Source organism: Mesorhizobium sp. M2E.F.Ca.ET.219.01.1.1, assembly GCF_004016445.2.
Classification (GTDB): Bacteria; Pseudomonadota; Alphaproteobacteria; order Rhizobiales; family Rhizobiaceae; genus Mesorhizobium.
Genome location: NZ_SADT02000006.1, coordinates 1 through 56381, shown reverse-complemented (window position 1 = coordinate 56381; position 56381 = coordinate 1). Strand labels below are relative to the sequence as shown.

The window sequence follows — 56381 nt, the reverse complement described above, 5'->3', positions numbered from 1 at the left end:
AGCGCGCGCTCCGGCTCTCGCCGCCGCGATACCGACCAGCCCCGAGCCGGCGCCGAGATCGAGCACGCGTTTGCCGGCCACGATCGACGGACGGTCCAGCACATAACGGGCCAGCACCGCGCCGCCGGCCCAGGCATAGGCCCAGTAGGGCGGTTGTGGCTCAGGCCGGGTCTCGTCGCTGTCATCGTCCGGTTCGAGCAGCCGCCGCAGGCCGCTGCCGGGATGCGCCAGATAAAGCCGGACCTCCGGCAGCGCGGGTACCGGCGCCAGCCGCATGTTCGCCTTGATGAACTCCGCCGGATCGAGCGCTTTCGCCGGCTCCCGCCTTAGGCTGGCCTTGCTATCGCTCAAGCCTGGTCCCGCAGCGCGCGACGCAGGATCTTGCCGACCGGCGTCTTCGGCAGTTCGGTGCGGAACTCGATGTATCTCGGCCGCTTGTAGCCGGTCAGGTTCTCGCGGCAATAAGCCATCAGCGCCTCGACGGTGAGCGCCGGATCCTTCCTGACCACGAACAATTTAGGCACTTCGCCGGAATGCTCGTCCGGCACGCCGACCGCTGCCGCTTCCATCACGCCGGGGTGATGCGCCACCACTTCTTCCAGTTCGTTGGGATAGACGTTGAAGCCGGAGACCAGGATCATGTCCTTCTTGCGGTCGACGATCTTGGTGTAGCCGCGCTCGTCCATGAAGCCCATGTCGCCGGATTTGAAGAAGCCGTCCTTGGTCATCACCTTGGCGGTCTCGTCGGGCCGGTTCCAGTAGCCGGCCATCACCTGCGGGCCGCGGATGCAGATCTCGCCCACCTCGCCGAGCGGCACGTTGTTGCCGTCGTCGTCGCGGATGGCGATCTCGGTCGAGGGCAGCGGCAGCCCGATCGTGCCGGTGAAGTCGCTGGAGCTGAACTTGTTGGCGGTGGCCACCGGCGATGTTTCGGAAAGCCCGTAGCCTTCGCTGACCGGGCAGCCGGTCAGCGCCTTCCAGCGTTCGGCGACGCCCTTCTGCACCGCCATGCCGCCGCCCAGCGTCAGGATCAGCGGCTTGAAGTCCAGCTTGCGAAAATCCTCATTGTTGAGCAGCGCGTTGAACAGCGTGTTGAGGCCGGGGAAGATGTGCATCGGGTATTTCGCCAGTTCCTTGACGAAGCCCGGAATGTCGCGCGGGTTGGGGACCAGCACGTTCTGCGCGCCCTGCTGCATGCCCATCAGCGCGTTCACCGTCAGCGCGAAGATATGATAGAGCGGCAGCGCGCAGATGAAGTTGAGATGCGCCGGCTTGGGCTTCACCGCATAGGCGTCCTCCACCCACAGCGAATTCTGCGCCACGTTCGAAAGCACGTTGCGATGCAGCAGCACAGCGCCCTTCGAGACGCCGGTGGTTCCCCCCGTATATTGCAGGAAGGCGATGTCGTCGCTGGAGACCGTCGGCGGCTTGAAGGCGATGGTCGCGCCGGTCTTGAGCACGGCGTTGAACTTGACATGGCCGGGCAGCGACCATGCCGGCACCATCTTCTTCACCCGCCGCACGACGAGGTTGACGATGGCGCCCTTGAGGCCGCCGAGCATGTCGCCCATCGACGCGACGATGACATGCTTGACCGGCGTCCTGGCGATGACCGCCTGCAGCGTGCCGGCGAAGTTCTCGAGGATGACGATCGCCTGCGCACCGGAATCCTTCAACTGGTGTTCCAGTTCGCGCGGCGTGTAGAGCGGGTTGATATTCACCACCGTGTAGCCGGCGCGAAGCACCGCCATCATCGCCACCGGATACTGCAGCACATTCGGCATCATGAGCGCCACGCGCGCGCCCTTCTCCAGGCCTCTCGCCTGCAGATAGGCGCCGAACGCGGCCGACAGCCGCTCGAGCTCGGCGTAGGTGATCGACTTGCCCATGCACACGAAGGCCGGCCGCCCGGCGAATTGCTTGCAGGCGCCGACCAGGAACTCGCCGATGGACTTGTAGGGCAGGGCGCCGATCTCGGCCGGCATGTTCTTCGGATAGCTTTTCAGCCACGGTTTTTCCGGCAGGCCGGCCGTGAGTTCGGTGATCGCCTTCGGCAAGCCCTTCGAGGCAGGCTTGGCGGCGGCCGGCTTCGCGGCAGCTGCTTTCGTGGCTGCCGGCTTGTCAACTTTCGCGGCTGCGGCCTTGGTCTTTGCGGCTGCGGGTTTGGCGGCGGCAGGCTTTGCTGCTGCTTTGGCGGGCGCTGCCTTGGCGGCCGTCTTCGGCTTCGATGCGGCGGCAGACTTGGCAGCCTTGGGCGTATTGCTTTCCGCGGCGGCCTTATCTCTTTTTTTCGCCGGGGCTGTCGTCTTGGCTGCTTTTGCCACCTGTCTCTCCCTGTCGCGTTCGATCTGGGCGCCCGCTTCCGCAAGAAGCGTCCTCCACGCCGGTCCGGATTTTCCGGGAAATCCCGCCCACCATCTATGTATTGCCTCTATCCGCGACCGTGCAAGCCTTGCCCCAGCGGCAATGCGAGGAAAGATTTGCCGTCGAATCCAGCTCTCCACGGCCTTCCTGGAAGGCAGGCGGACCTCCAGCACCGCCGCCTCACGGGCTCGTTTCCCGAGACAGCCGATCAATAAAAAAATCCCGTTGTTAATAATGTTGTGAGGAGAAAATAATGCTCATTCTTTCTATTCCCGGAGCATAATCCGGATTCTTTTCCTGCTTCCCGTGGGGTACGCATACGAGGTGTTCCAAAGGCGAAGAAACGGTGCTTATATGCGCCCTTCGCGAGCCTGATAGAGGGGCTTGAGAGAACATCAGGGAGTGCTCAATGAAAAAGACAATGACTTTTGCAGCCGCGTTGCTGGCTGCAAGCGTCCTCGGCGGCGTGGCCAGTGCCAAGACGCTCGTTTATTGCTCGGAAGCGTCGCCGGCCAATTTCGATCCGGGTACCACGACCGGCGGCAACGACTTCGACGCGTCCTCGCGCACCGTCTATTCGCGACTGGTCGAATTCAAGCATGGCGGCACCGAAGTCGAGCCGGGTCTTGCCGACAAGTGGGAAATTTCCGACGATGGCCTGGTCTACACTTTCCACCTGCATCCGGGTGTGAAGTTCCAGACCACCGACTATTTCAAGCCGACGCGCGACCTCAACGCCGATGACGTCGTCTTCTCCTTCGATCGCCAGTTCAACAAGGAGAATCCTTGGAACGGCGACAAGTATCTGCCGAACCTCACCTGGGACTACTACACCGGCATGGACATGCCGAAATATGTCGCCAAGTGGGAGAAGGTCGACGACCTCACCGTCAAGCTGACGCTGACCGAGCCGAATGCGCCGATGCTGGCCAATCTCGGCATGGATTTCGCCTCGATCGTGTCGAAGGAATATGCCGACCAGCTGCAGAAGGACGGCAAGATGGCCGACTTCTCGACCAAGCCGATCGGCACCGGTCCGTTCCAGTTCGTCGACTACCAGCTGGATTCGGTCATCCGCTACGCGGCCAACCCGGACTACTTCAAGGGCAAGGAAAAGATCGACGATCTCGTCTTCGCCATCACGCCTGACGCCACCGCCCGCATCCAGAAGGTGCTGGCTGGCGAATGCGACGTTGCGCCCTATCCGAACCCGGCCGACATCGGCACCATCAAGGCCAACAAGGACGTGACCTTGATGGATCAGGCCGGCCTGAACATCGGCTATATGAGCTACAACACCACGATCCCGCCGCTCGACAAGCCGGAGGTGCGCCATGCGCTCAACCAGGCGATCGACCGGGAAGCGCTGATCAAGTCGCTGTTCCAGGATGCCGGCGCCACGCCCGCCGAGAACCTGATCCCGCCGACCATGTGGTCGTGGAACAAGGATGTGAAGACCGACGCCTACAATCCGGATGAGGCCAAGAAGGTACTCGAGGCTGCCGGGCTGAAGGAAATCCAGCTCTGGGCTTCCGACCGCGTCCGCCCGTATAACCCGAACTTCCAGCGCGCCGCGGAGCTGATCCAGGCCGACTGGGCCAAGGTCGGCGTCAAGGCGGAAATCGTCAACTACGAGTGGACCAAGTATCGCGCCGAAGGCAAGAAGAAGGACCGTCCCGGCGCCTTCCAGATCGGCTGGACCGGCGACAATGGCGATCCGGACAATTTCTTCGCCACCCTGTTCGCCTGCTCGGCCATCGGCGTCTCGAACTACTCCAGCTGGTGCGACAAGGACTTCGAGGACCTGATCCAGAAGGCCAAGAAGACCAGCGACCAGGCCGAGCGCACCAAGCTCTACGAGCAGGCGCAGGTGATCTTCGCCAAGCAGGCTCCGGCTTTCCTGCTCGCCCACAGCCAGGTTTACGCGGTTGTTCGTAACAATGTCAGCGGCTTCAAGATGGACCCGCTCGGCATTCATCGCTTCGACGGCGTTGACAAGGCCGAATAATATTGCGAACGGGGCGGCGCAACTTTGGCGCCGCCCCCTTCAATTCGACGATGCTCCGATATCTTCTCAACAAAATCGCCCTCCTGATCCCGACCCTCGTCGGCATCACCATCTGCGCCTTCGCCTTCGTCCGGCTGCTGCCCGGCGATCCGATCCTGGCCATGGCCGGCGAGCATGGCGTCGCCCCCGCCCGCTACGAAGAGCTCAAGCAACAGTTCGGCTTCGATCTGCCGATCTGGGAGCAGTACGCGCGCTATGTCGGTGAGGTCGCCACCGGCGATTTCGGCGTCTCCATTTCGTCCAAGCGCCCGGTGCTCGAGGAGTTCAAGACGCTCTTCCCGGCGACGCTGGAACTATCCTTCTTCGCCATGATCTTCGCCATGGTGCTCGGCATTCCGGCCGGCATCTTCGCCGCCGTCAAGCGTGGCTCGTGGTTCGACCAGTCGCTGATGGGCACCGCCCTCGTCGGCTATTCCATGCCGATCTTCTGGTGGGGCCTGCTGCTGATCATCTTTTTCTCCGGTTATCTTGGCTGGACACCAGTCAACGGCCGCATCGACTTGCAGTACTTCTTCAAGCCGATCACCGGCTTCATGACCATCGACACTTTGATTTACGGCAAGTGGGCTGCATTCCGCTCGGTATTGCGCCATCTGGTGCTGCCGACGATTGTGCTCGGCACCATTCCGCTTGCTGTGATAGCGCGCCAGACGCGCTCGGCCATGCTCGAGGTGCTGAGCGAGGACTATGTACGGACTGCCCGCGCCAAAGGCCTCTCGTCGGCCCGGGTTATCGGTGTGCATGCGCTGCGCAATGCACTCATCCCGGTGGTCACCACTATCGGCCTGCAGGTTAGTACGCTGCTCGCCGGCGCCATCCTTACCGAAACGATCTTCTCGTGGCCCGGCATCGGCAGGTGGATGGTCGAATCCATATCCAAGCGCGACTATGTCGTCGTGCAGTCAGGTCTGCTTTTGATCGCGCTGATCGTCATGGCGGTGAACCTCATCGTCGATGTGCTCTATGCCGTCATCAACCCACGCATCAGGGCGGCGTAAATGAGCCAGACCGAAATCGCCCCAATGGCCGCCGGCAGCCCGGATCGCCTCACCGGCCTCAAGACCTTCTGGCACTATTTCTCGGTGAACCGCGGCGCGGTCATCGGCCTGTTTGTCTTCATCCTTTTGGTGCTGGCCGCGCTGTTCGCGCCGCTGCTCGCGCCCTATGCGCCCGACATCCAGGACAAGACCGCGTTCCTGCGGCCGCCGGCATGGCAGGAGGGCGGCTCGACGCAATATCTGCTCGGCACCGATCCTGTCGGCCGCGACATCCTCTCGCGCCTGCTCTACGGCGCGCGCTTCTCGCTGCTCATCGGCGCGGTCGTCGTCACGCTGGCGCTCACCGGCGGCATTACGCTCGGCCTGCTCGCGGGCTATTTCCGCGGCTGGGTCGACGTCGCGATCATGCGCGTCATGGACCTGATCCTGGCCTTCCCGTCGCTGCTGCTGGCACTGGTTCTGGTCACCATCCTCGGCCCCGGCTTGTTCAACGCCATGCTGGCGATCGCGCTGGTGCTGCAGCCGCATTTCGCCCGCCTGGTGCGCGCCGCCGTCATGGCCGAGAAAAGCCGCGAATATGTCGTTGCGGCGAAGGTCGCCGGCGCTGGCCATCTCAGGCTGATGCTCGGCACCATCCTGCCCAACTGCCTGGCGCCGCTGATCGTCCAGGGCACGCTGTCCTTCTCCAATGCCATCCTCGAAGCGGCCGCGCTCGGCTTCCTCGGCCTCGGCGCCCAGCCGCCGACGCCGGAATGGGGCACGATGCTCGCCTCGGCGCGCGAGTTCATCCTGCGCGCCTGGTGGGTGGTCACCTTCCCGGGTCTCGCCATCCTCATCACCGTGCTTGCCATCAACCTGGTCGGCGACGGCCTGCGCGATGCGCTCGATCCCAAGCTCAGGAGGTCATGATGGCGCTGCTCGACATCCAGAACCTCGTCGTCGAATTCCAGACCGCGTCCGGCCCGTTCCGCGCCGTCGACGGCGTCTCGCTCCATGTCGACGAGCGCGAGGTGCTCGCCATCGTCGGCGAATCCGGCTCCGGCAAATCGGTGTCGATGCTGGCCGTGATGGGGCTCCTGCCATGGACAGCCTCCGTCACCGCCGATCGCATGACCTTCAACGGCCGCGACCTGTTGAAGATCAGCCCGGCCGACCGCCGCAAGATCATCGGCAAGGACATCGCCATGATCTTCCAGGAGCCGATCGCCAGCCTCAATCCCTGCTTCACCGTCGGCTTCCAGATCGAGGAAGTGCTGCGCTTCCACATGGGCATGGACAAGGCCCAGCGCCGGGCGCGCGCCATCGAGCTTTTCAAACAGGTCGGCATCCCCGATCCGGCCGACCGGCTCAACTCCTTCCCGCACCAGATGTCGGGCGGCCAGTGCCAGCGCGTCATGATCGCGATGGCGATCGCCTGCAATCCGAAGCTTCTCATCGCCGACGAGCCGACCACTGCGCTCGACGTCACCATCCAGAAGCAGATCCTCGATCTGCTCGTCTCGCTGCAGGCCAAATACGGCATGGGCCTGATCATGATCACCCATAATATGGGCGTGGTGGCCGAGACCGCCGACCGCGTCATCGTCCAGTACAAGGGCCGCAAGATGGAAGAGGCCGACGTGCTGTCGCTCTTTGAATCGCCGAAGAGCAACTACACGCGCGCGCTGCTTTCGGCGCTGCCGGAAAACGCCGTGGGCGACCGGCTGCCGACCGTGACCGACATGCTGTTCGAGGCCGCACCCTCCGGAGCCGGCGCATGACCAAGGTCGTCGAGGGCAAGGACATCAAGCGCGACTACCATGTCGGCGGCGGCCTGTTCCGCGGCGCGCGTACCGTGCATGCGGTGAAGGGCGTTTCCTTCAGCGTCGAGAAGGGCAAGACGCTGGCGATCGTCGGCGAGTCCGGCTGCGGCAAGTCCACGCTCGCTCGCATCATCACGCTGATCGATCCGGCCACCTCCGGCGAGCTCTTCATCGATGGCAACAAGGTCGATATCGCCAGGGACGGACTCACCAAGGAAATGCGCCGCAAGGTGCAGATCGTCTTTCAGAACCCTTATGGCTCGCTCAACCCGCGCCAGAAGATCGGCGACGTGCTCGGCGAGCCGCTCTTGATCAACACCGACAAGCCGGCCGAGGAACGGCGCGACCTGGCGATGAAGATGCTGAAGAAGGTCGGCCTGGGACCTGAGCATTACAACCGCTATCCGCACATGTTCTCGGGCGGCCAGCGCCAGCGCATCGCCATCGCCCGCGCGCTGATGCTGAACCCGAGCCTGCTGGTGCTGGACGAGCCGGTCTCGGCGCTTGATCTTTCGGTGCAGGCCCAAGTGCTCAACCTGCTCGCCGATCTGCAGGACGAGTTCCAGCTGACCTATGTCTTCATCAGCCACGACCTCTCGGTGGTCCGCTACATCGCGGACGACGTGATGGTGATGTATTTCGGCGAGGCCGTCGAATACGGCCCGCGTGACGAGGTCTTCTCCAACCCCAAGCACGCCTACACCAAGACGCTGTTCGCCGCGACGCCGCGCGCCGACATCGCGAGCATCAAGGCGAGATTGGCGAAGAAGAAGGCGGCCTGACCGGGAACGTCGCGCGCCCACCTCCCCCTTGTGGGGAGGTCGGACCGAAGGTCCGGGTGGGGGTAAGCGCCGGACTTACCGCAACTTCACTACGACAGCTTGGCAACAATAGCCCGCAGCGCCTCGCCGAATTTGTGCACTTCCTCGACCGTGTTGTAATGCACCAGCGAGGCACGGATCGCGCCGCTGTCCATCGACAGGTTGAGCCGCTTCATCAGCCGCGGCGCATACATGTGGCCGTCGCGGATGCCGATCTGCATCGCCGCCATCTCCTCGACGATCCGTTGCGGCGACAGCTTGCCGATGTTGAAGCAGAAGGTCGGCACGCGCTCGTTGATGCGCGCCTGGTCGGCGACGCCGTAGATCGTGGCGCCGCAATCCTTGAGAACCTTCATCATCTCGCGCGCCAGCATCAGCTCGTAGTCGCGGATGGCGTTCATGCCGGCGACGATGTTGTCGCGGCGCGAGCGGTTGTTCTCGGGCAGCAAGTTGCGCCCGATCGATTCCAGGTAGCGCACTGCCGCGTCCATCCCCGACACATTCTCGTAGATGAAGGTGCCCGCCTCGACCTTGTAGGGCGGTTCGTCCGGAATGAAATCCTCACGGAAGGTCGGCAGCCGCTTCAGCGTGTCGAAGCGGCCCCAAAGGAACCCCATATGCGGCGAGAAATTCTTGTAGCCGGAGCAGACGAGGTAGTCGCAATCCCAGGCCTGCACGTCCATCAGCCCGTGCGGTCCGTAATGCACGCAATCGAGGAACACTTCGGCGCCTGCCGCATGCGCGATCCTGGCCACCGAAGCGACATCGACGATCGAGCCGATCGAATGCGCCGTCACCGTGCAGGCGACGAGGCGCGTGCGCTCCGAGACCAGCGGCTTGAGATCGTCGACATGCAGATTTCCATCCTCGCGCATGCGCCACCATTTGAACCTGGCGCCGGCCGGCTCCAGCGCCAGCCAGGTGGCTATGTTGGCATCGTGGTCCATGTCGGTGACGATGATCTCGTCGCGTTCTGAAAGCATCTGGCCGATGCCGAGGCTGACCAGGCGGATGAACGAGGTGGCGTTCATGCCGAAGCAGATTTCGGACGGGCTGTAGGCGTTGATCAGGAGCGCCACGCTCTCGCGCGCTGTCGCGACCGATTGGTCGACGGTGACGCTGCGCCCATAGCGGCCGCCGCGCTGCACATTGTGCGCCACCAGATGGTTGGTCACCGCATCGAGCACGCTTTGCGGGATCTGCGCGCCCGCGGCATTGTCCATGAAGATGAAATCACCGGCCCGCTGCAAGGCGGGAAACATGGCGCGGATCTTTTCGACCGGGAACGCGGCGGCGTTGGTGTTGTCGGTGTGGTGCTTGTTCACGGGGTACGCTCCTGCGAGGGACGGGGGATGGGTATCGATGGCGTTCAGCGCGCTTTCTCGTCCTTGAAGCGGCGCTCGAGCAGGCTGACGACGCGGACCATCGGCCAGAGGAAGATGAGGTAGACGAGCGCGGCGCCGATCAGCGGCGAGGGGCTGGCGTAGAGCGATTGCGCGTTGGTCGCTTCCTTCAGAAGTTCCGGCAGCGCCACCGTCGAGGCAAGCGAGGTATCCTTGAACATCGAGACGCAGTTGCTGGTCATCGGCGGGATGACGACGCGGATCGCCTGCGGCAGCACCACTTTGCGCAAGGTGAGCATGAAAGGCAGGCCGAGCGCCTGCGCCGCCTCGAACTGGCCCTTGGGAATGCTTTCGATGCCGGAGCGGAACACCTCGGCCGAATAGGCCGACATGATGATGGCGAATGCGGTCACGGCCGACGCCCATGACGACAGGCGGATGCCTAGGAAGGGCAGCGCGTAGTAGATCAGGATCAGCACCACCAGCACCGGCAGGGCGCGGAAGATGTCGGTGTAGCCGATGGCGAGCCACCGCAGCGGCTTTGGTGCGTAGAGCCGCACCAGGCTGATCGCCAGCCCCACCGCGATGCCGATGACGATGCTCATGATCCCGAGCAGCAGCGTGTTGAGGAAGCCGCGCAGCAGCGCCGGCAAACTCGACGCAATGACCTCGGGATTGAAGAAAGTGTCGATCAGCGACATGGGAGCGTTCCCGGACCGTGTTGCGTCATGCGACGCCCTGACAGGACCCGGACTATCGAAATCGGATTGGCCGAAAGCGTGGTGGTCCGGGGACGTCACGCGTCAAACAAGACGTGCCGGCCTTTGGAGCCGGCACGTCGCTCGTTTTGCCGGTGGCCGCTCAGGCCTTGGGCAGCGGCATTTCCTTGACCGTGGAGGAATCTGCCGGCGCGTCGCTGCCGAACCACTTCTTGTGGATCGTGGCCAGCGTCCCGTCCTTCTTCATCGCCGTCAGCGCGTCGTTGAGCTTGCCGAGCAGCGGATGATCCTTGCTCATCATCAAGCCGTACTGCTCGCCGGTCTTGATGCGTTCCTTGACGACGAGGTCCTTCATCTTCTGGAACGAGTACTGCATGCCGGGGATGTCGCTGACCGCGGCATCGACGCGGCCGGCGCTGAGATCGAGCAGCAGGTTCTGCTGCGTGTCGTAACCCTTCACATCGCTGAAGCCGTCGGCGGCCTGATGGTCCTTGACCCAGGTCTCGCCGGTCGAGCCGGAGAGAACGCCGACAACCTTGCCCTTGAGGTCGGCTTCCTTCCTGATCGCGCTGTCGGTCTTGGTGGCGATGCCCATGTCGGAGTCATAGTAGGGCTGGCTGAAGGAAAGCGTTTTCAACCGCTCCGGTGTGATGGTGATCGAGGAGATCGCGACATCGATGCGGTTGGAACTGACAGCCGCGAACAGCGCCTGGAAACCGAGATCGGCGATATCGGTGGTCATGCCGATACGCTTGGCCGCTTCGTTGACGATGTCGACCTCGAAACCCTCGAAAGTGCCGCTCTCGTTCTTGTATTCGAAGGGCGGATTGGTCGGGTAGGCGCCGACATTGAGCACATCGGCGGCATAGGCGGTGGCGGGGCCGGCGGCGATGCCGATGGCGGCGGCCAGAACAAACAGGTTGCGACGCGTAAAGCTCATTTGATTTTCCCTCTGGGTCTTCCCTCTGATGTCGATCGGGCGGGGCTCGCCCCGCACGGTTTGTTGCCGTCCCGCCTCCCAGCGGGGCGTCAATTCATGGCGGCGACCATGCGCTCGAGCGCGGTCGCTATCTGGTCGCGGTCCCGGCAGACACACATGCGCAGGAATGGCGTTGCCGCGCTGCCGAAGAGATGACCGGGCGCCAGTCCGACGCGCGCCGTCTCCAGGATTTTTGCACAAGCCTGCCTTGCATCGCTTTCGCCTTCCAGAGCGAAGAACGCATACATGCCGCCGCGCGGTTTGGTCGGCAGAATGACGCCCGGGATCTGCGCCAGCCGGTCATAGGCGAGGTCGAGGCCGGTCCTGATCCTCTGCCTGATGTCTTCGACAAGCGGCTCGCCCTGGCGGATCGCCGCCACGGCGCCGGCTTGGATCGGCGCGGCCGTGCCGCTGTTGATATATTGCGTCATGGCGCCGAGCTGGTCGGCCACGCCCGATGGATGCGTCAGCCAGCCTATGCGCCAACCGGTCATCGCCCAGGCTTTCGAAAAACTGTTGACCGACAGCACCCGGTCGCCGTCCTCGGCGATCTGCAGGATCGAGGGCGCGACATCGCCGTCGAAATAGAGCCGGCCATAGACCTCGTCGGAAATGATCCAGATGCCGGTGCGCCGGCTGAAATCGAGCAGCGCCTGCATCTCCTCGCGCGACGCGGTCCAGCCGGTCGGGTTTGACGGCGTCGACAGGAAGATGGCGCGGGTGCGCGCGTCGCAAGTGGCGAACAGCCGATCGAGATCGAGCCGCCAGTCATCCTTGAAGTCGAGCGAGAACGGCCGCGGCTCGCCGCCGATCAGGTGAATGGCGTTGTGGATGTTGGGCCATTGCGGCGCGACATAGACGACATTGGTGCCGGTATCGACCAGCAGTTCCAGCGCAAGATACAGCGCCTGCATGCCGCCCGGCGTTACCGTGGTGCGTGCGATGGGAATGGAGCGGCCATGGATGCGCGTCTGGTATTCCGACAGCGCTTCATTCAGCGGGCCATGCCCGCGCATGTTGGGCACGTAGAAGGTCAGGCCTTCGTCGAAGGCCGCCTTTGCCGCGTCGCGGATGAAGGCCGGCGTCACCACGTCGCCTTCGCCGTACCAGAGCGCGATGACATCGCCGAGCTCCCGCGCGCGGACCGCGAGGTTGGCAATGTTTTCCGTGTGCAGGTCGCGAATCTGGGCGCGCACGCCATCGAAAGCATAGCGCGCGCTGGACGACGACTGGGGCAGCACAAACGACAAGGACTGAAATCCCTCCCACCCGGACGGCGACGGACTGACCGGAAAGCCCTCCGCCACGGCAGTCAGCAAGGATGCTATCCAAAGTGCCGCGCTTTTCAAGGAAAAAGTTTTAAGCTTAAAAAGTCTCGGCTCGTCTGTTGCCTCGCCGATACGCCTCTATTCGTGTACGTTTTAGGCCAACTCACCGCGCGCCGCGGTGCAGTTGGCCGCGGCGCCGGCGCCAAGAAACATCGTGTCGCTGGCCAGCACAAAGAAACTGGCGCCGACAGCGGCCCAGCGGCTGACGGTCTGCGGGCTGGCGCAGAATATGCCGGCGGTCCTGCCGTGCCGAACCGTCGCGCGGATGATCGTCCCGATGGCTTCGGACAGCCTGTCCGCGCCTGCCGGGCCGATCGCGTCGATCGATACCGAAAGATCGCCGGGGCCGACGAAGATCAGGTCGACACCGTCGACGGCCGCGATTGCCTCGATGTTGGCGAGACCTTCCGCTGTCTCGACCTGGACCGCGACGACGATCCGCTCATTGGCGGCGGCCAGATATTCGGGAATGCGATAGCCATATCCGGCGGCCCGTCCCGGACCGACGCCGCGTTCGCCGAGGGGCGGATAGCGCGAGGCCTTGACGGCCATCGCTGCCTGCTCTGCGGTCGAGACACGCGGCACCAGCACGCCCTGCGCGCCGCTGTCCAGCGCCGCTTGAATGGCTTCCGGCGCATGGCCTGGAACGCGCACCATGGCCGGCACGCGATGCACGTCGGCCGCCCGCACCATCGCCTCGATCGTCTCGCGGGAGATCTGCGCGTGTTCCCAGTCGATGCACAGGAAATCGAGCCCGGATTGCGCCAACACCTCGACAGCGACCGGATGCGGAATGGCGGCGAAGGAGCCGATCACGTTCGTCTTGCCGATGCATTTCTGGCGGAATTCGCTCATGCCGATCCCCTTTCATGTTGCCCAATCCATATCCGCAAACGACGACGAGGCGAAGCTATTTCAGGCTTGAAATATTTTCACGCCGGCCTAGCGTGGGGCGTCCCGTCCAAGAGTTTCCAAGATGATCAAAGCGCATCCCCTGCATGGCCCGAACAGCCTGAAGCTTGGCGTCTTCTCGACCAACGCGGATGGCGGGCTTGCCATCACCGATGTGCCGGAGCGCTGGACGGCAAGCTGGCAGGACAATCTGACGGCGGCCCAGATCGCCGACCGCGCCGGGCTCGAATTCATGCTGCCGATCGCGCGCTGGCGCGGCTTCGGCGGCCGCAACAAGGTGCGCGAATTCTCCTTCGAGACCTTTACCTGGGCGGCAGCCCTTGCCGCGTCGACCGAACAGATCGGCCTCTTCATGACCGTGCACGTGCCGCTGGTTCATCCGCTCTACGCCGCCAAGGCGCTGGCGACGGTCGACCATACCAGCAAGGGCCGCGCGGGGCTCAACATCGTCTGCGGTTGGAACCCGAAGGAATTCGGCATGTTCGGCACGCCGCTGGTCGAGAAGGGTTATGACCAGGCCGCCGAATGGATCGAGATCCTGGAGCGGCTTTACGCGTCGAGCGAGCCGCTCGATTATGAGGGCGCCTACTATCGCCTGAAGGAGGCGGTGAGCCGGCCGGCCAGTCTGCAACTGCCGCGTCCCGTGACCATGAACGCCGCCTTCGGCGGCCCGGGCCGCGATTTCGCCGCCGCCCGATGCGACTACCTGTTCACGACCTTTTCGGAAATGGCCGATGCCGGCAAGCATGTCGCCGATATCGGCGAACGCGCCGCGAAGGCGGGCCGCAACGTCGGCGTCTATACAGTTGCGCATGTCGTCTGCCGCCCGACGATGGAAGAGGCGCAAGCCTATTACACGCGCTATGCCGTCACGATGGCTGACCACGAAGCGGTCGATGCCCACATGGCCGGCAAGAAGGAATTCTCGCAGTCGCATGACCCGCATGCCTATGACCGCTACCGCCAACGCTTCGCCGGCGGCGCCGGCACCTATCCACTGGTTGGAACGCCGGAAACCATTGCCGCCGATATGGCGGCAATCGCTTCGCACGGCTATCAGGGCATTGCGCTGTCCTTCGTCAATTACACGCAGGAGCTGCCTTATTTCTGCGACCACGTTCTGCCGCTGCTGAAGCAGGCCGGGCTGCGTCGGTAGTCAGTCAGGAATAACCGCCGTCGCCTGGATCTCGACCTTGGCGCGGTCCTCGACCAGCGCCACCACCTGCATGGCCGCCATCGCCGGAAAGTGCCGGCCGATAACGGCGCGATAGGCCTCGCCGATGCCTTTGAGGTTGCCGACATATTCGGCCTTGTCGGTGAAATACCAGGTCATCGAGGTGATGTGCTTCGGCTCGCCGCCGGCTTCGGCCAGCACGGCGACGACATTGGCGAGCGTCTGGCGCACCTGGCCGACGAAGTCGTCGGTCTCGAATCTGCTCTCGGCGTTCCAGCCGACCTGACCGCCGATAAAGACAAGCCGGCCACGCGCGGCCACGCCATTGGCATAGCCGATCGGCTTGGCCCAGCCCTCCGGCTGCAGAATGGTGTGCATGTCTCCCCCTACTTCAGATGCGGTTGGCAAAGGTTTCACGTCGCGCCCATGACCTGCCTGGCGATCACCACCTTCTGCACGTCGGAGGCGCCCTCATAGATGCGCAGCGCCCTTATTTCACGATAGAGGCTCTCGACGATATGGCCCTTGCGCACGCCGTCGCCGCCATGCAGTTGCACCGCCTTGTCGATCACTTCCTGCGCCTTGTCGGTGGCGAACAGCTTCGCCATGGCCGCTTCGCGCGTCACCCGCGCGGCGCCCATGTCCTTGGTCCAGGCGGCGCGGTAGATGAGGAGCGCGGCGGCGTCGACATCGAGCGCCATGTCGGCGATGTGGCCTTGCACCATCTGCAGCTCCGCCATCGGCGCGCCGAACAATTTGCGCTCCGCAGCTCTGCTGACGCTCTCGTCCAGCGCGCGCCGCGCGAAACCGAGCGCCGCCGCGCCAACAGTCGAGCGGAACACGTCGAGCACCGACATGGCGATGCGGAAACCGTCGCCGGGCTTGCCGATCAGCGCCGAAGCGGGGATGCGGACATTGTCGAAGGACAGCCGCGCCAGCGGGTGAGGGGCAATGACCTCGAGCCGCTCGGCGATGCCGAAGCCGTTCGTGTCGGCCGGCACCAAGAAGGCGGAAATCCCCTTGGCCCCCGGCGCCTCGCCGGTGCGGGCGAACACGACATAGAGGTCGGCGATACCGCCATTGGAAATCCAGGTCTTTTCGCCCGACAGCAGATAGTCGTCGCCGTCGCGGACAGCCGTCATCTCCATATTGGCGACGTCCGACCCCGAGCGCGGCTCCGACAGCGCAAAGGCGGAAATCGCCTCGCCCGCCCGCGTCTTAGCAAGCCAGCGCTGCTGCTCCGGCGTGCCGAATAGCGAGATCGCGCCGGTGCCAAGCCCCTGCATGGCGAAGGCGAAATCGGCGAGGCCGTCGTGGCGGGCCAGCGTCTCGCGCGTGATGCACAGCGTGCGTACGTCGAGGGGCGCGGGGCTGGCCGGGTCGAGCGCCGTCGGCTTCAGCCAGCCATCGCGGCCGAGCTTCGCCACGAGTTCGCGGCAGGCGGCGTCGACATCGTGGTGATCGACGGGGAGGTTTTTCGCGCACCAGGCGTCGAGGCGTTCGGCGAGTTCGCGGTGGCGGTCCTCGAAGAAGGGCCAGTTGAGGAAGGAGCGGTCAGGCATGGAGAAAGTCTCCTGCGTCGCGTTCCTTCACACCCCCCTCTGTCCTGCCGGACATCTCCCCCGCAAGGGGGGAGATTGGCCGTTGCATCGGCGGCGCACTTCCCGCCACGTTGATGATTGGCGAAAGCGGTCGCGACATCTGATCTCCCCCCTTGCGCGGGAGATGGCCGGCAGGCCAGAGGGGGGTGCCTGGGCGAAAACCGATCATATTTAGTTCCCCTCGAACACCGGCTTTTCCTTGGCGACGAACGCCTTGTACGCCCGTTCGAAATCGCCGGTCTGCATGCAAATCGCCTGCGCTTGCGCTTCCGCTTCGATCGCCTGGTCGAGGCCCATCGACCATTCCTGGTTGAGCTGCGTCTTGGTGATGCCATGCGCGAAGGTCGGGCCTGAAACGATCCGCGCCGCCATGTCGAGCGCGTCGGCTTCGAGCGCCGCCGCATCGACCAGCCGGTTGTAGAAACCCCAGCGCTCGCCCTCGGCCGCGCTCATGGTTTGGCCGGTATAGAGCAGCTCGGCGGCGCGGCCCTGGCCGATGATGCGCGGCAGGATCGCGCAGGCGCCCATGTCGCAGCCGGCGAGGCCGACGCGGGTGAACAGGAACGCGGTTTTCGCTTCCGGTGTCGCGATACGGATGTCCGAGGCCATGGCGATGATCGCGCCGGCGCCGACCGCCACGCCATCGACGGCGGAAATAATCGGCTTGCCGCAGTTCAGCATCGCCTTGACGAAATCGCCGGTCATGCGCGTGAAGGCGAGCAGCTGCTTCATGTCCATCTTGACCAGTGGTCCGATGATGTCGTGGACATCGCCGCCAGAGCAGAAATTGCCGCCATTGGGCAGGAACGCGACGGCGTCGACATCGTCGGCATAGACGAGGTCGCGGAACGTGTCGCGCAGCTCGGCATAGCTGTCGAAGGTCAGCGGGTTCTTGCGCTCCGGCCGGTCGAGCCGGACTTTCGCGACCCGGCCTTCGACCTCCCAGAGAAAATGCTTCGGCTTGAGGCTGGCCATGGCGCTCATTCGCGTCCCTCCCAATTGCTGCGGAACGATTTCAGCATGCCGGCGAGCCGCCGCGCTTCGTCGTCGCTGACACCGCCGAGCAGCTCGCCGACCCAGCCCTCATGCACGGCCGCGATCGTCGCGAAAGACTTGGCGCCTTCCTCGGTCAGCCGCACCATCGAGGTGCGGCGGTCGCCGTTGCGGCGCGCGCGCGTCACCAGCCCTTCCGAAACCAGCCGGTCGACGATGCCGGTGACGTTGCCGTTCGACACCAGAAGAAAGCGCGACAGGTCGCTCATCAGCATCCCTTCCGGCACGCGATAGAGCGCCGCCATCACGTCGAAGCGCGGCAGCGTCGTGTCGAATTCCTTCTTCAGCCGCTCGCGCAGCTCCGCCTCGATGGTGCGCGAGGCGCGCAGCAGCCTGATCCAGAGCCTCAGCCTCTCCTTGCCCGGCCCGGTGGATGTCGGTCCCGCTACCATGTCTCGCCTCCGGAGATGGAGATTGCCTGTCCGGTGATCGATCGCGCCGCATCGCTGCACAGCCACAGCACCGCGTCTGCGACCTCGTCCGGCTGGATGAAACGTCCTTGCGGGTTCACGGCCGACAGGCTCTGCCTTGCTTCTTCTACTGAACGCCCAGTCTTTTCGACGATGCGTCGGACGGAGTCCTCTAGCATGTCGGTTTCGACGAAGCCTGGGCAGACGGCGTTGACCGTCACGCCCGACTTTGCCGTCTCGGCAGCCAGAGCCCGCATCAGTCCGACCACACCATGCTTGGCGGCGACATAGGGCGCGACATAGGCATAGCCCTTCAAACCAGCGGTCGAGGCGACGAAGACAATGCGGCCTGCATTCCGCGCGAGCATGCCCGCCAGCGCCGGCTTCACCGTCAGGAAGGCGCCGGTGAGGTTGACGTCGAGCGTGCGTTGCCAGTCGGCCAAAGACGTCTTGTGCGCCGGCGCGCTGCCGGCCATGCCGGCATTGGCGACGACGATGTCGAGCGGTCCGCGCGCCGCCTCGGCTTGTTGATAAAGGGCAGCCATCGACGCCTCATCGGTGACGTCGGCGGCAATGCCGAGGATGCGGTCGCTTGCGCGGGCCACCTTGGCAAGCTCCGCCTCGCGCCGCCCGCAGATGGTGACATTCACGCCGGCTTCCGCCAGCGCCAGCGCGATGGCCTTGCCGACGCCGGAGCCGCCACCGGTGACCAGCGCATGCTTGCCGGCAACTGCCTTTTCGGCGCTCATACTTTCAGCCCCGCGGCTGCTTCGCGCTCTGCCAGCCGGTAGATCTGGTCGCGTCCCGGCAGATAGGGATCCGGCCATTTGACGCCGCGGTCGCCGAGTGTCACCGCCGCATGCAACGTCCAGTAGGGGTCGGCAAGATGCGGCCTCGCCAGCGCCACGAGGTCGGCGCGGCCGGCCATCAGGATCGAGTTGGCATGGTCAGGCTCATAGATGTTGCCGACCGCCATCGTCGCCATGCCGACCTCGTTGCGGATGCGGTCGGAGAACGGCGTCTGGAACATGCGGCCATAGACCGGCTTGGCGGCGATCGAGGTCTGTCCGGCCGAGACGTCGCAGAGGTCGACGCCGGCCTCGCGCAGCAGTCTGGCGATCTCGACCGCATCGGCCGGCGTGACACCTTCGATGCCGACCCAGTCATTGGCCGAGATGCGCATCGAGATCGGCTTTTCGGCCGGCCACACCGCGCGGACCGCGTGGAAAATCTCCAGCGGATAGCGCATGCGGTTTTCCAGCGAGCCGCCATACTCGTCGGTGCGCCGATTGGTCAGCGGCGTGATGAAGGCCGACAGCAGATAGCCATGCGCGGCATGGATCTCCAGCATGTCGAAGCCGCAGCGCTCGGCCATCTGAGCCGAAGCGACGAACTGGTCGCGGACCATGTCCATGTCGGCGCGGTCCATCGCCTTCGGCACCTGGTTCTGCGCCGACCATGCCACGGCCGACGGCGCCATCACCGGCCAGTTGCCGTCCGGCAACGGCACATCCGTTCCCTCCCAGCCGACGCGGGTCGAACCCTTGGCGCCGGAATGGCCGATCTGCGCGCAGATTTTTGCTTCCGTCTCGGCATGGACGAAATCGACCAGCCGCTTCCAGGCGACTTCGTGTTCGGGTTTGTAGAAGCCAGGGCATCCGGGCGTGATGCGCCCTTCCGGGCTGACGCAGGTCATCTCGATATAGAGCAGCCCCGCGCCGCCCTTGGCGCGCTCGGCATAGTGGGAAAAATGCCAGTCTGTCGGGCAGCCGTCGACCGCCTTGTACTGCGCCATCGGCGAGACGACGATGCGGTTGGCTAAAGTCATGTCGCGCAGCTTGAACGGCGCGAACATCGGCGCGCGGCGCAACATGTTGCCGCCAGCGCCGGCCTTGCGCTGGAACCACTCCTCGGCGCCGGCCAGCCATTCGGCATCGCGCAGACGCAGGTTCTCATGGCTGATGCGCTGCGAGCGGGTGAGGAGCGAATAGTTGAACTGAACTGGATCAAGTCCGAGATATCGTTCGACTTCTTCGAACCATTCGAGCGAGTTGCGCGCCGCCGATTGCAGCTTCAGCACCTCGGTGCGCCGCGCATCCTCATATTTGCGGAAGGCCGCCTCGAGATCGGATTCGGACTCGACATAGTCGGCCAGCGCCACCGCACTTTCCAGCGCCAGCTTGGTGCCGGAGCCGATCGAGAAATGCGCCGATGCCGCCGCATCGCCCATCAGCGCCAGGTTTTTGTAGGACCAGCGCTCGCACAGCACGCGCGGGAAGTTGATCCAGGCCGAACCGCGAATGTGATTGGCGTTGGTCATCAGCGCATGGCCGCCAAGGTGCTTGGCGAAGATGCGTTCGCAGACCGCGATCGATTCCTGCTGCGTCATCTGGCCGAAGCCGAAGGCGTTCCAGGTCTGCTCGCTGCATTCGACAATGAAGGTCGCGGTCTCGCTGTCGAACTGGTAGGCATGCGCCCACACCCAGCCATGCTCCGTCTTCTCGAAGATGAAGGTGAAGGCGTCGTCGAATTTCTGCGTCGTGCCGAGCCACACGAACTTGCATTTGCGGGTGTCGATGTCCGGCTTGAACACATCGGCAAAGGTGGCGCGGGATTTCGAGTTGAGCCCATCCGAAGCAACCACCAGGTCATGCGTTTCCATGAAGGGTCGCGGATCGGAAATCTCGGTCTCGAACTGCAGCTTGATGCCGAGCTCGCGGGCGCGGCGCTGCAAGAGGATCAGCAGCCGCTTGCGGCCGATGCCGCAGAAGCCATGGCCGGAAGACACGGTGCGCACGCCGTCATGAATGACCGCGATGTCGTCCCAATAGGCAAAATGCTTCTTGATCCAGACCGCGCTGACCGGATCGTTTTTCGTCAGATTATCCAGCGTCTCCGCCGACAGCACCACGCCCCAGCCGAACGTATCGTCCGGGCGGTTGCGCTCATAGACCGTCACCTCATGCGCGGCGTCGCGCAGCTTCAGCGAGATGGCAAAGTAGAGGCCGGCTGGTCCGCCGCCGAGAACCGCAACCTTCATGTCTTGCGATCTCCTCTTCGCTCAGGAGTCGCCGGCAAAGCCGGCGATCTCCAACGGTCAGTATCGCGCCCAAGGGAAATTATTTCAAGCTTAAAGTTTTATAATTGAACGATGGTTTGGCGCGGACGGTTGAGGTCATTTGGTCGGATCCTTCGGGCTCCACAACACGGTCTCCGCACCCTTCTCATAAGCCATGCCTTGCGGGTAGCTGATCGCCTCGAGCTGCAAGCCCCAGGGCGCCTGGAAATAGAGGATAGTCTGGCCGGCCGCGGGTCCTTCCTTCACCGGCAGCGGTCCCAGCCTAGTCTTCACGCCCTTGGCGTCCAGATAAGCCTTCGCCGCGGCGACGTCGTCGACATAGAAGGCAATATGGAAGCCGCCGATATCGCTGTTCTTCGGCGTTAGATCCTTCTGGTCGGGCGCGGTGTATTTGAACAGCTCGATGTTGGAACCGTTGCCGCAGCGGACTAGCGTGATCTCCTGGATCACCGCCTTCGGATCGACGCCGAGCAGGTCCTGCATGAAGGTGCCTTTGTCGTCGGCGAACGGGCCGAACGACATCGCCTTCTTGCAGCCGACGACGTTGGTGAAGAAATCGATGGCCTGCTTCATGTCGGGCACGGTGATGCCGGTATGGTCGTGCCCGCGCATGCCGGGGATCGAATCCGCCGATGCCGCTCCCATTGCGCCGAACAAGGAGGTCGCGAGGACCGCCGCCTGGATTGCGTATTTCATGTCACCCTCCGTTGGCGGGCTGACTTGTCCTTTGCGCACATCCGAGGCCCGCTGGTCGGCGTGCGGCTATCGAAGCTCAACTCATGCCGGCGGCTTGGGCCGCAGCCAGTCCGCATCGATCTCCGGCAGCGGAATGGCGGCGAGAAGGTCGCGCGTATAGGTCTCCTGCGGATTGTCGAACAGCGCATCCGTTGCGCTGGCTTCGACGATCCTGCCTTCGCGCATGACGATGACCTGCTGGCAGAGCCGCCGGATCACCGACAGATCGTGGCTGATGAAGGCGACCGTCAGCCCCATCTCGGCCGCCAGCTTTTCCAGCAGCGTCAGGATCTGCGCCTGCGTCGAGACGTCGAGGCCGGAGACGATCTCGTCGGCCAGCACGAATTTCGGCGCCAGCGCCAGCGCGCGGGCAATACCGACGCGCTGCCTCTGGCCGCCCGACAGCTCGTGCCGGTAGCGGCTGGCGAAGCTCTGCGGCAGGCCGACGCGCTGCAAGGCTTCCGCGACACGCTCCTTCAGCCTGTCGCCGAGTCCGTTCTGCCTGAGCGGCGCGGCGATGATGCTGAAGATCGTGTGTCGGGGATTGAGCGACGACATCGGATCCTGGAAGATCATCTGCAGATCGCGGCGCAACGGTCGCAGTTCGGCTTCCGAAAGGTGGCTGATGTCGCGCCCCTCGAAGCTGATCGAGCCGGCGCTCGGCTCGAGCAGCCGCACCAGGGCGCGGCCGAGCGTCGACTTGCCGGAGCCGGATTCGCCGACAATGCCGGTGACCGAGCCCTTGGGCAGGTCGAAGTCGAGCCCTTTCAGGATTTCGGCCAGCGGCGCGCGGCCGATCAGCGGCTTGCGCGTCATGTCGGGCAGCGCCACTTTCAACCCGCGCACAGAAAACAGCGGCTCAGCCATGGCTGGGCCTCCATTCCTTGTCGGCGGCTGCGATCTCGGCCGTGAGCCCGGCAAGCACGCTCTCATCCACCGGCTTCAGCGACGCATAGGGATCGGTGTAGCGTGGCGTCGCCGCAATCAGCGCCCGTGTGTAACCGTGCTGCGGAGCGGCGAAGAGCTGCGCGGTCTCGGCCTCCTCGACCACCTTGCCGGCATAGAGCACCGACACTTTCTGGCTGACCTTTGCGACGACGCCGAGGTCGTGGGTGACGAACAGGATCGCCGTGCCGTGGTCGCGCTGCAACTGCGCGATCAGCCGCAGGATCTGTTTCTGCACGGTGACGTCGAGCGCCGTCGTCGGCTCGTCGGCGACGATCAGCCTGGGCTCCGCCGCGAAGGCCGCCGCGATCAGCACGCGTTGGCGCATGCCGCCTGACAATTCATGCGGATAGCTTTTCAGCACGCGCTCGGGATCGCGGATCTGCACCTCGTCGAGCAATTGCCGGATGCGTTTGTCCGCCCGCTCGCCGCTCCAGCCAAGGATGCGCACCAGCCGGTCGGTCATCTGGGACGCGATGCGGCGCGACGGGTTGAGCGCGGTCAGCGGATCCTGCGGGATCAGCGCCGTGCGCGCGCCGATCAGGGTCCGTCGCGCCTTGGCATCGAGGCGGCCGAGATCTTCGCCTTCGATCAGCATCTCACCCTCGACGACGCGCACGCTTTTCGGCAGCACGCCGAGCACCGCCTTGCCGATCATCGTCTTGCCGGCACCGCTCTCGCCGACCAGCGCGCGCACCTCGCCCGGCTGCACGCTGAGCGACACCGAACGCAACACGCGCTGGCCGTTGGGCAGCACGGCGCTCAGGCCGCGTATGTCGAGGCACGCGCTCATCGCAGCACCGGATCGAAGCGCGCCTTGAGCGCCTCGCCGAACTGGCTGAAGGAGAGCACCGTGAGGATCAGGGTGATCAGCGGGAACACCAGCACCCACCAGGCCTGGTGGATCGACAGCCGGCCCTCGGCGATGATGCTGCCCCAGGTCGGATCGTCGGTCGAGATCGACAGATTGACGAAGGACAGGATCGCTTCGACGATGACGGCGATGCCCATTTCGAGCGACAGCAGCGCCAACACCGAAGGCAGCACATTGGGCAGCACTTCGCGCAGCATGATGCCGATGCGGCCATAGCCGGCGATGCGCGCGCTCTCGACGTAATCCATGCGCGCCTGGCTCATCGCCCCGGCGCGGATCACACGGCAGAAGCGCGTCCAGTCGATGATCGCAATCGCAAGGATGACGGAGCTGAGGCCCGTGCCCAGCACGGCGACCAGCAGGATCGCGAACAGCACTGGCGGGAACGCCATCCAGACATCGACGACGCGCGAGATGATGCGGTCGGCCCAGCCGCCGAAATAGCCGGCGATCAGCCCCAGCGCCGAGCCGATGAGACAGGCGGACGTCGCCGCTGCGAAAGCGACGATGAAGGCGATGCGGCCGCCGAAGATCAGGCGTGACAGCAGGTCCCGGCCGAGGCTGTCGGTGCCGAGCCAATAGCCGGGCTCGGCGCCGTCCAGCCAGAAAGGTGGCAACCGCTCCAGCATCAGATCCTGTGCCAGCGGGTCCTGCGGCGCGACCAGCGGCGCGAAGATCGCCGCGAGCAGCGCCAAGAGCAGCCAACCGCCGGCCAGCCACAGCCGAGGGCTGAGGCCGCGTCGGGCGATACGTGCCTCATCCATGGCGCAGCCTCGGATTGAGCAGCGCATACATCATGTCGACGGCAAGGTTGATCAGCACGAAGAGCAGCGCGAACACCAGCACGATGCCCTGGATCAGCGGCAGGTCGCGGTTGATGACGGCGTCGATCGCCATGTTGCCGAGGCCTTCATAAGAAAACAGCCGCTCGACGATGACGGTGCCGCCAATGAGGAAGGTGAACTGCACGCCGACCAGCGTCAGCGTCGGCAATGCGGCGTTCTTCAGCGCCTCGCGCAGGATGACCTGCGTCTCGGAAAAGCCCTTCACGCGGGCGAGCACCACATAGTCGAGGTCAAGCACTTCCTTCAGCGACTGTTTGAGCAGCTGCGCGATGATCGCGGCCAGCGGCAGCGCCAGCGCAATCGCAGGCATCAGCATATGCTTGAGCAGGTCCCAGGTAAGATCGAAGCGCAGCCTGAGGATGCTTTCGACCAGGTAGAACTGCGTGACGAAGGGTAAATCGAGTTCGGGCGACACGCGGCCGGAAATGTCGAAGACAGGCACCAGCACGCCGAACAAAAGGATCAGCACCAGGCCCCACAGGAAGTCGGGGATGGAGAGCGTCGCGCCGCTGGCGATATCGATGCCGGCCTCGATCGCCGTGCCGCGCGACCGGGCGCCGAGGATCGCGGCGGTGGCGCCGATGGCGATCGCCATCAGCAGCGCCACAGTCGCCAGCTCCAGCGTCGCCGGCAGCCGGTTGAACACCAGGCCGAGCACGTCCTGGCGCAGTGAGATCGAGGTGCCGAAATCGCCATGCAGCACGCCGCCGAGCCAGATGAAGAACTGCTGCACGATTGACTTGTCGAGCCCGTAGAGAGCGCGCAGCCGGGCAATGTCGTCATCGCTGGCGCCGGGCGGCAGCATCATGGCGATCGGGTCGCCTGGGGCGACGCGGATGACGACGAAGACGACGATGGTGACGCCGAACAGCGTCACCAGCATCGTCAACAGACGAACGAGGAATCTCTGCAGCAGCATGCGTGCGTAATCACTCTGAACGGACTCCCCCTCATCCGTCCGCTTCGCGGCCACCTTCTCCCCGGTGGAGAGAAGAGGCTGGCTCAGCCGTCGGCGACCTCTTCTCCCCTCGGGGAGAAGGTGGCCCGAAGGGCCGGATGAGGGGCCCTGCCGGACGAAGACCGACAGGAGGCAAGACCGACGATCAGGCCGGGGTCATCAGCGCCGGCAGCAGCGCGCCGGACACGTGCTGCACGACATTGACCTTCTTCGAATGCACGATCGGCTGCGCATACTGCATCAGCGGCAGCACATAGGCCTGCTCGGCGATGTATTTGTCGACCGCCTTCCAGCCGGCGATGCGCTTGGCCTCGTCCTTCTCGCCCCAGAGCGGGTTGATCATGTCGACAAGGTCCTTGCTGTCCCACACCGAATGCGGGCTCGGGCCGTACATGGCGAAACCGGTCGAGGTGGTCGGGTCGCCGATGGAGTTGCCCCAATTGTAGAAGGCGGCCGGCGCCAGCTTGTCGGCGGCGCGCAGCTCGTAATGCTTGGCGATCTCATAGACCTCGATATTGGCCTCGATGCCGACCTTGCGCCACATGCCGACGATCGCCTGGATCATCTCATAGTCCTTGGGCTTGAAGCCCTTGGTGGTCTGGATGGTGAACTTGACCGGCTTCTTGGTCGAATAGCCGGAAGCGGCAAGCAATTCCTTGGCTTTCTCCGGGTTGTGCTCGACCTTGATCGACGGGTCGAAGGCCGTGTATTCCGGCGTCTCCAACGTCGCGATCGGCTGGCCGTAGCCGCGCAGCAGCCGCTTGACCAAGAGCTCCTTGTCCACCGCCATCACGGCCGCCTGCCGGACGTTCTTGTCCAGCATCGCCTCGATGTCGTTGAAGAAGATCATGCCGATGTCGGAGACGTTCTTGATCGAGCCGGCGAGCCCGCTCTTCTTGATGAGGCGGTCATATTCCTCATAGGGGATTTCAAGCGTCACCTGCGAAGAACCGGACTCGATCTCGGCGACACGGCTCGCCGCGTCGGTGACGAATTTGATCGTCACATTCTCGAAGGCCGGCTTGGTGCCCCAATAATGCGGATTGGCCTTGAGCCGCAGGAAGGCGTTGCGCTCGAATTTGTCGACCATATAGGGGCCGGTGCCGATCGGCGCCTTCTCGAAACCTTCGGCGCCGACCTTCTCGTAATAGGCCTTCGGCAGGATGTAGCCGGTCAGGAACGACATCCACTTGAAATAGACCGGGTCGAACTGCACGACGTCGCCGGTGATCTTGTTGCCATCAATCTTGAAGTTGTTGACGTTCTTCCAGACGAACTGGATCGGGTTGCCGGTCTTCTCGTCGCCGGCGCGGGTCAGCGACCACACCACGTCTTCCGGCGTGAAGGGCGAGCCGTCATGCCATTTGACGCCCTCGCGCACCGTCATCGTCACCTTGGTGCGGTCGTCGTTCCAGCCCCATTCGGTGAGCAGGCCGGGCGTGAAGGAAAGGTCCGGCTTCTGGCCGATGATCTGGTCGAACACCGACTGGTAAAGGCCCTGGATGGTCGGGTTCACCGCCGAGGGGCCGGTGGTCGGATCCCAGGAAGGCAGGTTGACATTGTAGGCAATGGTGAGCTCGCCAGCCGCCTTTGCCGCGCTCGGCAGGCCGAGAGTCGCGGCACTCAGCGCCGCGGCGCCATATCCAAGCAAGTCACGTCTGTTGATGGTCATGGTCGTTCCCCTTGTTGGTTGTCATTGTACGCGCGGCGTTTTCATTCGGTGGTGGGCAACCGCGCCTTGTCCATCCCGGAATTCTTCGGCTCAACTTCCTCCCAGCTGTTGGGCGAGCATGAAGCCGGAGCCCGCGCCCGTGCCGGCGCCCGGCCAAGTCGCGGCGCCGGTGAGGTAGAGGTTCGAGACCGGCGTGTTCCAGCGTGCGAAGGACCGCGCCGGGCGGAAGAGGAAATTCTGCGACAGATGGTGGCTGCCGCAGATCTGGTCGCCGCCGACGAGGTTCGGGTTTTCGCGCTCGAGATCGAGCGGCGAGAAGATCGCGCGGCCAAGGATCTTGCTGCGCAGCCCGGGCGCGTAGCTCTCGATGATATCGAGCATGCGCTCGGCATAAGCGTCCTTGACCGCGTCCCAGTGAGCGGGCGCGATCTTGCCTGCGGCATCGCCGAGGATCTCGGCCGGCAGCATGCGCACCTGAACCCACAGCACATGCTTGCCTTGCGGCGCCCGCGACGGGTCGACCGCCGTCGGTTGACCGACGACGAGCACGGGCTGGTCGGGCAGCAGCCCGGCGACCGCCTGCTGGTAGGTGCGCGACATGGCGTCGAGTGAGGGTGCCAGATGCACATAGGCGAACCGGCGAAGCTCGGCGCCGGCGCTCCACTCCGGCAGGTCGTCCATCGCCAGATGGATCATCATCGTGCCCGGCGCGTGACGGAATCTTTTCATCGCCGCATCGAAGCCGGCGTCGCCCGAGCCGTTGGGGAGCAGCTTGCCCGTCAGCGCTTTCGGCGCGACGCCGGCGATCACGGCCTTGGTCGCGGTATGGGTTTCGCCGGATGCCAGCCGCACGCCAGTGGCCTTGCCGCCGGAAACCGTGATCTCGGCGACATCCGCGCCGGTCGTGATCTGGCCGCCGGCCGTCTTCACCATGCCGGTCAGCGCGCGGATGATCGTATCGGCGCCGCCTTTGCCCAGCACCATGCCGAAACTCTGGTTGGCCATCGATTCCAGATAGGGGAATACAGCGCCGCCGGCGATGTCGGGCGCGAAGTCGAGATGCATGCCCCAGGCGGCGAGCGTGGTGCGGACATGCGGCGTCTCGAAATTTTCCTCAAGCCACGCACGCGGTGATGACAGCAGCAATCGAGCCGTATCAAGCGCGCCGGCGAGACCCTTCTTGCGCCAGAGATTCCAGCCCGTGCTCGCCAGCGCCTTCGCGCTCATCGGCGATCCGAGCAGCCGGAACAGATGCTCGGCTTCGCCCGGAAAGGCCGACACCAGCCGGCGCCATGTGGCCGCGTCCGCCGCGGAGAAGGCGGCCAGCCGAGACGCGGTCTTTTCGAGGTCGTTGCTGACGCCGAACCATTTCCCATCCGGGAAGGCGCTGGCGAAACAATCGGCCACTGGCGCGAACTCCAGCCCGCGGCCTTTCAATTCATTTGCATATTTCCGGTGAAAGGCGGAGCCGGCAAAGAGGCTCAAATTCATCGCGCCGAAATCGTGGCGGAAGCCGGGAAGCGTGTATTCGGCAGTCCGCACCGCACCGCCGATCGCATGGCTGCGCTCGAAAACCGCTATTTTCCAGCCTTTGAGCGCCAAATGCGCGGCGCATGCCAGACTGTTGTGGCCCGCCCCGACAAAGATGGCGTCGAACTCGCTCACGCCCCGCCCCAAAATGCTTTATGCTTAAAGATAATTGCAGATGCATATGTTTTCGTCTAGTAGGTATATTAAGGGCCGCAACGAGCCTTGATCATCAGAGACAAGAGGGAACAAAGACCATGGACACGCAGAAACTCCTCGGCGAGGTCGCCGGCCAGCTGCTTTCGGGCGCCATCAAGGTGGTCGACCTGACAGCGCCGCTCGGACCGAACACGCCGCTGATCAAGCTGCCGCCGGAACTCGCCGTCGACACGCCGAAGGTCGAGATCCACGAGATTTCCAAATACGACAAGAACGGTCCGTGGTGGGCCTGGAACTGGCTGAAGCTCGGCGAGCATTCGGGCACGCATTTCGATGCGCCGCAGCACTGGATCACCGGCAAGGACTATCCGGACGGCGCCACAGACACCATTCCGGCGCAGAATTTCGTCGGCCCGGTCAATGTCATCGACTGCTCGAAGGAAGCCGCCGCCGATCACGATTTCCTGCTCACCGTCGATCACATCAAGGCCTGGGAAGCAAAGCACGGCGCCATCAACCCCGGCGAGTGGGTGGTGATGCGCACCGACTGGTACAAGCGCAACGGCTCCGAAGCCGAGTTCCTCAACGCCAACGAGACCGGCCCGCACACGCCCGGCCCGACGGCCGAGGCCATCCAGTTCCTGATCAGCAAGGACATCAAGGGCTGGGGCTCGGAGACGATCGGCACCGATGCCGGCAAGGCCGGCGGCATGGAGCCGCCATTCCCGGCGCACACGCTGATGCACAAGGCCAACCGCTATGGGCTGGCGAGCCTCTGCAACCTCGACCAGCTGCCGCCGAAGGGCGCGATCCTGATCGCCGCCCCGCTCAAGATCGAGCGCGGCACCGGCAGCCCGATCCGCGCGCTGGCGCTGGTGCCGGGCAAGTAAGGCGAGGCGGCGGTCTTCTGGAGAAGATCATGCTCGAGGGCAATGGAGTGATGGAGCCGAGGCGGTCGTCTTGGAGCGTCAGCGCTCTACGGCGCCCCCCTCTGTCCTGCCGGACATCTCCCCCACAAGGGGGGAGATTGGCAGCTTTGGCGCCCCGCTCGATCCTGCAACATGGACAATTGGCGAAAGCCGCGATGACAGCTGATCTCCCCCCATGTGGGGGAGATGTCCGGCAGGACAGAGGGGGGCGCGAAGGAACTCGGCTTTGCGCGATTGACGTAGATTTCTTGACCGGGAGTCCCCAATGACCGCCCCCGATCACATCATCGTCGGCAGCGGCATCAACGCCCTGGTCTGCGCGGCGATGCTTGGCGCCAAGGGCGCCAAGGTGCTCGTGCTCGAGCGCAACGACCGCATCGGCGGCTGCATGCGCACCGAGGAGATCACGGCGCCCGGTTTCGTCCATGACGTGATGGCGACGACCTTCGTGCTATTCATCACGTCGCCGGCCTTTGCCGCGCTCGGCAACGACCTCGCGCGGCACGGGCTGGAGTTCTGCCACACGGCTATGCCGACGGGCGTGCTTCGGCCCGACGGCAGCCATGCCGTGCTCACCAACGACCGCGCCGCCAACATCGCGGCGCTGAACCGGATCGCGCCCAGTGACGGCGACCGTCACGGCACCGATGTCGGCGACATCGAGCGCAATGCCGGCCTGCTGTTCGGCCTGCTCGGCGGCGCGCTCTGGTCCTACCCGACGACGAAGCTGCTGACCGGCGAGGCCTGGCGGCGAGGCCCGCGCAACCTCGCCGCCTTCATGGGCGAGGCGCTGGTGCCCGCGCGCGGCTGGCTGGAAACGGCCTACACATCCGACATCGTCCGCGCGCTCTGGGCGCCCTGGGTGCTGCATGCCGGACTTGGACCTGAAGACGCGTTCTCCGGCCAGATCGCCAAGGTCATCGCGTTCGCGCTGGAGGCGGCAGGCGCGCCGATCGTCAAGGGCGGCGCCAGGAACCTGCTGGCCGCCTTCGAGGCGCTGATCAAGGAACGCGGCGGCGAAATCCGCGTCAACGCCGACGTTGCCTCGGTCGTCCAGAGCGGCGGCCGCGCCTCCGGTGTGCGGCTCGCGTCCGACGAAACGCTGAGCGCTACGAAGAGCGTCATCTGCTCGGTCACGCCGACGCAGCTCTATGGCCGTCTGCTCGGAGGGGATGCACCAAAGCGCGACGTCGAAGCGACGCGCGTTTATCGCTACGGCAAGGGCAATTTCCAGATCCATTACGCGCTGAACAAGCCGCCGGCCTGGCGCGGCGAGGGCCTCGACAAGGTCGCGCTGCTGCATCTGACGCCGGGTTTGGACGGTGTCTCGAAAGCCTGCAACGAGGCGGTGCGCGGCCTACTGCCGGAAGTGCCGACCATCTGCGTCGGCCAGCCGCACGCGCTCGATCCCTCGCGCTGTCCCGAAGGCAAGGCGATCTTGTGGTTGCAGCTTCCGGAAGCGCCACGCCACATCAAGGGCGATGCCGCCGGCAAGCTGAATGCCCCGGCTGATGGGCGCTGGACCGAGGCTCTGCGCGAAGCTTATGCCGACCGCGCCGAGGCGATCCTCGCCAGCCACATCGATGGTTTCCGCGACACGGTGATTGCCCGTCGCGCCTATTCGCCGGCCGATCTCGAGGCGATGAACATCAACCTGGTCGGCGGCGATCCCTATGGCGGCTCGTCGACCATCGACCAGTCCTTCCTGTGGCGGCCTTTCAAGGCGAGCCGCAACCACGAGACCGGCATTAAGGGCCTCTACCACATCGGCGCCTCGACCCATCCGGGCGCCGGTCTCGGCGGCGGCTCCGGCTTCCTTTTGGCCGGGAGGCTGTGATGGAACAGAAGCTTCCGGAAAAGCGCCAGCGCATCTCGACCCTCGGCCAGATCGGCCTGCAGCAATTCGCGCCCTATCTGATGAACCGCATCATGGGCCGCTACAACGCCACTTTGCGCGAGGATTTCCGTAAGCAGGGCCTTACCATTCCGCAGGTGCGGACGCTCGCCGTGCTCTCGGTCACCGACGGCGTTACCGTCAACGATCTCTCGGTCTATACGGTGATCGAGCAGTCGACCTTGAGCCGCACGCTCGACACGCTGGAAGGCCAGGGCCTGGTGCGGCGCGAGCAGGGCGTCACCGACAGCCGTATCCGCCATGTGTTCCTGACCGATGACGGGCGGGCGCTGTTCACCCGCGCCTGGCCGGCCATGCACGACGCGTTCGAGGCCATGTTCGAGGATGTCGACGATGCCGAATATGCCGCGCTGATCGCGATCCTGCAGAAGATGCTGAAGAACATCCGCAAGCACGACATCTGAATTGACGTACGCGCCGCTGATTGCGGCAACGGAAGGAGGCGGAGATGGCCGAACGGTCTTTTGCCAAGGAAGTCGAAAAGCTGAGGCTCGGCGCCGGCGAGGAATTCGCCGGCGAAGGCATCCTCGCCATCACCAAGGCGCTGCTGCAATGCGGCGTCGGCTATGTCGGCGGCTATCAGGGCGCGCCGATCAGCCATTTGATGGACGTGCTCGCCGACGCGCAGGATATCCTGGGCGAGCTCGGCGTGCATTTCGAGGCGAGCGCCTCGGAGGCGACCGCCACCGCAATGCTCGCCGCCTCCGTGCATTATCCGATCCGCGGTGCCGCCACCTTCAAGTCGACGGTCGGCACCAATGTCGCTTCCGATGCGCTGGCGAATCTCGCGTCCGGCGGCGTCACCGGCGGCGCGCTGATCATCGTCGGCGAGGATTATGGCGAGGGCTCCTCGATCATGCAGGAGCGCAGCCATGCCTTCGCCATGAAGAGCCAGGTGTGGTTGCTCGATCCGCGTCCGAACCTGCCCTCGATCGTCAAGGCGGTCGAGGACGGCTTCGAACTGTCCGAGGCGTCGAACACACCCGTGATGTTGCAGGTGCGCATCCGCTGCTGCCACGTGCATGGCCACTTCACCGCCAAGGACAACAAGCGCCCGCCAATGTCGGTCGCCGATGCGCTGTCGGCGCCGCGCCGCGACACCGGCCGCATCGTGCTGCCGCCCGCCTCCTTCCTGCATGAGAAGGAGAAGGTCGCCAAGCGCTGGCCGGCGGCGGTGGATTTCATCAAGAGCCGCAAGATCAACGAGTTGTTCGGGCCGGACCATGGCTCGGTCGGCATCGTCATGCAGGGCGGCATGTACAATTCCGTCATCCGCGCGCTGCAGCGGCTCGGCCTCGCCGACACCTATGGCGACACCGACGTGCCGCTCTATGTGCTGAACGCCGTCTATCCGTTGGTCGACGACGAGTTCCTGTCCTTCTGCGAAGGCAAGCAGGCGGTGCTGGTCGTCGAGGAGGGACAGCCCAACTATATCGAGCACGCTTTCGCGGCCATGCTGCACAAGGCTGGGCGCGGCACCAAGCTGGTCGGCAAGGAGCATTTGCCGATGGCCGGCGAATATACCGGGCAGGTGATGCTCGACGGCATCGGCTCCTTCCTGCGCGCCAACGCCCCGCATTTGCTGCCGGGCGAGGTGCGCGCCCCGAACAAAACGGGCGAAGGCGTCGACACCGCCGATCTCATCAATGTCGTCCCGGGCCGGCCGCCGGGCTTCTGCGTCGGCTGCCCGGAGCGGCCGATCTTCGCCGCGACCAAGCTGGTCGAGCAGGAACTCGGCAAGCACCACATCGCTTCCGACATCGGTTGCCATCTGTTCTCGATCATGCCGCCCTTCGAGCTCGGCGCCACCACCATGGGCTACGGGCTGGGGCCGGCCTCGGCCTCCGCCTTCAACTCGCCGGAAGCAAAACGCCGGTCGATCTCTTTCGTCGGCGACGGCGGTTTCTGGCACAACGGCCTGACCTCCTCGATCGGCAACGCGGTCTTCAACCGGAATGACGGTGTCATCGTCATCGTCGACAATTTCTATTCGGCCGCCACCGGCGGGCAGGACATCCTGTCCTCGCGCGCCAACAACCGCACCAAGTCGACCAAACACCCGATCGACGAAGCGGTGAAGGGCATGGGTGTCAAATGGCTGCGCCACATCGACCGCACCTATGATGTCGGCAAGATGCGCGCCGCTTTGCGCGACGCGCTGACCACCGAGGAGAAGGGCCCGAAGGTCATCGTCGCCTCGTCGGAATGCATGCTCAACCGCCAGCGCCGCGAGAAGCCGCTGGTCGACAAGGCAATCAAGGGCGGCGAGCGCGTGGTGAAGCCGAAATTCGGGGTCGACGAGGACATCTGTACCGGCGACCATGCCTGCATGCGCCTCTCCGGCTGTCCATCGCTGTCGGTGAAGTCGCTCGACGATCCGCTGCGCGACGATCCGGTCGCCTCGATCGACCAGAACTGCGTCGGTTGCGGCAATTGCGGCGAGGTGGCGGACGCGGCGGTGCTATGCCCATCCTTCTACCGCGCCGATGTCGTCCACAATCCCGGCCGCTGGGACCGTTTCCTGGAGAGCGCGCGCCGCGCCGTGATCGGGCTGTTGCAGCGCCGCCGCGAGAGCCGCCGTTTGATGTTCGCCGATGCTTGATCAGACTTTTCCCCTGCGCCCCAAGGCGGGCGCTTCAGATGACGAGCGGGTGATAAAGCTCGCCGTCCTCGCCGTCGGCGGCCAGGGCGGCGGCGTGCTGGCCGACTGGATCACCGACGTCGCCGAGCGCAACGGCTACATTGCGCAGTCGACCTCGGTGGCCGGCGTCGCCCAGCGCACCGGCGCGACGATCTATTACATCGAGATGGCCCGCGACACCGGCCGGCTGCCGGTCTTCGCGCTGTCGCCCTCGCAGGGCGACGTCGACATCCTGATCGCGGCCGAGCTGATGGAAGCCGGCCGCGCCATCATCCGCGGCTTCGTCACGCCCGAGCGCACGACGCTGATCGCTTCCTCGCACCGCATCGCCGCCGTCTCGGAAAAGATCGAACCGGGCGATGGCCGCGCCTCGTCGGAGAAGGTGCACGCGACGGCTGAGGCCGCGGCCAAACGCTTCATCGCCTTCGACATGGAAAAGATCGCCGCCGACAACGGCACCATGATCTCGGCCAGCCTGCTCGGGGCGCTGGCCGGTTCCGATGCGCTGCCCTTCACCCGCGAAAGCTATGAGCAGGCGATCGGCGCCGGTGGCCGTGGCGTGAAAGCCAGCCTTGCCGCCTTCGGCGCCGCCTGTGATCGCGCGCGCGGCGTCGCGGTCGTGCCGGCCGGCGAGAAGGCGCCGGAACCTGCCATTGCTGAACCCAAGTCGACGACGAAGGTCAGCGGCCCCGAAACGCTGCTTAAGGGTTGGCAAGGGCTTGCCGTCCGCGTCGCGGCGCTGCCGGAGCCGCTGCGCGATATGGCCGAACGCGGCCTGAAAAAGGTCGTCGACTACCAGGACATCGCCTATGGCGGCGAATATCTCGACAGGCTGGACAAGGCTGTCGCGCTGGACGATGCGGAGCGCGCCTATGCGCTGTCGATCGCCGCGGCGAAGCATCTCGCCAACGCCATGTGCTACGACGACATGATCCGCGTCGCCGATCTCAAGACGCGCTCGACCCGCGACAAGCGCGTGCGCAGGGAGGTCGGCGTCAAGGAAGGGTCGGTGCTGCAGGTCACCGAATATTTCCATCCGCGCATCGAGGAGTTCTGCGGCACGCTGCCGGCGGGGCTCGGCAGCTACATCGAGAGCCGGCCGAAGCTTGCCGCCTTCCTCGACCGCCGCATCAATCGCGGCCGCCACATCCGCACCGACAGCTTTACCGGCTTCGCCATGCTCTGGTTCATCGGCGGCCTGCGCCGCTGGCGCCGCCGCCTGCTGCGCCACAAGGTCGAAGTCGAGCATCTCGAGCGCTGGTACGAATTGGCGCTCGGCCATGCGCGGCAGGACTACGCTTTGGCCACCGAGATCCTGAACTGCCGCCGCCTGATCAAGGGCTACAGCGACACCCATGCCCGCGCCCAGTCGAAATTCGACCGCGTGCTCTCGGCGCTGCCGATGCTCAAAGGCCGCGAAGACGCCGCCGACTGGATCCGCCGCCTGCGCGAAGCGGCGCTGAAGGACGAAAAGGGCGACATGCTGGACGGCGCGCTGAAAACGGTGGCGACGCTGGGCGAATAGTCCGGTTAGACGCTCGGGTTGCCGTCGCGGACCTGGCTATTCTGTCGCTTCCCGCCCCGAAATCTGCTCGACAAGAATCCGGAAAAAGATATGCGGCATGCTGTCCGAGGCGGCAGGCGTGACGGGTTTGAGCGCGCCGGGCTCCCACCAGTCGGTGTGCTTGCTCAACACCGACCACGCATGGTCGCACTGAACCTTATGGCCGATCCGGTCCGGCAGTTCCTCATAGCGGCCGTCGACGACCACGCTTTTCCACCCGCGCCCCTGTGTGTGTTCCGCCACTTGTACGCACACCAGGGGATTGGCCCGCATCCAGTCGACCTTCTTGCCAAGCAGCGAAAAGGCGTAGAGGTGGCTGTCGGCATAGGCGTAATTGAAGGGCACGACATAGGGTTGTCCATCCTTCACGCATGCCAGGTGTCCGGTGCGGTTTACCGCCAGCAATTTCGTGCATTCCAAAGTGGAGAGCGTGCGGATCATCATCGCTATGAACTCCCGTCTTCAACCGGCCTCTGCCGGTCTCCGCCGATCGGCCACTATCAACCTAGAGCGGGGCACGTCCTGGCTCCTTGATATGGATCAATCTGATGCCGGCGACGGCCGCGACATGCTGTTTCAACGGCGCAACCGCAAGGCGCCGCGCGCCGAACCGCCGCGAGAGCGGAACCGTCGAACGGGGCTAACGAAGATGTGATCCGCACCGCTCCGACGGAATTCAGCCTTTCCTCCGTTTCACGGCGGTAGGGACGAATTACGGAGACAACGCATGTTCACAAGATACTTTCTGCCTATCGCTCTGGCCGCCGGCACATTGATGCTGGCCGCCGCCGACTCCCAGGCCATGCCGCTTCTCAAGCCGAGTGCTGCACCGCCGCCGGTCGAGAGCGTCGGCTGGCGCTGCGGTCCCGGCTGGCACATGAACCACTGGGGCAGATGCGTACCGAGCGGTCGCCGGTTCATCCGGCCAGTGCATGTGCGCCATTGGCACCCAGGCTTCTGGTATCACGGCCGCTGGCATCACGGCTTTTGGAGCTGATGATCCGTCGAGGGATCGACGCCCGCGCTGGCAACAGCGCGGGCTTTTGATGAGAGGTGCCGCGCACAGGTTTCGAAACCTCGGCGCCAGCGTTGGTGATTGGCCGAGGCCCCTCAGCTTCGTCATCCACGGGCGGAGCAAGGAGCGAAGCGACGCAGCGCAGACCCGAGGATCCATGCCGTGACGTTGAGGCGCCGCAGCGGTTCAGAATTCTGCTCCGCTGCGTCCTTCGGTGAAGGTAACGGAATGGATCCTCGGGTCTTCGCGTCCGCTTCGCTCCCGCTCCGCCCGTGGATGACGAACTGACGGGCGACGAAGCTCATCGCTGACCTGCAAACTCAAGGCTCACGCCACCAAATCCCGCATCGGCTTCACGGCCGCCGACTCCGGAAACACCTTGTCGCCGAGCATCGCCGCCGAAAGCCCGTACTGGTCCGCCAACAGCCCCTTCAGCACAGCGCGCACGTCGCTGGTCGGCGCAAGGTCGCGCTGCTCGTAGAGCTGAGCCGGCTTCAGTCCCGGCCAGTCGGCGATGACGCGGCCGCCCTTGATCGCGCCGCCGGCCAGAAGCACCACCGTGCCGGTGCCATGATCGGTGCCGACGGTGCCGTTGATGCGGGCCGTGCGGCCGAACTCGGTGATGGCAACGATCGCCGTATCCTGCCAGCGTTCGCCGAGCCCTTTCTCGAATTCCTCGAAGGCACCGTCGAGCCCGCCGAGCAGGTTGGCGAGCCGTCCCGTCGCGCCGCCTTCGTTGACATGCGTGTCCCAGCCGTCGAAGGCGAGAGCCGCGATACGCGGCCCGTCATCGGCCGCCATCAGCCTTGCAGCACCTTGCGCCGACTGGCGCATGCCGGCGGCATTGCCGAGGCCGCCTTTAGGCTTCATCGTCTCGCCGTCGAGCTGGTCGCCCGTCGCCATGCGGTCGGCGTCGAGACCTTTCTGCAGGGCAGCCGCCAGCACCGGGTCGCGATGATTGTAGAGGTCGAGCACGCGCTCGGCCAAGGCGTCACCAGGGGTCGGCAGCGCCTGCGGCGCCCAGCCGAGCACAGGGGCGGCGCCGCGGATCACCAGCGGCGTCGAAGGTCCGACCGCCAGCCCGCCGAGCTTCGCCACGCGCTCGCCCGCCGGCAGGCCGGCCAGCGCCCGGTTGAGCCAGCCGGTGGTCGCGTTGCCGGGACCTGGCAGGCCGCTTTCCAGCACGTCCTGGCCGTCGAAATGCGAGCGGTCGCGATAGCCGGTCGCCGCCGCGTGCACCACCGCTGCCTGGCCCGCTCTGAACAGGCGCGCAAACACCGGCATCGCCGGGTTGACGGCGAAGAAACCGTCGAGCGGCAATGCCGGGTTGGCGCCCGAGAGCGAAAGCGCGATGTCGCCATGCAGCCCGGCATAGTCCGGGTCGCCGACTGGCCCGACCGTCGACAGCCCGTCGAGTGCGCCGCGCATCACGATGACGATCAGGCGCGGGTCGCGCTTGTCGGCCGCGCGCGCGAAGCGCGGCAGGAAAGCCCAGGCGAACAGCGCGCCGCCGGACATCAGTACCGCGCGACGGGACGGATTAGGTATTTCGCAAAGAAGGCTCATGGCCGCATCTCCACTAACTCTTTGTTTTACGCAATTCCGGACGGAAAACCGCTGCACACTTTTCGTGGAATTGCTCCAGGTCACCGCCGTTGAAATTCCGGCGCCATCAACAGCAGCGCCAAACCCTGCTGCTTGGACTCGGCGCGCGAAATTGCCTGCCTCGTCTCGGCCGAGACGGATGTGCCGATCAGCGATGCCAGCATCTCGTCGGGATCGCCGATGTCATTCGCCTGCTTCGCGGCTTGCCAGGCGATGTCCAGCCGCGTCTTGAGGCCCTCGGCGGAGGCCCATGCATCCGTCTGGTCGGAAAAGCCGTTCGGCCCCGGCGGCTGCCACAGCGGTTGGCCGAGCACGTTCAGCCAGCGAAGCGACCGTTGCGGTTCGTTGCCGGCGGTTGGGCCGACCGCCCGCCGCAGCGCGACGACATAATCCATGGGCGAGCGCAGCTTCGTGAGCGGCGTCGCCCAGGCCTCGGGCATGTCAATCAGCGTCAATGCCATCGAGCGCAGGTCGCCGTCCGTTTTCGTGAAGACCGCGGCTAGGCGGGCTACAGCCGCCGGCGGCGGATCGTCGGCGATGAAATGGCGGGCAAGCTTGGTGGCGATGTGCCGCGCGGTGGCCGGATGGCGGGCAATGTCGTTGAGCGCCGTTTCCGCCTGGCCCATACCGCCGCCCGGATAGGTCTTGCCGAGCAGCATCGCCTCGCCCGGCTGGTGCGCATTGGCGTTGAAGACGAACGTGCCGGGTTCTCCCAGACGTCCTTCGCGGCCGGCCATCGTCCAGCCGGTCAGCATGCCGGCGAAACTGGTGACGTCGGCCTGGGCATAGCCGCTGCCGACGCCCAGCGTATGCAGTTCCAGGATCTCGCGGGCGAGGTTCTCGTTGAGGCCGCGTCCGCGCCGCTTGCCGGCGCGGGAATCGGGACCGATCGACTGCTGGTTGTCGAGATAGAACAGCATGGCCGGATGATGTTCGACCGCAAGCAGCATGTCGGCGAAGCGGCCAAGCACGAAGGGGCGGATCGCCTCGCGCTCGAAGGCGCCAGCGCTCGCTCGCACGACCGGCGCCTTGGCGACCGAAACGCAGAAATGGTTCGACCAGAAGCCGACCAGGCGCTCGACGAAACCGGGCGTCGCGGCGAGCGCCTTGTCGAAACGGGCCTGCGCCTCGTGCCGATAGATATCGGCCTCGACACGCGGCACCGCGGGCTTGGCCTTTGCCACGGCCGTGCCGGCCGGATCGTCGGCCGCCATCGGCTGCATGGCGGCCGCCGCCTTCTCATCCCGCGCCGCCTTGCGCTCCATGGCTGCCGCCATGCTGGCCTGGATCGCCGCGGTGCTGTCCAGCAGCCCGGCATTCTTCGGGTCGTCGGGGGAAATCAGCGCGATGTCCTGCCGCCCGAGCTCGGCCTTGAGATAGCCGCGCGGATCGGCGGCGATCTTGCCGAAATCGTCGCCCGGTCTTGCGCCGAGGCCGAACCGGTGGAGCGCCACCAGGGCCGGATCCGGCGGCGTCGCATTTGATGCGGGTAAGGCCAATCCAGCCTCCATCTCGCCGGCCGGGCTCGCCGCATCGGCCGGCCTGTCCTCGTTGTCGGATGGCTTCACGACGCCGGCCACAGCACCGGCGTCGCGAGGTGGCTCCTACCAGCGGCGCCAGTGGTGCCAGCGGTGGTACGGATGCCAGGCCGGGCCGATATAGACGCGCGGTCCGCCCCAGTAATAATAGCCGGGATAGATCACGCGGCGGTTGGGGACGCAGCGGCCCCAGTAATTGGGATGCCAGCCCGGACCGCAGCCCCAGGCGACATGCTCGATCATTGCGGGTGCGGCGGGCGCAACCGGCGCGATCGGCATGGCCGAAGCCGCGCTTGCCGCGACCGTGCCGCCGATGGCCAGCGCGGCGGCGAGCGAATATTTCGTCAGACTGTTCATGGGGATACTCCCGAAGTTCCGAGGTTGAAGAGAACCTGCCGATATCGACTGACGGCAGGCCTGTCCCTCTTTCCCTTGAACGGAGCGCGCCCGCTTTTTCCGTCGCCGCCTATGGCGATTTTTTTGCAGGCGGCGGCTGCTTGCCGGCGCGCCGCAACAGGGCGTCGGCCAGCAACTGGCGGTCTTCCGGCGATCCCGACGCGGCGAATTCGACGATGCGCTGCTCCAGCCGCGCCCGCACGGTGATATCGGCATTGCGCGCCCGCTCGAGCGCCGCCGCAAGGGCGGCGCTGTCGAGCGTCGGCTGCTGCAGAAGGTTCGCCGCCTCGCGCCTCGCGGCCTGGCCGTCGAGGATCACGTCGCGTGAATCCCGGCGCACCTCGCGCAGTGCCTGGCGGAAAATCTTGCGGTCGGCGGCCGGCAGCCTGCCGCCGGCCGATTCCAGCGAATAGCCCAGGTTGGACTTGCCGATCAGCCAGCCGGTCCCGCCGGCGAGCGCGCCGATCAGAAAGACGTTGAGCACCAGGGATGCCGCGACGAGACGGGGGCTCATAGATCCTCCTCGGTCTGCTCCGGACCCGCATCGCCGAACGATGTCGCGTTGGCGTCCATGACGTAGTGGTCGGATTGGATGTCCGGATTGACCACGGTCATCAGCGCCAGCCCGGCCACGGCGCCGGCGAGCCCGACGCCGGCGAGCCCGAAGCCCAGCCACCAGAACCGCCGGCGGCGCACTTGCCGGACCTCGGTCGAGGCGCGGGCGACGATTGCGCGATGCAGTGCGGGGCTGGGTGCTTCGACCCGATGCCGATCGAGCATGGCGTCGAGCCTGCCGGCGCGCCGCAGGATGGCGCGGCCTTGCTCGGTCTCGGCAAACAGAATGGCGGCGGCCTGTTCGGCCGGCGGCCAGCGGTGCAAGGCGCTGCCATAGGCATCCGCCAGCGCGGCAAAGCGCCCGGCATCCATCGGCCCGTCTGTGGTTTTCTCAGCCATCTTTTTCCCCCTTCCACCATTTTGACGTGGCCCCCCACGCCGCAGTCCTCAGAATTCGCAGTCCGTTCCAGGTCTCAATCATCGCCATCTCCTGCGAGCATTGTCTGCAACGCGCGGCGACCTCGCGCGAGCAGGCTTTCCAGCGCATCGACGCTGACCTGCATGGCGCCCGCGGCCTGGATGTTGGACAGCTCCTGATAATAGACCAGCACGATCGCCTCCCGCTGGCGCGGTGCGATGCGCTGCAGCGCCTGGTTGACCCTGCGCTCCTCGTCGCCCGCCACGGCATCGGGAAGCGGCGCGTCATCGGCCACCTCCGGCAGCTCGTCCGTCGTCCATTCGCGCCGGCGCCGCAGCCGATCGTAGCAGAGGTTGAGCGCGACGCGATGGATCCAGGTGTCGAAGCGCGCGTGCCCCCGGCGCCAGCCGGAGGCGTGGCGCCAGATGCGCACGAAAGTCTCCTGGGCGACATCCTCGGCCTCTGCCGCGTCGCCCAGCATCCGCGCGGCCAGAGCCAGGATGCGCGGCAGCTTGCGCGCCACCATCGCCTGCACGGCGGCGGGGTCGCCGGCGCCGATGCGGCGTACCAGTTCTTCGTCCGGATCGGCGCCCATCAACTGGAGCGCTCGCATGTGTCATTGCGCGGCATAACCTCTTGGTCATTGCTCCTCATTGGAAGCGGATTTGTGGCCCGGCCTCTCGTCGGCGCTGAGCACGCCGTCGCCATTTTTGTCCAGCTTGGCGAAGCGCTTGGCCAGGAAAGCGTCGAGCTCGCCCTTGTCGACGAAGCCGTCCCTGTTGGTGTCCATGCGAGAGAAGGATTCGGCCGGATCGCCCTTGGCCTTGCGCGCGGTCTGGAAAGCGGTCCATTCGGCGAGGCTGACCTTGCCGTCATTGTCGGTGTCGGCCCGCATGAACGCCTTTTCCCGGCGCGCCTCGAACTTTTCCAGCGTCAGGCCGGACTTGGTCTGGTCGGGTTTGGCAGCGGCAGCCGCAGTGTCCGGCGTCGTCTGGGCGGGCGCGGGGACAGGCGTCGTCGTCTGGGCGACCGCGGCAGCGGTCTGCAGGCCAAGGGCAACGACAAACAGGGTGGGGCGGATCATGCTCTCGTCTCCGGTTGGCGCGGCCATTGGCGGCCACGCTTCAGCCGTTGAACGCGGCGAGGAGCAAAATCCGTCGCTCCTTTTTCGATCGGACCACAAACCTACCGGATCCGACGCAGCCGGATCGAAGGATTCCTAAAGCATGTCTCCCGAAAGTGGGTAACCAGTTTCGGAGACATGCGCAAAATCAAAAACCTAAAAAGCGCATAGAGCGAATCTGAAAGATCGCGACGCGCTTTAGGGGCAGAAGGCGACGACTATCTCGGCTGGTCGACCACCACCAGCTGGTCCGGCTTGAAGCCTGCATGCTGCGGCGTCCAGATGTCGCCCTCGCGGTTGAACCAGTGGCACAGATACATGCCGGAAGCCGCCCCGTCGCTGACGGTCATTTCCGGGCCTCCGGATTTCAGCCTGACGACGTCTCCGGTCTTGAAACTATTGGGCATTTCGACCTCCCATGCTGACAGGCCGAGTTTCCCACCAACGGCGATTCCCGACAATGGCCGAGATGCGCCGATGACGTGGCACAGGGTTGGGAAGGTATCGAGAAACTGATCCGCTTGCGTGGCGCGCCGGGCAGCGCTCCATGCGTGGCCCGATCGTGTCGAGGCTTCGCAGGCGAACCGAGCTGCCTGATCGCTCCTTCAATCGGTGTCACGCTGTGGAGCCGGCAGCTGCGTCGATTGGCTGTCTTGCCTGGCCGGGCGGACGGTCATGGACCTTTCATCGGGCCACAATGCTTGTGCCTTCATAACCGCTGCCAGGAGATTGTCTGCTTCAACGCTTCCGATCTCGGTTAGAAACGGGCTGTTGCCGCCTGCTTCGAAATCGACGTGATAGACAGTCCAACTCCTCATTGCATTTCCGACAATTTGCGTCTCGGCGCGGGCACGCGGATAAAAGCCCGGCTCGCTTTTGTCGTTAGGATTTTGAGGTCCGCGAGCCGGGCATGCGCCAACCGATGGGCGGGGGGCTTAGGGGTATCAGCCGGCGCGATGGCGAGACTGTCTGATTTGCCCGCTGGTCCACAATCGACCGAGGTCCATCCTGCTGGGCGCATTGGTCCGAAAGGACCAAAGATATAGCCCCTTATTCCGTTGGGGCAGATTGCCTGTGCCGGTGATCTGTCAGGGCGGGGCTTAGCAAAATCTGCGAGCGCCATCAGATACCTGTCCCAGACCGCGGACATTGGGCGCGGGCGAAAGCGGACCTTCAGACCTGCGCAGGGCAAGGTCCAGTAGTACCAGCGACTAAGATCGAAGTTCGAAAGATCGGGTCGTCGCTACACCACTCGGTCATGAGCGAGAGCAGCGACGCACCCCTGTCGACCACGAAGGCGGCATCGAACAGCCGCGGTGCACATTCATCGCGATAATGTTCCCAGGGCTCTGACGCGCCTTCACACGCTCGCGCACGAATTAGAACCGGCAGGCACAACTTTCGTCGGCACGGACGGCAACATGTGGTTTATCCGCGGAGGGTCGAAAATTCACTTTTTCCCAGGCGCAAACCGCTCCATCGCAGGGACATGGCCTGACCTTGGCGATCGAACCGGCGCATTCGGAGAGGCTTGTGCGGAAGAGCGAAAAACACTAAGCCAGCCCGCGTGGGGCCTGTAGCTCAATGGTTAGAGCCGGCGGCTCATAACCGCTTGGTTGGGGGTTCGAGTCCCTCCGGGCCCACCATTATCGTTATTTATCAATGCTTTATAGGGCGGTTCGCCACGAGGTTCGCCAACAGGTTCGCCAAGCATTGGCTTGCGTGTCACGAGGCGCACGACTCGATCCATCCCCTGCACCGCCAGCCGTACTTGCGATGCCTCGCGCGAATAGAGCTCGGCATGATCGATGTCGTCGTGACCGAGCACATCCATGAGCTGTCTGGTCGAGGCCTCGGCCTCCGCCAGATAAACACCGAGCGACTTCCGCAAGCCATGCAGTGTCAAGCCCTTCGGAAGACCCGGTACAGGGGCGAGCGCGAAATAAAGGCGCGCTCGGCCACAACGGCTAGGGAGCTCGAGTCAGCGACGAGTGTCGTGGATATCTGCCCTCGCTTCCGCAATGTGCGTCGTATGCCCGATGCCTCCTTCCAGCGACAGGACTTCGGGCGCTTGGGAGGCACTGATGCCTTCAGCGACCCATTGCCAGGCTGTACTCCGGGGCGGGAGCCGCCTATCCGAAGCGGTTGCCCGGCACACCACGCACGGCCGGCTGCAGCGCGAACAGTCCGCCTTCGGAGGGATTGGTGGCAAGATGCTCCGCGCTCATGGTGAAGCGCGCCGAGGTGACGAACAATGTGTCGAGCCCGGCGCCGCCGAAGGCACAGCTCGTCGGCCAGCCGCAGGGCAGCTCCGCGACCCGGTCCGGCCTGCCGTCCGGCGCGATGCGCAACACGCAGCTCCCGCCCACCACACGGCAGTTCCAAACATGGCCTTCTGCGTCCAGGCATGAGCCGTCGGGCAGGCCGCGCGGGAAATCGGCGAGGAAGACAAGCCGCTCGCCAAGCCGCGCGGCTTCCTTGTCCCAGGCATAGCTGTAGAGCGCATTCTTCGTCGTGTCGGCGGTGACTAAGCGGCCGCCCGGCAGCCACACCATGGTGTTGGTGATGCCGAACCGGTCCTCGCCGAGCGCCGTCACCGTGCCGTCCGCATCGACGCGATAGAGCCGGCCCTCGTCGCCGGTGATGGCCCGCGGCGCGTCGTCCGGCCCGATATTGTTGGCCATCGTGCCGACCCAGAACGAGCCATCGGGCGCCACGACGCCTTCGTTGAGCCGTGTGTCCGGCCTGTCCGGCTCGATCGTCGCGATCGTCCGGAACGGCCCGCCGAAATCCCAAAGCGCGATCTCCTTGCGTAGGCCGACGACGGCGCCGCCATCCTGTCTCAGCCCGATCGAGGTGACGAGATCCGGCGTCGGCCAGCTTTCGTGGGCGCCGCTCAGCGGATCGAGCCGGTGTATCCGGCGGCCGATAATGTCGACCCATACCAACCTGGCTCGGACTTCGTCCCAGACCAGGCTCTCGCCGACCACGTCGCGCGCGTCGAAAACCAGGGCGGCTCCGATATTGGGCATCGAACTCCTCCGTCTCGTTTGAAATTGGCTTGACATATATCTTTCGGCTGAATTACGAGCAATATGACAACAACCTGTCATACAGATTTTAAGGAAGCAATATGCAGGGATCGATGGAGCCGACAGAACCAACGAGCGAGCCGAGCCCCGGCCTGGTGAGCGCGGCGATCCAGGCGATCACCCAGCACATCCGCGCCGAGGGCCTGGCGCCCGGCGATCCGCTGCCCAGCGAAGCCGCCATGACGCGCCAGCTCAACGTCTCCCGCACCGTGGTGCGCGAGGCCTTCCGCTCGTTGTCGGCGATGCGCCTCATCGACATGAGCGCGGGCCGCCGCGCCACCGTCGCCAAGCTCGACACCGGCGCCATGTCGATGGTCATCGAACATGGCATCACCACCCAGCAGATCAGCGTCCAGCAGGTCTATGACGTCAGGCGCACCATCGAGATGCGCACCGTGGCGCTGGCAGCGCTTCGCCGTACCGACGCGGAAGCCGCCGCCATCGCCAGCTCCGCCCGGTTGATGCGCGAGAATTTCACGAACCCCGAGGCAGTCATGGAGCACGACATCGCCTTCCACGAAGCGATCGCGGCGGCCTCGCACAACCCGGTCTTTTCGCTGATCGTCACCGCCTTCAGCGGCGTGACGCGCCGCACCTGGGTGATCGGCTGGCGGACCCGCTCGTCCGACGAGGCCCAGCTCAAGATGATCAAGGGCCACGAGGACATCGCAGACGCCATCCTCAAGGGCGATCCGCGGCTGGCGGCCGAACACATGGCCGAGCATTTCGACAAGAGCGTCAAGGCGCTCATCGACGCGGGGATCGCCTGACATGAAGATCCGCGCCATCGAAACCATCCGCATCGCGGAGCGCCCCAACCTGCTCTGGGTCGAGGTCCATACCGACGAGGGCATCACCGGGCTGGGCGAGACCTTCTATCTGTCGCGGACGGTCGAGGAATATCTGCACGAATATGTCGCGCCCCGGGTGATCGGCCGCGATCCCCTCGAGATAGACCTGCTCGCCGCCGACCTCGTCGGCTATCTCGGTTTCCGCTCCAGCGGTGCGGAGGTGCGCGGCAATTCCGCCTTCGACATCGCGCTGTGGGACATTTTCGGCAAGGCCACGGGCCAGCCGGTCGCGCAACTGCTCGGCGGCTTCAGCCGCCGTTCGATCCGCACCTACAACACCTGCGCCGGCACCGAATACATCAAGGACGCCAAGGGCCAGACGACGGCCAATTACGGCATCGGCGCCGGGCGCGACTATGACGACCTGAACGCCTTCCTCACCCGCGCCGGCGAACTGGCCGAAGAGCTGCTTGCCGACGGCATCACCGCCATGAAGATCTGGCCGTTCGACCACGCGGCCGAGAAGACGCGCGGCAACGACATCTCTTCGGCCGACCTGAAGGCCGCGCTCGAACCTTTTGGAAAGATTCGCAAAGCCGTCGGCGACAAGATGGACATCATGGTCGAGTTCCACTCCATGTGGCAGCTCCTGCCGGCCATGAAGATCGCGCAGGCGCTGAAACCATTCGCCACCTACTGGCATGAGGATCCGATCCGCATGGACAGCCTCGGCGACCTGAAGCGTTACGCGGCGGCCAGTCCGGCGCCGATCTCGGCCTCCGAGACGCTGGGCAGCCGCTGGGCTTTTCGCGACCTGTTGGAAACCGGCGCGGCCGGCATCGTCATGCTCGACATCTCCTGGTGCGGCGGCCTGTCGGAGGCGCGCAAGATCGCGTCGATGGCCGAGGCCTGGCGGCTGCCGGTAGCGCCGCATGACTGCACGGGCCCGGTCGTGCTCGCAGCCTCGACACACCTGTCGCTCAACGCCCCCAACGCTCTCGTCCAGGAAAGCGTGCGCGCCTTCTACCGCACCTGGTATCGCGACCTGGTGACCGCGCTGCCGGAGGTGAGGGACGGCATGATCACCGTGCCGCCGGGGCCGGGGCTCGGGCTGGCGCTCAATCCGGAGCTCGGCCGCGCCTACACCGTCCACCGGCGCGTCTCCGACAAGGCGGACATCTAGAAAATATCCACAGGGAGGAACAGACATGAGAAAACTGACTGCAATGCTTTTGCTTGGCGCGGCCCTGATCGGTGGACAGTCCGCTGCCAGGGCAGACGGCCTCAACATCGTCTTCACCCACCATTCGTCGGCCTCGAACACCTTCTGGCAGGCGGTTAAGAAAGGCTTTGACGATGCCTGCGCCAAGGTCGAGGCGAATTGCAACATGGTCTTCACCCAGACCGAGGGCTCGGTCGAGCAGCAGGTCGCCAACATGCGCGCCGCTCTTGCCGCCAAGCCCGACGCGCTGTTGACCTCCATCGTCGACGACCACGCCTTCGACGACGTCATCAAGGAAGCGCGCGCCGCCGGCGTGCTGGTGATCGCCGTCAATGTCGACGACACTGAAGGCGCCAAGGGCAATGCCCGGCAGGCCTTCGTCGGCCAAGGCTTCAAGCCCGCCGGCTATTCGCTCGCCAAGGCGATTTCCGAGAGCTTCCCGAAGGACGGGCCGATCAAGGTGCTGGTCGGCATTTCCGCGCCCGGCCAGAACTGGTCGGAAAGCCGCGGCGCCGGCGTCATGCAGTTCCTCGAGGAATACAAGGCCGCCCATAAGGACCGCGACGTGTCGTGGGAGCGCATCGACAGCGGCACCGATCTCGCCATCACCTCCGACCGCGTCGGCGCCTATCTCAACGCTCATCCCGACACCACGGCCTATTTCGACACCGGCTTCTGGTGCGCCGGCGTGGCGCGCGTCCTGGCCGATCGCGGCGTGGCGCCCGGCAAGGTGCTGCTCGGCGGCTTCGACCTCGTTCCGGAAGTGCTGCAGCAGATGCAGAAGGGCTACGTCCAGGCGCTTGTCGACCAGCAGCCCTACATGCAGGGCTTCATGCCGGTGATGGAGGCCTATCTCAACAAGAAGATCGGCCTCGCACCATCCGACATCGACACCGGCCAGGGCATCGTGCGGCCGAAGGAGGCCGACAGCATCATGGCGCTGTCCGCGCAAGGCATGCGCTGAGGTTAAGGTCCAAATACCGACCTGCATCGGCGGCGCCCGCCGTCGCCGATGCGTCCGAATCCCGAATCCGGAGCCCTTCCTTGAAGCGCCTGTTCAAGACCTATCTCGAGAAGCCGGAACTGGCGGGACTGATCCTGCTGGTGTTGCTCATCATCCTGTTCCAGGTGCGCTCGCACGGCGTGTTCCTCAACGCCGACAATCTGCGCGGCATACTCGGCATCCTGCCGGAGGCCGGCCTCGTCGCCATCGGCGTCACCATCCTGATGATCAGCGGCGAGTTCGACCTCTCGGTCGGCTCGGTCTTCGCGCTGATGCCGATGACGATGGCGGTGCTGATGGTGCATGGCTGGCCGTTCCCGCTGGCGCTGCTCGCCGGGCTGCTGGTCTCGGCCGCCATCGGCTTCGTCAACGGATACGTCACTATCCGCTTCGCGATCCCGAGCTTCATCACCACACTGGGCATGCTGTTCATGGCGCGCTCGCTCACCGTCGTCGTCTCCGGCGGCTTCCCGCCGCTGCTCCCCGTGGACCTGCCGAACTGGCTGTTCACCGCCTTCGTCGGACCAGGCAACATGTTCCGCATGTCCTTCCTGTGGTTCGTGGCGGTCGCGGTGCTGACCTCGCTGATGCTGTCGCGCACCAATTTTGGCAACTGGATCAAGGCCACCGGCGGCTTCATGCCGGCAGCGGCGGCGATGGGCATCCCGACCGCCAGGGTCAAGATCGTCTGCTTCATGCTCTGCTCGGTGCTGTCAGGCTTCGCCGGCATGTTGCAGGTGCTGCGACTAGGCTCGCCGCTGCCCTCGATCGGCGAGGGGCTGGAGCTGCAGGCGGTTGCCGCCGCCGTCATCGGCGGCGCTTCGCTCGCCGGCGGCATCGGCACCGTCATGGGCGGCATCATCGGCACGACGCTGATCCGCGTCATCGACAACGGCCTGGTGCTGAGCCACGTCGACGCCAACTGGTTCAAGTTCGCCATCGGCTTCCTCACCATCTTCGCCGTCGTCGCCAATGCCTGGATGCGCAAGCGCGCCAAGGCCATCAAGATGGAGGGCTGAAGCGGTGAGCGACGCGATCATCTCGGTGCGCGACCTGCACAAATGGTATTCCGGCGTGCATGCGCTGAAGGGCGTCTCGCTCGACTTCCGGCGCGGCGAGGCGCTCGGCCTTGTCGGCGACAACGGCGCCGGCAAGTCGACCCTGATCAACATCCTGTCCGGCGTCCACCGCGCCGACCAGGGCGAGATCAAGGTCGAGGGCAGGCCGGTCAGCATCGCCACGCCGCGCGATGCGATGGATCTCGGCATCGAGACCATTTACCAGTACAATTCCATGGTTCCCACCATGTCGATCGCCAGGAACCTGTTCATCGGCCGCGAGCCGACGCGCTTCTCGGTCCTCGGCGTCGGCATCCTCGACCAGAAGAAGATGGCCGAGGAGAGCATCCGCGCCATCGCCAATGTCGACCTGCACCTGCGCTCGCCCGACGCGCTCGTCGGCGAGCTCAGCGGCGGCCAGCGTCAGGGCGTCGCGATCGCGCGCGCCATGCATTTCAAGTCGAAGGTCATGATCCTCGACGAGCCGACCAACCATCTCTCGGTCAAGGAGACGAACAAGGTGATCGGCTTCGTGCGCGGCCTGAAGGAGCAGGGTGTCACCGGCGTCTTCATCAGCCATAACATGCACCATGTCTTCGAGTGCTGCGACCGCATCGTGGCCATGGCGCGCGGCGAGGTGGTGCTGGACAAGCGCATCGAGGACACCTCGATCGACGAAGTCCATGGTGTCCTGTGAGGTGGCGATGAAGGTGCTTGCTGGTCGTAGGGTTTTGCTGACGGGCGGGCTGGGCTCGCTCGGCCGGGCGCAGGCGGTGGCGCTGGCGCGGGCCGGCGCGCGCGTCCTGCTGCTCGATCGTCCCGATGCCGTGAACGCGGCGGAGATCGTCGCCGGGCTGGCCGGCGAGGCTAGCGGCGACATCGCCTTTGTCGGCTGCGATCTCAACCGGCTGGCCGAGGCGGAAGCGGCGGTTGCCGCGCTGGCGGCGAAGGAAGACGGCATCGATATCCTGATCAACAACGCGGCGCTGATCATCAACCGGCCCTTCGAGGACTTCTCGCTCGCCGAGTATGAGGACCAGATCCGCGTCAACTCCTCGGCGGCGTTCGCGCTGGCGCGGGCCTGCGCTCCAGGCATGAAGGCGAAGGGCTACGGCAAGATCGTCAACTTCTGCTCGATCACCCTCAACGGCCGCTGGGACGGCTATGTGCCCTATGTCGCTTCCAAGGGCGCGATGCTCGGCCTGACAAAGTCGCTGGCGCGCGAGCTCGGGCCGCATGGCATCCGCGTCAATGCCGTCTCGCCGGGCGCCGTGGTTTCGGAAGCCGAGGAGCGCGTCTTCGGCGACCGGCTGAAAGAATACAGTGACTGGATTCTCGCGAACCAAAGCCTGAAGAAGCGCATCGAGCCCGAGAATGTCGCCGATCTCGTGCTGTTCCTCGTCTCGCCGGCTTCCGACATGATCAGCGGCCAGAACATCGCCATAGACGGCGGCTGGTGAGGCAATGCCGGGCATGGTCGAACTGAACGACGGGCAGTCGCGGCTCGTCCTTGCGCCGGAGCAGGGCGCGGCCGTGGCGCGCTATGACGCGTTGGCGGTCGGCGGCGCGCCGGTTCCGCTGCTGAAGCCGGGGGATGGCACCGGCACATCCGGTTGCCAGCTTCTGGTGCCGTGGTCGAACCGCATCTCCGGCGGGGGCTTCGAATTCGACGGCCGTTTTCATGCCGTCCTGCCGAACGTGCCCGGCGAGGCTTTTCCGATTCATGGCGACGGGTTTCAGAAGCCGTGGCGGCTTGCCAGACGTACCGACACTGAGGCCGAGCTGGTGCTCGATGACGGCGCGATCGGGCCATACCGCTACGCGGCGTCCGTCACCTATGCGTTGCGCGCCGGCGCGCTGCACGCGCGCCTCACGGTCGAGAACCGCTCCGGCATGCGTCTGCCCTACGGCCTCGGTTTCCATCCCTGGTTTCCGCGCGGCGACAGGACGAGGTTGCAGGCCACGGCCGAGCGCGTCTGGCTCGAGGACGCGCGCCATCTGCCAACAGGCCTAGCGCCGCTCGCCGAGCATCCCTGGTGGGATTTTTCTCAGGCTTCGCTTTTGCCGGCCGGCTGGGTGAACAACGCCTTCGTCGGGTGGAATCGGCGCGCCACCATCGTGCAGCCGGCCCAAGGGATTGCGGTTGAACTGACAGCTTCGCCGGAGCTGGACGTGTTCATCCTCTATTCGCCGTCGCATGACGCCGGCTTCTTCTGTTTCGAGCCGGTCTCGCACCCCGTTGATGCGCATCATAGCGCTGGGCTCACCCCGCTCGACGATGGCGGGACGCTGACCGCCGCCTTGCGCCTGGACTGGATAGCGAGGGGGGCCAGAGCGACCAACACCTGATCCGCAGGCTCTCGTCTAGCGGACTGAGAGCGCCAGTGCTGAGCTTCTCGAACAACGGCAGCACTGGGCTCACCTTCGTCCCCGGGGGCGAACTGGTTCGTCACTAAAGAAGCTGCTAATATTCGTTAGGCCCACCAATCGGTCAGCAAGGCTTGGCGGGTTGATGGCGCCAGCTGACGTCGAGGGGACGGCATGCGGATCGCAATGATGGGAGCGGGCGGCATTGGCGGATATGTTGGCGCCAGGCTAGCCCAGGCAGGAGGCGACGTGAGCTTCATTGCTCGCGGAGCGCACCTTGCGGCAATGCTCCAGACTGGTCTCAGGATCCAGAGCGACCTCGGCAGCTTTGTTCTTGCGCCTGTATCCGCGAGCGAAGCGGCGGTTGATATCGCGCCTGTCGATCTGGTGATTTTCGCTGTCAAGCTCTACGACAGCGAGGGGGCGGCTGCATCCCTCGCACCCCTCGTGGGGGTCAACACGCGCGTCGTTACGCTGCAAAACGGCATCGACAGCGTCGAAATCCTTAGTCGTCACCTGCCGCGCGACCACGTGATCGGCGGCGCCACCTATCTTTCCGGCTTCATCAGCAAGCCGGGCGAGGTCGTTCATTCCGGCGGGCTGCCGCAAATCCTGGTCGGCGGCCAACATGATCCCGTCATCGAGCAATTGCGGGAGTTGTGTGATCGCGCCATCGGGCTCGAGCTCAAACCAGTCGCAGACATCGACGAAGTGCTTTGGGAGAAGTTTGTAACGCTTTGTGCCTTCTCGGGAGGGACATCGCTGATGCGCTCCGGCATCGGTCCGATCCTGGCCGATCCGGAATCGCGTATCTTCATTGAACAGTTGCGCGATGAGGGGATGGCGGTAGCCGCAGCGGCCGGCCACCCAATGGCCGACGGGTTCCCGGGCCGCGTCGAGACAAGGTGGTCTGCGTTTCCCCCGCATGTGAAATCCTCGATGGCCAACGACCTCGAAAGAGGAAAACCCATCGAGGTCGCTTGGCTTTCCGGGCGCATGCATCAACTGGGACTGCAGTTGGGTGTCGTCACGCCAGGCCACACACGGCGGTGTTTCGCGCGCTGCATCTGCATGCACCGGGGACGCAGCGCCAGGATTCCAATCTCTGATCACGGTCATAGCCGAATCTATTGGGAGGACGTCATGGCAGGTTCCTCGAACGACACAATGCTGGTCAGGGCAGGCGATGACACTGTCGGCTCCCAGGACATGTTCAACAAGGAACTGCAAACCTATCGCAAGATCGTGGGCGCGAATCTCATGTTCCATCGCGAGGTCTACGGCGTCCTTCGCGATCTGCTTGTCGAGCATGCGCCGGCGTCATTCCGGTTTCTCGACATTGCCTGCGGAGATGCCAGCGCCTCCGCCGCAATGCTGAGGACGATGGCGATCGGAAATTATGTCGGCATCGACTTGTCTGAGGCATCTCTGCGACTGGCGGCACGAGAGCTCGACGGTATGCCATGCCCGGTCGAGTTGCAGTGCAATGATTTCGCCCAGGCCATGGCGAAGTGGTCTGAGCCTGTCGATGTAATCTGGATCGGCATGTCGCTGCACCACCTGCCTGCCACGGGCAAGGCACAGCTGATGCAGGACGCCCGCCGCTCTCTAGGCGGGAAGGGCCTGTTTATCATTTGGGAACCGGCGCTGTTTGAAGGAGAGGACCGCTTATCCTGGCTGGCACGATTTTCATTGCTGCGCGACGAATGGTCGGCAGTTTCAGATGAGGAATTCGCTTCGATGGAAAGGCACATGCATCTTGCTGATTTCCCGGAGACGGTCGGCACCTGGCTCGGCATGGGCACGGACGCCGGCTTCTCCCAGGCGGAGGAGATTTTCATGATGCCTAACAAAATGGGTAGGGTGTTTCGGTTCTCAAATTGAGTCTGAGCCGAGCATAGCCGCCGTCACTTCGGCACGACCACACAGCGCTGGGAGACTATTTTGGACGGGATGTGCCGAGCTACGATCAAAACCTCGAATTCGTCTTGTAAACAGACCGTCGGGTTACGGCCCCTTTTCGGACCTTTTTCCCTTGGTAGGTGCTGCGTTTGCAGAGTGGTCGCCCCATTTCTGGGTGCAGCGGTCGCCAAATTTGCACGCTGACCGACAGGCTCCAAGGGCAAACCCAGAGGGCATGCAGTTACCGCAACGCCTCAACCGTAAAGGAAACAAGTTCCTGAGCTGAAATCTCGCAAGGGTTCGAAGGCGTTGAACCGACAATCCTGGGATCCCACAAGACAACGAGAGAGGCGCAAAAGCAGGAGGAGGCCGCCCGCACATCTGCCGGTTGGAACTCGTTGGTGCCAATGCCGGCACGAATAAGCTCTCCCACGAGGCCGTGAAGCCGATTTCGAAATTGTCTGAAGGACGACCAGTTGCTGTTCGCGGTGAGGACAATCAGGCCGAACATTTGGGGGTCGCCATGAATGGCCTGCAGGAGCAAACGATGCTGGCCAAGCATCGTTTGTTTCAACTGGTCTGCTGCGCCCATCAAGTCGCCTGCAGGGGAGGGCGCGAAGCAGAGGTCACTTTCGTAGAAATCCGCCGCGATTGCGTCCCATATGTCCGCCTTCGAGGGGAATGTTCGGTACAGGCTTGCGGGAGATTTTCCGAGCAGTCGAGCGATGTCGGCGACTGTCGTTTTCGACGGCCCATACTGGCGACACGCTGCCGTGCCAGCTTGAATGATCTGCAATCTCTCATCAGCTGAAGGATCATTCCTCGCGATGCTGGGAACGGCCATCGTTTTCACTCTCAACGGCAAGCTCGGATCACTAATTCGCCAGTAGCCACGCTCGACAGTCAGTAGGAAATCCGCCCATCCACTATCTGACCCCCATCCGAGGAAAGCTCCCGCTTCAAGATCTCGCGAGCCTTAGGGCTGATGACCGCGGCTGGAGCAGCAACGGCCACCCGCGCCGCAGAACCGGCAAAATCGGCGGCCGTCACTCCGACCTGGTCGGCCAGGGTAGTCTCTCCGCCGGCCAGGCTCTGCCCTGCAAGCCGTTGCCCGAGGACGTGCACGATGCCGGGAGTATCGGCAAATGCGCTGTGACCGAGTGGATCGCGGGAGGTGATGTCGCTGGTGTCGATAACCGAAACGCCAAGCTCTTCGAGTACGGAAACATAGGGCCTGAGATCGGTTCCACCGACGCGGCTAACTCCTCCCGCAAGCAGTCGGGAGACTTGCAAAGCCTTGTCATTGGTTGACGTGAAGATCGTAAAATGCGGTCGAGTTGCGCCCATCTCGATGAACTGGCGCCGGAACACGTCGATATCGATATCCGGCGACGCGAAAACCACGTTCCTGACTTTCGCCGGAATGGTCTGGTCGCGCATGGCGATATCGCGCAGTGCCTCCGCCGTCAGCCATGCGCCCATTGAGTGGGCCAGGATCGTCACGTCTGCTACGTCGGGACTCCTTGTTGCCTGGAGGATCAGGTCTTCCAAGGCGCGACGCGAGTAAATGGTGCTTTCCTTGTCATAGAGATAGTCGAACGGATCCCCACGCGACGGCCACGTGAAGAGAATCGGCGCCGCGTCGGTCCCGGTATCGTGAACAATTTGAGCGAAGCGGAAGACGGCATCGGCGTATGTGTTGTTGAAGCCGTGCACGAAGATGAGTACCTGCCGCTTGCCATTACGATTCTTGCGAACCCACTCAAGAACTGCGCGTTGCGAGGCGATCTTACCCACGCTGAGTACTGCAAACTCCTTTTCGGGATCGGGTTTCACGAGCAGAGGCCACTGGATCTTCCCGACCGTGCGGTTCCGATCCGGAGGGATCGAGACGACTATCTCGTTGAGCGAAATCGCCGTTCCGCGATCGCCACTATAGAGCCGGCCGCTATTGTCAGATGGCTTGCGCGTCGTCGCGACCAGCATGTCGACGTGGCCAGCATCACTGGCGGCAAAGGGGAGAGGTTGAAAGACGTTTTCGGGTCGAGTGGCGCAGCTGATCAGCAGGCACAGCATCGCGGGAACGACCAGGCCTCGCCACCACCGCACACGAAACCTGTTCCTCGGCCCGGCGTGACGTTCTCTTCTCATCGGACAACTGCCAGACTTCGCAGAAATTGGTCGGCTGCGAGCACGATGAACGAAACCACGGTCATCATCAGAGCGCGCCGGAAGCGCGTCTGCTTGATTATTCTGACCCGAGAAACCTTGAGCAACTCGGCGGCAAGAATCGAGGTCCAATCGGAGGTTAGCGCCTCGCGGATGAAGTCCCCGAGACTGCCGAATGTGCTGGGGTCGACATAATAGACGCGATGCTCGGAGCTATAGAACTTCTTGGCGACAAGATCCTTTTCCGCGCGGGTCCGGCTCGGGTGAATCACCTGCCCGAACTGTAGGATCGGCATAATCAGTACGCCCCAGACGGCTGCGAAGAAAAGTGGCCCGAGCGGCGCGTGGGTCGGCAGGAGATCGCCGAAATGAAGCACCAGATTCAGCGCCAGGATGTAGCCAACGCCGACGATTTGCGCCTTGGTGTCGTAGGCACGTACCGTCGTCTGCGCTTCCTGCAGAGCGGCGAGCAGCATCTTGTCGGTATAGTCGCGCGTGGTGCCTCGTGCGGCCATCGTGGAATCCATGTGAAGAATGTGGTGACGGTCGAGCGTTGCTCTCAGCTTCGTTTTTTAAAGCCATTCCGCTAGCTGTGAGCTTTCGGGAGGTTGTCCATTCGGACCGGACCGAGGAGACTGGAGTTACCACGCTTCAGCATCCATCGGAGGATCCGAATGAACATCCATAAGAATGCCCGTCTCACACCGCTGCG

53 protein-coding genes, 1 tRNA gene and 1 pseudogene (1 of these 55 running past the window's edge) are annotated in these 56381 nt (G+C 64.6%); 21 read left to right on the top strand and 34 right to left on the bottom strand.

Features of this window, described 5'->3' with window-relative positions; all coding sequences use genetic code 11:
* Together EN862_RS26220 and EN862_RS26215 are read right to left on the bottom strand one after the other, a co-directional pair.
* A protein-coding gene (locus tag EN862_RS26220; RefSeq protein WP_127866823.1) for a 50S ribosomal protein L11 methyltransferase crosses the window boundary here: on the bottom strand, positions 1–276 show its 5' portion. 360 nt of this gene lie to the left of the window's left edge; the window shows 276 of its 636 coding nt (coding positions 1–276); it begins with the start codon at positions 274–276; its stop codon lies off the left edge, out of view.
* 71 nt (positions 277–347) lie between these two features.
* The gene (locus EN862_RS26215) at positions 348–2324 is read right to left on the bottom strand and encodes a long-chain fatty acid--CoA ligase (RefSeq protein WP_127866400.1); all 1977 of its coding nucleotides are present in this window, start codon (positions 2322–2324) and stop codon (positions 348–350) included.
* Between the two features lie 449 nt (positions 2325–2773).
* Between EN862_RS26215 and EN862_RS26210 the strand changes: the two genes are divergently transcribed.
* The 5 genes from EN862_RS26210 to EN862_RS26190 are packed head-to-tail and all read left to right on the top strand — an operon-like array spanning position 2774 to position 8014.
* On the top strand, positions 2774–4372 hold the full coding sequence (locus tag EN862_RS26210; RefSeq protein WP_127866399.1) for an ABC transporter substrate-binding protein: 1599 nt from the start codon (positions 2774–2776) through the stop codon (positions 4370–4372).
* 50 nt (positions 4373–4422) lie between these two features.
* Positions 4423–5430 carry an ABC transporter permease subunit gene (locus EN862_RS26205; protein WP_127866398.1) on the top strand — a complete coding sequence of 336 codons (1008 nt, stop codon included), beginning with the start codon at positions 4423–4425 and terminating at the stop codon, positions 5428–5430.
* A complete protein-coding gene (locus tag EN862_RS26200; protein WP_127866397.1) occupies positions 5431–6339 on the top strand; it encodes an ABC transporter permease subunit in 909 nt (302 codons plus the stop codon).
* Positions 6339–7190 carry an ABC transporter ATP-binding protein gene (locus tag EN862_RS26195; protein ID WP_127866822.1) on the top strand — a complete coding sequence of 284 codons (852 nt, stop codon included), beginning with the start codon at positions 6339–6341 and terminating at the stop codon, positions 7188–7190. The genes EN862_RS26200 and EN862_RS26195 overlap by 1 nt, the downstream gene beginning before the upstream one ends.
* Entirely contained in the window at positions 7187–8014 is an 828-nt protein-coding gene (locus EN862_RS26190; RefSeq protein WP_127866396.1) for a dipeptide ABC transporter ATP-binding protein, read from the top strand. Before EN862_RS26195 ends, EN862_RS26190 begins: the two co-directional genes overlap by 4 nt.
* A gap of 89 nt (positions 8015–8103) precedes the next feature.
* Here the strand turns inward: EN862_RS26190 and EN862_RS26185 are convergent, their stop codons facing one another.
* The 5 genes from EN862_RS26185 to EN862_RS26165 all read right to left on the bottom strand — a co-directional run bounded on the left by EN862_RS26185 (position 8104) and on the right by EN862_RS26165 (position 13277).
* The gene (locus EN862_RS26185; protein WP_127866395.1) at positions 8104–9378 is read right to left on the bottom strand and encodes a cysteine desulfurase-like protein; all 1275 of its coding nucleotides are present in this window, start codon (positions 9376–9378) and stop codon (positions 8104–8106) included.
* Between the two features lie 44 nt (positions 9379–9422).
* Entirely contained in the window at positions 9423–10097 is a 675-nt protein-coding gene (locus tag EN862_RS26180) for an amino acid ABC transporter permease (protein WP_127866394.1), read from the bottom strand.
* 160 nt (positions 10098–10257) lie between these two features.
* A complete protein-coding gene (locus tag EN862_RS26175) occupies positions 10258–11055 on the bottom strand; it encodes an ABC transporter substrate-binding protein (protein ID WP_127866393.1) in 798 nt (265 codons plus the stop codon).
* A gap of 89 nt (positions 11056–11144) precedes the next feature.
* On the bottom strand, positions 11145–12335 hold the full coding sequence (locus EN862_RS26170; RefSeq protein ID WP_245519710.1) for a pyridoxal phosphate-dependent aminotransferase: 1191 nt from the start codon (positions 12333–12335) through the stop codon (positions 11145–11147).
* Positions 12336–12515: 180 nt separating this feature from the next.
* The gene (locus EN862_RS26165; protein WP_127866391.1) at positions 12516–13277 is read right to left on the bottom strand and encodes an HpcH/HpaI aldolase/citrate lyase family protein; all 762 of its coding nucleotides are present in this window, start codon (positions 13275–13277) and stop codon (positions 12516–12518) included.
* 121 nt (positions 13278–13398) lie between these two features.
* Between EN862_RS26165 and EN862_RS26160 the strand changes: the two genes are divergently transcribed.
* Complete coding sequence (locus EN862_RS26160; protein WP_127866390.1) at positions 13399–14490, top strand: LLM class flavin-dependent oxidoreductase; 1092 nt, start codon at positions 13399–13401, stop codon at positions 14488–14490.
* Here the strand turns inward: EN862_RS26160 and EN862_RS26155 are convergent, their stop codons facing one another.
* The 13 genes from EN862_RS26155 to EN862_RS26090 all read right to left on the bottom strand — a co-directional run bounded on the left by EN862_RS26155 (position 14491) and on the right by EN862_RS26090 (position 28345).
* The gene (locus EN862_RS26155) at positions 14491–14886 is read right to left on the bottom strand and encodes a RidA family protein (protein ID WP_127866389.1); all 396 of its coding nucleotides are present in this window, start codon (positions 14884–14886) and stop codon (positions 14491–14493) included.
* Between the two features lie 35 nt (positions 14887–14921).
* A complete protein-coding gene (locus EN862_RS26150) occupies positions 14922–16070 on the bottom strand; it encodes an acyl-CoA dehydrogenase family protein (RefSeq protein WP_127866388.1) in 1149 nt (382 codons plus the stop codon).
* 210 nt (positions 16071–16280) lie between these two features.
* Positions 16281–17093 (bottom strand): enoyl-CoA hydratase family protein, encoded by an 813-nt coding sequence (locus tag EN862_RS26140; RefSeq protein ID WP_127866386.1) that lies wholly within the window; start codon positions 17091–17093, stop codon positions 16281–16283.
* Positions 17090–17554 (bottom strand): MarR family transcriptional regulator, encoded by a 465-nt coding sequence (locus EN862_RS26135; protein ID WP_127866385.1) that lies wholly within the window; start codon positions 17552–17554, stop codon positions 17090–17092. Before EN862_RS26135 ends, EN862_RS26140 begins: the two co-directional genes overlap by 4 nt.
* Positions 17548–18321 carry an SDR family NAD(P)-dependent oxidoreductase gene (locus tag EN862_RS26130; RefSeq protein WP_127866384.1) on the bottom strand — a complete coding sequence of 258 codons (774 nt, stop codon included), beginning with the start codon at positions 18319–18321 and terminating at the stop codon, positions 17548–17550. The genes EN862_RS26135 and EN862_RS26130 overlap by 7 nt, the downstream gene beginning before the upstream one ends.
* Complete coding sequence (locus EN862_RS26125) at positions 18318–20612, bottom strand: bifunctional salicylyl-CoA 5-hydroxylase/oxidoreductase (protein ID WP_127866383.1); 2295 nt, start codon at positions 20610–20612, stop codon at positions 18318–18320. Before EN862_RS26125 ends, EN862_RS26130 begins: the two co-directional genes overlap by 4 nt.
* Before the next feature lie 135 nt (positions 20613–20747).
* The gene (locus EN862_RS26120; RefSeq protein WP_127866382.1) at positions 20748–21347 is read right to left on the bottom strand and encodes a VOC family protein; all 600 of its coding nucleotides are present in this window, start codon (positions 21345–21347) and stop codon (positions 20748–20750) included.
* A gap of 81 nt (positions 21348–21428) precedes the next feature.
* The gene (locus tag EN862_RS26115; RefSeq protein ID WP_127866381.1) at positions 21429–22253 is read right to left on the bottom strand and encodes an ATP-binding cassette domain-containing protein; all 825 of its coding nucleotides are present in this window, start codon (positions 22251–22253) and stop codon (positions 21429–21431) included.
* Positions 22246–23124, bottom strand: a complete 879-nt coding sequence (locus EN862_RS26110) for an ABC transporter ATP-binding protein (protein ID WP_127866380.1) — start codon at positions 23122–23124, stop codon at positions 22246–22248. Before EN862_RS26110 ends, EN862_RS26115 begins: the two co-directional genes overlap by 8 nt.
* Positions 23121–23969, bottom strand: a complete 849-nt coding sequence (locus tag EN862_RS26105) for an ABC transporter permease (protein WP_127866379.1) — start codon at positions 23967–23969, stop codon at positions 23121–23123. Before EN862_RS26105 ends, EN862_RS26110 begins: the two co-directional genes overlap by 4 nt.
* Positions 23962–24969, bottom strand: a complete 1008-nt coding sequence (locus EN862_RS26100; protein ID WP_127866378.1) for an ABC transporter permease — start codon at positions 24967–24969, stop codon at positions 23962–23964. The genes EN862_RS26105 and EN862_RS26100 overlap by 8 nt, the downstream gene beginning before the upstream one ends.
* Positions 24970–25153: 184 nt before the next feature.
* The gene (locus EN862_RS26095; RefSeq protein ID WP_127866377.1) at positions 25154–26680 is read right to left on the bottom strand and encodes an ABC transporter substrate-binding protein; all 1527 of its coding nucleotides are present in this window, start codon (positions 26678–26680) and stop codon (positions 25154–25156) included.
* A 90-nt stretch (positions 26681–26770) separates the two neighbouring features.
* Positions 26771–28345, bottom strand: a complete 1575-nt coding sequence (locus EN862_RS26090; RefSeq protein ID WP_127866376.1) for an NAD(P)/FAD-dependent oxidoreductase — start codon at positions 28343–28345, stop codon at positions 26771–26773.
* 119 nt (positions 28346–28464) lie between these two features.
* Here EN862_RS26090 and EN862_RS26085 point away from each other — a divergent pair, with 119 nt between their 5' ends.
* From EN862_RS26085 to EN862_RS26060, 5 genes are all read left to right on the top strand, one after another.
* Positions 28465–29256 (top strand): cyclase family protein, encoded by a 792-nt coding sequence (locus EN862_RS26085; RefSeq protein ID WP_127866375.1) that lies wholly within the window; start codon positions 28465–28467, stop codon positions 29254–29256.
* Between the two features lie 304 nt (positions 29257–29560).
* On the top strand, positions 29561–31132 hold the full coding sequence (locus EN862_RS26075) for an NAD(P)/FAD-dependent oxidoreductase (protein WP_127866374.1): 1572 nt from the start codon (positions 29561–29563) through the stop codon (positions 31130–31132).
* Positions 31132–31614, top strand: coding sequence for a MarR family transcriptional regulator (locus EN862_RS26070; RefSeq protein WP_127866373.1), 483 nt, complete (start codon positions 31132–31134; stop codon positions 31612–31614). Before EN862_RS26075 ends, EN862_RS26070 begins: the two co-directional genes overlap by 1 nt.
* A 44-nt stretch (positions 31615–31658) precedes the next feature.
* Positions 31659–33812 carry an indolepyruvate ferredoxin oxidoreductase subunit alpha gene (locus EN862_RS26065; RefSeq protein ID WP_127866372.1) on the top strand — a complete coding sequence of 718 codons (2154 nt, stop codon included), beginning with the start codon at positions 31659–31661 and terminating at the stop codon, positions 33810–33812.
* Positions 33805–35376 carry an indolepyruvate oxidoreductase subunit beta family protein gene (locus EN862_RS26060; protein ID WP_127866371.1) on the top strand — a complete coding sequence of 524 codons (1572 nt, stop codon included), beginning with the start codon at positions 33805–33807 and terminating at the stop codon, positions 35374–35376. The genes EN862_RS26065 and EN862_RS26060 overlap by 8 nt, the downstream gene beginning before the upstream one ends.
* Positions 35377–35412: 36 nt before the next feature.
* On the opposite strand, the gene EN862_RS26055 is transcribed toward EN862_RS26060, so the two are convergent.
* On the bottom strand, positions 35413–35859 hold the full coding sequence (locus EN862_RS26055) for a pyridoxamine 5'-phosphate oxidase family protein (RefSeq protein WP_127866370.1): 447 nt from the start codon (positions 35857–35859) through the stop codon (positions 35413–35415).
* A gap of 283 nt (positions 35860–36142) precedes the next feature.
* Between EN862_RS26055 and EN862_RS26050 the strand changes: the two genes are divergently transcribed.
* Entirely contained in the window at positions 36143–36412 is a 270-nt protein-coding gene (locus EN862_RS26050) for a hypothetical protein (RefSeq protein ID WP_245519694.1), read from the top strand.
* Positions 36413–36757: 345 nt separating this feature from the next.
* On the opposite strand, the gene EN862_RS26045 is transcribed toward EN862_RS26050, so the two are convergent.
* The 8 genes from EN862_RS26045 to EN862_RS26010 form a co-directional block, all read right to left on the bottom strand.
* Entirely contained in the window at positions 36758–37996 is a 1239-nt protein-coding gene (locus EN862_RS26045; RefSeq protein ID WP_127866369.1) for a DUF1501 domain-containing protein, read from the bottom strand.
* Positions 37997–38076: 80 nt separating this feature from the next.
* A complete protein-coding gene (locus EN862_RS26040; protein WP_127866820.1) occupies positions 38077–39546 on the bottom strand; it encodes a DUF1800 family protein in 1470 nt (489 codons plus the stop codon).
* Between the two features lie 93 nt (positions 39547–39639).
* Entirely contained in the window at positions 39640–39930 is a 291-nt protein-coding gene (locus EN862_RS26035) for a hypothetical protein (RefSeq protein ID WP_127866368.1), read from the bottom strand.
* A gap of 109 nt (positions 39931–40039) precedes the next feature.
* Positions 40040–40483, bottom strand: coding sequence for a periplasmic heavy metal sensor (locus EN862_RS26030; protein ID WP_127866367.1), 444 nt, complete (start codon positions 40481–40483; stop codon positions 40040–40042).
* The gene (locus tag EN862_RS26025) at positions 40480–40923 is read right to left on the bottom strand and encodes a hypothetical protein (RefSeq protein WP_127866366.1); all 444 of its coding nucleotides are present in this window, start codon (positions 40921–40923) and stop codon (positions 40480–40482) included. Before EN862_RS26025 ends, EN862_RS26030 begins: the two co-directional genes overlap by 4 nt.
* A gap of 74 nt (positions 40924–40997) precedes the next feature.
* A complete protein-coding gene (locus EN862_RS26020; RefSeq protein ID WP_127866819.1) occupies positions 40998–41537 on the bottom strand; it encodes an RNA polymerase sigma factor in 540 nt (179 codons plus the stop codon).
* Positions 41538–41582: 45 nt separating this feature from the next.
* A complete protein-coding gene (locus EN862_RS26015; RefSeq protein ID WP_127866365.1) occupies positions 41583–42026 on the bottom strand; it encodes an acid-shock protein in 444 nt (147 codons plus the stop codon).
* 257 nt (positions 42027–42283) lie between these two features.
* Positions 42284–42472, bottom strand: a complete 189-nt coding sequence (locus EN862_RS26010; protein WP_127866364.1) for a YodC family protein — start codon at positions 42470–42472, stop codon at positions 42284–42286.
* Positions 42473–43635: 1163 nt separating this feature from the next.
* On the opposite strand from EN862_RS26010, the gene EN862_RS26005 reads away from it, so the two are divergent.
* Positions 43636–43711 (top strand) — tRNA-Ile (locus EN862_RS26005).
* 83 nt (positions 43712–43794) lie between these two features.
* On the opposite strand, the pseudogene EN862_RS26000 reads toward EN862_RS26005, so the two are convergent.
* Together EN862_RS26000 and EN862_RS25995 are read right to left on the bottom strand one after the other, a co-directional pair.
* Positions 43795–43983, bottom strand: a pseudogene (locus EN862_RS26000) (tyrosine-type recombinase/integrase); the annotation flags it as partial.
* Between the two features lie 214 nt (positions 43984–44197).
* Positions 44198–45097 carry an SMP-30/gluconolactonase/LRE family protein gene (locus EN862_RS25995; protein ID WP_127866363.1) on the bottom strand — a complete coding sequence of 300 codons (900 nt, stop codon included), beginning with the start codon at positions 45095–45097 and terminating at the stop codon, positions 44198–44200.
* 101 nt (positions 45098–45198) lie between these two features.
* Here EN862_RS25995 and EN862_RS25990 point away from each other — a divergent pair, with 101 nt between their 5' ends.
* The 8 genes from EN862_RS25990 (at position 45199) to EN862_RS36990 (ending at position 53482) form a co-directional block, all read left to right on the top strand.
* A complete protein-coding gene (locus EN862_RS25990) occupies positions 45199–45927 on the top strand; it encodes a FadR/GntR family transcriptional regulator (protein ID WP_245519693.1) in 729 nt (242 codons plus the stop codon).
* 1 nt (position 45928) lies between these two features.
* A complete protein-coding gene (locus tag EN862_RS25985; protein WP_127866362.1) occupies positions 45929–47131 on the top strand; it encodes a mandelate racemase/muconate lactonizing enzyme family protein in 1203 nt (400 codons plus the stop codon).
* A gap of 25 nt (positions 47132–47156) precedes the next feature.
* Positions 47157–48134 (top strand): sugar ABC transporter substrate-binding protein, encoded by a 978-nt coding sequence (locus EN862_RS25980; protein ID WP_127866361.1) that lies wholly within the window; start codon positions 47157–47159, stop codon positions 48132–48134.
* Between the two features lie 80 nt (positions 48135–48214).
* Complete coding sequence (locus EN862_RS25975) at positions 48215–49192, top strand: ABC transporter permease (protein ID WP_127866360.1); 978 nt, start codon at positions 48215–48217, stop codon at positions 49190–49192.
* Positions 49193–49196: 4 nt separating this feature from the next.
* Positions 49197–49928 carry an ATP-binding cassette domain-containing protein gene (locus EN862_RS25970; protein ID WP_127866359.1) on the top strand — a complete coding sequence of 244 codons (732 nt, stop codon included), beginning with the start codon at positions 49197–49199 and terminating at the stop codon, positions 49926–49928.
* A gap of 7 nt (positions 49929–49935) precedes the next feature.
* Entirely contained in the window at positions 49936–50691 is a 756-nt protein-coding gene (locus tag EN862_RS25965) for an SDR family oxidoreductase (RefSeq protein WP_127866358.1), read from the top strand.
* 13 nt (positions 50692–50704) lie between these two features.
* Positions 50705–51580: an aldose 1-epimerase gene (locus EN862_RS25960; protein ID WP_245519692.1), complete on the top strand. Its 876-nt coding sequence runs from the start codon at positions 50705–50707 to the stop codon at positions 51578–51580.
* Positions 51581–51772: 192 nt separating this feature from the next.
* Positions 51773–53482 carry a 2-dehydropantoate 2-reductase gene (locus tag EN862_RS36990; RefSeq protein WP_245519691.1) on the top strand — a complete coding sequence of 570 codons (1710 nt, stop codon included), beginning with the start codon at positions 51773–51775 and terminating at the stop codon, positions 53480–53482.
* 259 nt (positions 53483–53741) lie between these two features.
* Here the strand turns inward: EN862_RS36990 and EN862_RS25945 are convergent, their stop codons facing one another.
* From EN862_RS25945 to EN862_RS25935, 3 genes are all read right to left on the bottom strand, one after another.
* Entirely contained in the window at positions 53742–54344 is a 603-nt protein-coding gene (locus tag EN862_RS25945; protein WP_127866355.1) for a TetR/AcrR family transcriptional regulator, read from the bottom strand.
* 59 nt (positions 54345–54403) lie between these two features.
* A complete protein-coding gene (locus tag EN862_RS25940) occupies positions 54404–55576 on the bottom strand; it encodes an alpha/beta hydrolase (protein ID WP_245519690.1) in 1173 nt (390 codons plus the stop codon).
* Positions 55577–55647: 71 nt separating this feature from the next.
* Entirely contained in the window at positions 55648–56184 is a 537-nt protein-coding gene (locus EN862_RS25935) for a hypothetical protein (protein ID WP_193771573.1), read from the bottom strand.
* Positions 56185–56381 lie beyond the last annotated feature (197 nt).

Bases quoted from the DNA above. Each gene is read 5' to 3' on its own strand.
- EN862_RS26210 (WP_127866399.1), top strand. From the start codon at position 2,774: ATGAAAAAGACAATGACTTTTGCAGCCGCGTTGCTGGCTGCAAGCGTC.
- EN862_RS26205 (WP_127866398.1), top strand. From the start codon at position 4,423: ATGCTCCGATATCTTCTCAACAAAATCGCCCTCCTGATCCCGACCCTC.
- EN862_RS26200 (WP_127866397.1), top strand. From the start codon at position 5,431: ATGAGCCAGACCGAAATCGCCCCAATGGCCGCCGGCAGCCCGGATCGC.
- EN862_RS26195 (WP_127866822.1), top strand. From the start codon at position 6,339: ATGGCGCTGCTCGACATCCAGAACCTCGTCGTCGAATTCCAGACCGCG.
- EN862_RS26190 (WP_127866396.1), top strand. From the start codon at position 7,187: ATGACCAAGGTCGTCGAGGGCAAGGACATCAAGCGCGACTACCATGTC.
- EN862_RS26180 (WP_127866394.1), bottom strand. From the start codon at position 10,097: ATGTCGCTGATCGACACTTTCTTCAATCCCGAGGTCATTGCGTCGAGT.
- EN862_RS26175 (WP_127866393.1), bottom strand. From the start codon at position 11,055: ATGAGCTTTACGCGTCGCAACCTGTTTGTTCTGGCCGCCGCCATCGGC.
- EN862_RS26165 (WP_127866391.1), bottom strand. From the start codon at position 13,277: ATGAGCGAATTCCGCCAGAAATGCATCGGCAAGACGAACGTGATCGGC.
- EN862_RS26160 (WP_127866390.1), top strand. From the start codon at position 13,399: ATGATCAAAGCGCATCCCCTGCATGGCCCGAACAGCCTGAAGCTTGGC.
- EN862_RS26155 (WP_127866389.1), bottom strand. From the start codon at position 14,886: ATGCACACCATTCTGCAGCCGGAGGGCTGGGCCAAGCCGATCGGCTAT.
- EN862_RS26150 (WP_127866388.1), bottom strand. From the start codon at position 16,070: ATGCCTGACCGCTCCTTCCTCAACTGGCCCTTCTTCGAGGACCGCCAC.
- EN862_RS26140 (WP_127866386.1), bottom strand. From the start codon at position 17,093: ATGAGCGCCATGGCCAGCCTCAAGCCGAAGCATTTTCTCTGGGAGGTC.
- EN862_RS26135 (WP_127866385.1), bottom strand. From the start codon at position 17,554: ATGGTAGCGGGACCGACATCCACCGGGCCGGGCAAGGAGAGGCTGAGG.
- EN862_RS26130 (WP_127866384.1), bottom strand. From the start codon at position 18,321: ATGAGCGCCGAAAAGGCAGTTGCCGGCAAGCATGCGCTGGTCACCGGT.
- EN862_RS26125 (WP_127866383.1), bottom strand. From the start codon at position 20,612: ATGAAGGTTGCGGTTCTCGGCGGCGGACCAGCCGGCCTCTACTTTGCC.
- EN862_RS26120 (WP_127866382.1), bottom strand. From the start codon at position 21,347: ATGAAATACGCAATCCAGGCGGCGGTCCTCGCGACCTCCTTGTTCGGC.
- EN862_RS26115 (WP_127866381.1), bottom strand. From the start codon at position 22,253: ATGGCTGAGCCGCTGTTTTCTGTGCGCGGGTTGAAAGTGGCGCTGCCC.
- EN862_RS26110 (WP_127866380.1), bottom strand. From the start codon at position 23,124: ATGAGCGCGTGCCTCGACATACGCGGCCTGAGCGCCGTGCTGCCCAAC.
- EN862_RS26105 (WP_127866379.1), bottom strand. From the start codon at position 23,969: ATGGATGAGGCACGTATCGCCCGACGCGGCCTCAGCCCTCGGCTGTGG.
- EN862_RS26100 (WP_127866378.1), bottom strand. From the start codon at position 24,969: ATGCTGCTGCAGAGATTCCTCGTTCGTCTGTTGACGATGCTGGTGACG.
- EN862_RS26095 (WP_127866377.1), bottom strand. From the start codon at position 26,680: ATGACCATCAACAGACGTGACTTGCTTGGATATGGCGCCGCGGCGCTG.
- EN862_RS26085 (WP_127866375.1), top strand. From the start codon at position 28,465: ATGGACACGCAGAAACTCCTCGGCGAGGTCGCCGGCCAGCTGCTTTCG.
- EN862_RS26075 (WP_127866374.1), top strand. From the start codon at position 29,561: ATGACCGCCCCCGATCACATCATCGTCGGCAGCGGCATCAACGCCCTG.
- EN862_RS26070 (WP_127866373.1), top strand. From the start codon at position 31,132: ATGGAACAGAAGCTTCCGGAAAAGCGCCAGCGCATCTCGACCCTCGGC.
- EN862_RS26065 (WP_127866372.1), top strand. From the start codon at position 31,659: ATGGCCGAACGGTCTTTTGCCAAGGAAGTCGAAAAGCTGAGGCTCGGC.
- EN862_RS26060 (WP_127866371.1), top strand. From the start codon at position 33,805: ATGCTTGATCAGACTTTTCCCCTGCGCCCCAAGGCGGGCGCTTCAGAT.
- EN862_RS26055 (WP_127866370.1), bottom strand. From the start codon at position 35,859: ATGATGATCCGCACGCTCTCCACTTTGGAATGCACGAAATTGCTGGCG.
- EN862_RS26050 (WP_245519694.1), top strand. From the start codon at position 36,143: ATGTTCACAAGATACTTTCTGCCTATCGCTCTGGCCGCCGGCACATTG.
- EN862_RS26045 (WP_127866369.1), bottom strand. From the start codon at position 37,996: ATGAGCCTTCTTTGCGAAATACCTAATCCGTCCCGTCGCGCGGTACTG.
- EN862_RS26040 (WP_127866820.1), bottom strand. From the start codon at position 39,546: ATGGAGGCTGGATTGGCCTTACCCGCATCAAATGCGACGCCGCCGGAT.
- EN862_RS26035 (WP_127866368.1), bottom strand. From the start codon at position 39,930: ATGAACAGTCTGACGAAATATTCGCTCGCCGCCGCGCTGGCCATCGGC.
- EN862_RS26030 (WP_127866367.1), bottom strand. From the start codon at position 40,483: ATGAGCCCCCGTCTCGTCGCGGCATCCCTGGTGCTCAACGTCTTTCTG.
- EN862_RS26025 (WP_127866366.1), bottom strand. From the start codon at position 40,923: ATGGCTGAGAAAACCACAGACGGGCCGATGGATGCCGGGCGCTTTGCC.
- EN862_RS26020 (WP_127866819.1), bottom strand. From the start codon at position 41,537: ATGGGCGCCGATCCGGACGAAGAACTGGTACGCCGCATCGGCGCCGGC.
- EN862_RS26015 (WP_127866365.1), bottom strand. From the start codon at position 42,026: ATGATCCGCCCCACCCTGTTTGTCGTTGCCCTTGGCCTGCAGACCGCT.
- EN862_RS26010 (WP_127866364.1), bottom strand. From the start codon at position 42,472: ATGCCCAATAGTTTCAAGACCGGAGACGTCGTCAGGCTGAAATCCGGA.
- EN862_RS25995 (WP_127866363.1), bottom strand. From the start codon at position 45,097: ATGCCCAATATCGGAGCCGCCCTGGTTTTCGACGCGCGCGACGTGGTC.
- EN862_RS25990 (WP_245519693.1), top strand. From the start codon at position 45,199: ATGCAGGGATCGATGGAGCCGACAGAACCAACGAGCGAGCCGAGCCCC.
- EN862_RS25985 (WP_127866362.1), top strand. From the start codon at position 45,929: ATGAAGATCCGCGCCATCGAAACCATCCGCATCGCGGAGCGCCCCAAC.
- EN862_RS25980 (WP_127866361.1), top strand. From the start codon at position 47,157: ATGAGAAAACTGACTGCAATGCTTTTGCTTGGCGCGGCCCTGATCGGT.
- EN862_RS25965 (WP_127866358.1), top strand. From the start codon at position 49,936: ATGAAGGTGCTTGCTGGTCGTAGGGTTTTGCTGACGGGCGGGCTGGGC.
- EN862_RS25960 (WP_245519692.1), top strand. From the start codon at position 50,705: ATGGTCGAACTGAACGACGGGCAGTCGCGGCTCGTCCTTGCGCCGGAG.
- EN862_RS36990 (WP_245519691.1), top strand. From the start codon at position 51,773: ATGCGGATCGCAATGATGGGAGCGGGCGGCATTGGCGGATATGTTGGC.
- EN862_RS25945 (WP_127866355.1), bottom strand. From the start codon at position 54,344: ATGGCCGTTCCCAGCATCGCGAGGAATGATCCTTCAGCTGATGAGAGA.
- EN862_RS25940 (WP_245519690.1), bottom strand. From the start codon at position 55,576: ATGCTGTGCCTGCTGATCAGCTGCGCCACTCGACCCGAAAACGTCTTT.
- EN862_RS25935 (WP_193771573.1), bottom strand. From the start codon at position 56,184: ATGGCCGCACGAGGCACCACGCGCGACTATACCGACAAGATGCTGCTC.